This is a genomic window from Microbulbifer sp. ARAS458-1 (genome assembly GCF_045348205.1).
In the GTDB taxonomy this organism is placed as follows: domain Bacteria; phylum Pseudomonadota; class Gammaproteobacteria; order Pseudomonadales; family Cellvibrionaceae; genus Microbulbifer.
In genome coordinates this window covers 1260589-1318259 of sequence record NZ_CP155838.1, presented here as the reverse complement: position 1 = coordinate 1318259, position 57671 = coordinate 1260589, and the positions used below count along the sequence as shown (strand labels likewise).

Sequence of the window (57671 nt, the reverse complement as noted above, 5' to 3'; positions counted from 1 at the left end):
GCGACATCGAGCGCGCCAGATCCCCCGGCCACCGCCTCGAAGAACAGCAACTGTACGTCCGTGACCTCTGCGCCCGTCGCCCCTACATCACCGATATCCACGACCCGCTGGACAAGATCCTGCTAGCCATGTCGGAAACCGGGATTGGCTCGGTGTTGGTGATGAAGGAAGGGGAGCTGGCGGGGATTGTTACGGTGACGGATGCACTGCGGTTTTGTGGGGAGTATCTGGCGGATCTGGTGGAATCGCCGGATGATGATGTGGCGTAGTTAAGAGCCCCGAAGCCAATTGTGCAGGTGCCGATACCGGGAACGCCACAGAACCCGATTAAGAACCTACAAGGGCCAGACCCACAACAACATGGGTACCGATACGGCGACTACCAGGATCTCCATGGGTAAACCCATGGGCCAGTAGTCGCCGAATTTGAAACCGCCCGGGCCCAGAATCAACGTATTGTTCTGGTGGCCCACCGGGGTCAGAAACGCGCAGGAAGCACCAATCGCCACCGCCATCAGAAAACTGTCCGGATTCACATCCAACTGCGCCGCCGCGCTCAGCGCAATCGCACACATCACCGCCGCCGTCGCCGCATTGTTCATAAAGTCCGATAGTGTCATCGTCACCACCAGAATCATCACCAGCGCAAACACCGGATTCCCCTGAGCCAGATTGTCCAGCATCGACTTCGCCACCACATCCGCGGCGCCCGTCGAATCCATTACCTCCGCCACAGAAATCAACGCCCCCAACAACACAATGACCGATCCATCCACCGCCTCGTAGATACTGCGGATAGGCACCACCTTGAGCGCCATGAAGGCCAGCACACAGGTGGCAAACGAAATTGCCGCGGGCAACAGCCCAAACGCCGCCCCAGCCACCGCCAACGCCATCCCGATCAGTGCCACATAAGCCTTCTCTTTGTTCGGAATAGTGATATCCCGCTGCGCCAGCGGCACACAGCGCTGCTCCCTGGCAAAGGTGGACAGATTTTCTTCGGTGCCCATCATCAACAACGCATCGCCCCCCTTGAGCGCAGTCGAACGCAAACGCTTAACCGAGCGACGCCCCTGTCGGGACAGCGCCAGCAGGTTGATTTCGTAGCGTCCCGCCAGCCGCAGGTTCTCCGCAGTGCGACCGATCAGGTAGGAATCCGGCAGTACCACCAGTTCGCGCAGGGCAAGATCGGCCTTTTCCCGACCCCGCTTCTCATCGCCCTCTTTTTTGGCGCCCTTTCCCTTACCCTCCGTATCCGCCCCGTTACCGGCAGCGGAATCCTCGGCAAGCTCCGGCGGGATTTCTACATCGCCAATCTCGACTATTTCTCGGGCAGCAGGCGCCATATTCTGCTCCGCCAGCGGTGGACGATCCCCCCTGTCTTCCTCCGGCCCCTCCGCGTCCGGTACCAGCGCTGCACTATCCACCGCGGCGTCGTCCTCATTCTGCGGATCCGCCGCCAGCGTCAATCCAAGGCTCGAAAGGACCGACGACAACGCCTCCGGCTCCGCTTCGATCACCAGAATATCCCCGGCCCGCACGCGCAGCCCCGGCATGGCGGTGGATACCCGGGCATTGTTGTAAACCAGACCGATAATCTGGGCATCCTCATCGCCAATCATTTTCACCAGCTCCGCCAGAGACTTGCCGATGGAGGGGCTCTTCTCCCCCACCAGGGCTTCGGTGAGATAGGTCCCGGTATCGAAGGTCGCCGCACCCGCCTGATTGCGCGCGGGAACCAGGCGCCAGCCGATCAGCGACACAAACAAAACGCCCACTAGCGCCACCACCACGCCGACCGGAGTAAAGTCGAACATTCCATAACTGCCGGCGCCGCTACTGGCGCGAAAACTCGAGACAATCAAATTGGGCGGTGTGCCGATCAGGGTGGTCATACCGCCGAGAATGGTGCCAAAGGAAAGGGGCATCAGCACCTTGCCCGGAGGCACATCGTGGCGGTCGGCGAGATCGGTGGCCACGGGCATCAGCAGCGCCATGGCACCGACGTTATTCATAAAGCCAGACATGGCCGCGCCGAGGGCGGAAAGCGCGCCGATGGCGAGGGTGATGCCACCTTTTTTAGGAACAACCTTCTGCGCCAGCGCATCCATGGCCCCAGTACTCTGTAACCCGCGGCTCAGAATCAGTACACAGGCCACGGTAACCACGGCGGGGTGACCAAATCCGGTAAAGGCTTTCTCCGGCTCGATCAACCCGGTAAACACACAGGCCAGCAGGGACGCCAGAGCCACCATATCGTGGCGCCAGGGGCCCCAGATAAACAGGAGGATGGTGACCGCCAGGATGGCGAGGATGGTGATCTGGTCGAGAGCCATAAAGGGAAAAAGTTCCAGCGGTGATTCGGCCCGAGGAAAATCGTTGGGCTATCCACAAACATAGTGGATTTGAAGTGAGGTGGCGGCGTCAGCGACCTGGATTCTGTCCAGGCGCCTCAAACCCAATGCCACAGAGTGCAAACCCTATTTACTGATTGGAGAGCTGCAAACGCTTTAGCCCAAACCGCTTTGACAGCATCCGGTCCCGCAGCCAGCGGGGCAGCCAGCGGGCGATCCACGGCAGCAGCCGGCTTTTGTTACCGATTCTGAGCAGGCTGGCGGGACGCTTACGCAACAGCTCGGCGGCGAGGGACTTGGCCAGGTCGCGGGCGAGGGTGGCATTCTGCTGGGACTCCATGGCGCGGGCGCGCACATGATCTTCGCTGCGCTTGTACCAGGAGTCCGGAGCCAACAGCCCACGCAGGGAGGTTTCCGCATGGCGCCCGAACTCGGAGGCGATGGCCCCCGGCTGCACGGTAACGACACGGATGCCAAACGGCTTCAGCTCAAGGCGCAGCACATCGGACAGGGTGTGAAGTGCGGACTTGGAAGCGCAGTAAGCCCCGGAAAACGGGGTGGGCAGAACGCCGGAGACGGAGCCAATATTGCAGATGACGCCATGGCGACGGGATTTGAGCAGTGGCGCACAGGCCCGAGCCAGGGCCATGGGCGCGAACACGTTGGTGCGGAACTGGGCTTCGAGGGTGCGGGTATCCAGCTCCAGCAACGGCCCCATCTGACCGTAACCGGCGTTGTTCACCAGGATATCCAGGCGGCCGTAGGCGGTTTTGATGGCGTGCACCACGCGGTTGATATCCGCCTGGTTGTTCACGTCGAGGGATTCGGTGGCAATGCCGAGGTCGGCCAGTTCCTGCAGGCTTTCCGCACGGCGTGCGGTCGCGATGACGATGGTGCCGCGGGCATGCAGGGCAAGCGCCAGTTCGCGGCCAATACCGCTGGAGCAGCCGGTGATCAGCGCCACCCGGTCCGGTACCACGTAGCCGCGTCCGATCTGGGCCAGGCTTTCGGCGGCGAAGCCCTGGTCGGAGGGGCGGAATCGGTTGGCGGGGGGCTTGCTCACGTTTACTGCTCCAATACTGCGCTCGGTCTCAGTCGGACGGTTCCTGGGTCGATGTAGACGTCAGTGTAAAGTGCGGGTTCTGGATGAGTCCAAACACATTGCCGAACGGGTCGAGGAAACTGGCCATCAATATGCCTTCGCCGACGTCGACAATTTCACCATGCTGGCGCGCGCCAAGGCCATTCATCCGGTCTACCTGGGCGGCAATATCGGCAACCCCCCAGTAGGCAACGACGCCATCGGCACGGCTGATCACGTTGCGCGCGTTGGGGTCCAGCCCCAACTCAAAGCCGCCGACGTTGAAGCCGACATAGCATTCGGCTTCAAAGTAGGGTTCCACTTCCAGCAAGGTGGTATACCACGCTTTGGCTTCTTCCAGATTACTGACGCCGTAGATGACGCTCTGCACCCCTGAAAACTGACTCATCTCAGACCTCCTGTTGGAGATTTGTTTCCGGCGTTTGGATGCAGTTCACTACACTTGTCGCCGGCTTATTCTTGTTTGTTTTTTGAACGACTCTGTTTGTCGACTGCTGACAGTGATCAGTCGAGCTCCTGCTCGAGCTGTTCGAGCAGGTCGAGGGGTTCGATTTCTTCCCCTTCCATTTCGGCATTCCAGTTGATGCCTACGAGCAGAACATCTTCATGCATGCCTTCGAGCCAGTCGTCCATAAACTCTTCGAGGTCGACCGGTACCACTTGGTAGCCGGCCCAGTCGTCAACGATATGGGCTTCGGCAAATTCCCGCTGGGACCAGAAGGGCATCACCTCGGTATCCGCGCGCCGCTCTGATTCGCACAGGGCGAAGCCTTCTTCCCCTTCCAGCGCCCACACACACCCCTGCTCTACCGCTTCTGGCAGAAAGCGGGCGCAGTTTTCCTCAAAGTCGTCTCCGAGAGGTTCCAATTCCATACCGGCTTGCCTTAAAAATGATTTGGGGAGTTTACGCCAGATTGGGCGGGATAAGTAGAAACTTGCGCTGGGATGTAGCGAGTCCACGTTTTGGGGACCGCCAGATCAACTTTCGTGGTGTTTGGGCACCGGGTGAACGTTTTCGAAACCGCTGTGAATACATCCCTGTACGCTGCGTCGGCGACGTCCCTGTCGCCGACGCTTTCGAAAACGTTCACCCGGCCCCCAAACTTCTCATCAGAATTTGTACTTCGAAATAAGCAGCGAAGTACAAGTGGCAATACCCAGTGCTCCAGCGCCACATAACTAAAATCGGAGCGCCCAGACCACGAACCTTACAGCATCAACCGATGCCCATTTTCCTTAAGCCATCGACGCAATTGCTTGTAATCAGGGCAAAGGCTCGCAACCAGCGCCCAAAATTCGCGACTGTGATTGTGGTGCTGAAGATGGCAGACCTCGTGAATTACCAGGTAATCCACTACAGGCTCGGGGGCCAGGCATACCAACCAGTTGTATTGCAGCTCTCCACGGATGGTGCAGTGCCCCCACTTACTGCGGGTGCGGCGGACTTTTACCGAAGAAAATTTAAGCCCCAGCAGACTGGCGAAATAGTGGGATTTTTCCGTGAGGAGTTGCAGGGCTTCGCGCTGGTAGAGTTTCTGTAGCGCAACCTGAATCTGTGCCTCATCCGGTTCGCGCACACGGCTGTAAAGCTGGATATAACCGTCGCGAATGCCCGCATCGACCGCGCAGGCGGCGCGGTCCAGCTCGAGGGTTTTGCCGAGCCACGGGAAACGTGCACCAAACGCAAAATGATGCTCCGGGACCTGCGCCTTGCGCTGCTCCACACCGCGCAACTGCTCGCGCACCCAGTGGATATTTTCACGCAGAAACTGATGGCCGTGTCGCTCGGCGCAGCGCTGGGGAATCCGCACTTCTGCGCCCTTTTCCGTGACCACCAGGCCCAGCCGCTTGCGGCGCGGCGAGCGGGCAAGGCGGTAGGAAATTTCCTCAAAGGTAAACAGGTCCCCGGTCACGGCAAATACAGAGTCACATCAGATTTAAGTTGAAGGTACCGGCACCACCGCCATGGTGATGCGGGAAATACAATTGAGCTTGCCGCGGGGATCTTGGATACGGATTTCCCAGACCTGGCTGCTGCGGCCAATATGTACGGCGGTTGCCCTGGCAGTCACAGTGCCGTCAGGTACCGGACGCAGGTGGTTGGCATTGATCTCCTGACCCACACAGTAAAACTTGCTGGTGTCCACCACCATATTTGCGGCCATGGAACCCAGTGTTTCCGCCAACGCTACACTGGCGCCGCCGTGCAGGATACCGAAGGGCTGGCGGGTACGATCATCCACAGGCATGGTGCCGACGATAAAATCGTCTCCGATTTCAGTGATTTGCATACCCAGGTAGGTGGGCATACAGTCCCCCAATCCCTGATTGACTTCGTCTACGGTGGGATTGCTGTGCCAGATTGCCATAGGGCTTACCTCAAGTTATTCACAGGTTCAGTCTGCGAATATCAATAAAACAGCAGCGGGTTGAAAGCACCAAAACCACCAAAGCGCATCATCTCAGCTTCCAGGTGGCGCATTTCCCGCAGCAAGCTGCGCCGCTGGCTGCGCAATGCACGCAGCTCTTCCTTGCTTTCCGCATCGTCCATAGCGCGCTCTATCCGATACACCTCGCGCTCCGCATCTTCATAGCGATTGGCCAGGGCCGCGTACTGCTGTTCAGCCTGGTAAACCGCGAGGCCGCGCTCGTAATTGGCGATGAAAAGATCCGCGGTGGGTCCGGTGCAGACACCTTCATAGTCGCGTCCACGGCGTCCGACTACAAAGCCGTTCTCGGGCGTACAGTACTGTTCAACCCCCTCTTCATGACCGCGCATCCAGGCAGTGGTATCGGTGCGCACGCCGTATTCGTGGCACTTCTGCGCTATCTCGTACACGGTCGCCTGGCTGCGGCCGCGGGCACCATCTTCGATCCCCCGCTCATACCAGAGGCCCGCCTGGCATTCGTTTTCGGAAATCACCGCGCAGCCGCTGGTTAGGGCCAGGGCTGTGGGGATTGATAGAAGTGCGAGTATTTTCCAGGGTTGCATAACCGGCCTGTGATTCAGAGTGACGAACTTGCTGTGAAGGCGAAGCGCCGGGTACGGGTTTTCAGGAGCGTCGCAAACAGGATGTTTGCGCCGCAGCGCCCAGGGACGGGTTCACAGCGGTCCTGAAAACCCGTACCCGGTGCTTTGCCGCCGTAGAAGTTCAGAGCTCCCATTGAAGCGACCCAAGGGTGAACCGACACTGAATCAACCGAAACGCTTGTCGGCTACAAACGGGTTGGTCTGGCGTTCCTGACCAAAAGTGGACATGGGGCCGTGGCCCGGGATGAATTTTACTTCGTCGCCGAGGGGCCAGAGTTTTTTGGTGATGGAGTCGATAAGGTCCTGGTGGTTGCTCATGGGGAAGTCGGTGCGGCCGATGGAGCCGGCGAACAGGACGTCGCCCACCAGGGCCAAATTGCTTTCCCGGTGGAAGAAGATGACGTGGCCTGGAGTGTGGCCGGGGCAGTGGACGACTTCGAGTACTTCGTCGGCAACGGTGACGGTGTCGCCGTCTTTGAGCCAGCGGTCAGGGGTGAAGGTTTCCACCGGTGGGAAGCCGTACATCTGGGCCTGGACTTCGATTTTTTCGATCCAGAACTGGTCGGCCTGCTGGGGGCCTTCGACGGGAAGGCTCAGGTTGGTGGCGAGGGGTTTGGTGCCGCCGACGTGGTCGAGGTGGCCGTGGGTGAGGAGGATTTTCTCCAGTTTGAGGCCACGCTCTTCCACGGCGGCGAGGATGCGATCAACGTCGCCACCCGGGTCGACTACGGCTGCGCGTTTGCTCTGGTCACACCACAGGAGGGTGCAGTTTTGCTGAAAGGGCGTGACGGGGACCGAGTGAAATTGCAGAGCCATGGGAGTACCTGTGTTGTCTTCGGTGCCGAGTATAACGCTCGTGGACTTATCCGGCTAAGGTGGTCCGGGGTACTTCGTAGCTCGTTAAGTGGCGGTGCCGCTAGCGGGTAAGGGTCTGTGAGACACGCGGTGAACCCATCCCTGGGGCTCTGCACCGCCATCCATGGCGGTGACAAAACGCAGTTTTGGACGCCGAAGGCGCCCGCAGGGTGAGCGAAGAGAATCAACGTCTCACAGACCCTTACCCGCTATCGCCACCTTCTATTCGGGCCTCAGAGTGCTAAATTGCCGCCGCCGTAGCCCGTTGCATGGGACTCGGCCTGCGCGCAGAGGATTTTTTCAGCACCTCTTTCACATCCTCGATCAGATTCTTCTGCACCAGCTCACTCTGCCAGTAGCCATCGTGGGAAACCAGCTGCGGGCCCCAGCTGGCGGCGGTCCAGTCTGCCAGCGGGCGGGTCTCGTAGTCGCGGTAAACGGCCTGGTTGTAGGAGGGGCTGAGGGGCTTGAGAGGCCAGCCGAAGAGGTCGTCGGGGTGATAGAAGTTCTTCCAGCGGAAGTTGTAGCCACGGGTGTCAGAGGTGACGGCCTGAATCTGGTCGCGGGCCATGGCGGCAGTCCAGAGGGGGTTGCTGGCGCCGAGGGTATACCAGTGAGTGAGGGTTTTGCCGCGCAAGAAGAGGTCTTTGGCGGAGGCTTTGTGGACGCCTTTGGGTCCGCCGTCGCGCCAGATGCCGTGGCTGATGGTGGCGCGCTGGGCATCCCACAGATAGTTCGAGAGGATGCTGCAGCCGATGGAGTGGCTGAGAAGTATGACCGGCGCGTTGTCGCTGGTCGCTTTGGCGGCGCGCTCGAAGGTCTGGTAGATGGCCTGCTGGGTTTTGTCGTAGTTGCCGCCGCGCTGGTGGATGTCGCTGAGCTGGGCGGCGGCTTCGGCGAGGCCATAGAGCATGAATTTGCGCGCCCGCAGGTAGTCCATGTCGCGCTTTTGCATGGCGTCAAAAACGCGCTCGAGGTTGGGCTGCAGGTGCCCCTGGCAGAGGATGCTTTCGGTGTGAACCCGTGACCAGTCATCCCCCAGGGCGGATTTGAGGGCCCGAAACAGGGGGTCCGCAAAGTCTTCGTTCACGGCACCCATCCCCGGTGCCGCGAGGATTACCAGATCGGCCATTGTTCGCTCCCCGACGTATTGAACTCGATATTCTACTGAGTGTTGTTTTTAGACTTATCTTGGATGCGAATACCTCGCCGGGGTTTGCCCGCGCATCGGCTTTCTGTGGATTCTGTGGCGTTCGTCCTGTAACGAACCGTGACACAGGTACCACAATCTGGGAAAAGTAACACTGGTTGATTGTGATGGGAAGAAATGCGCCAGAAAAGAAGGAATTCGCGCCATTCTTCCGGTGAAGTCGGGAAAAGACACAGAAACTTTCAGTTTTTTTCGCGCCGCGAGGAACTCGAGCGCCACAGCCCCATCAAAGTAACCAGATCCCCTAGATCACTATTGATTGAACGCGTGGTGATCGAACTCTCTCATCGTATCTCTGCTTGAAGCCGGCCTTGCGCCGGCTTTTTCTTTTGCGGCGCCCGTGGCTACCTAAACCGTCTCGGGTGCGGCGGCGCGACAATACTGGTTGATGAACTGCTGGTGGCCGGGCAGTCGATCCACCGCGGCGCGGATATTCCCCCGCAGGCTCTGCAGTGCCTGACGCAGTTGCGCCTCGGTCATCAGGCGGCCCATGGGGTGGTAGGCCTGCGGTCGCAGGTGCTGACCAAGCATCACCTGCACCCAACTGTCGGAGCGGAACAGCTCATCCGCGGTGCGATGCACCTGCGCGCTCTCACGGAACAACGCCATACGCTCCGCCAGCGAGTCGGGTACCGGCATGTGCCTGCAGTAGCGCCAGAATTCGCTGTCTTCCCGCTCTGTGGCCTTATAGTGCAACACGACAAAGTCCCGCACCTTCTCCAGCTCGTCGCGAGACAGCGCGTTGAAGCGATTGCGCAGGCCGGGGGTGACCCCATCGAGGGGAAACAGCTGCATCAGGCGGGTAATACCGATCATGATCAGGTGGATACTGGTACTCTCCAGTGGTTCCACAAAACCACTGGACAGGCCGAGGGCGATGCAGTTCTTTTCCCAGGCGTTGCGACGGCGCCCGGCGCGATAGCGAATCAGACGCGGGTCAAACAGAGGGGCGCCCTCAATTTCCGATAGAAACTGCGCGCGCGCCGCATCGTCCGACTGATAATCACTGCAAAATACCATACCGTTGCCCATGCGCGACTGCAGTGGGATCTGCCAGCGCCAGCCGGCACTGCGCGCGATCGCACGGGTATTCGGGCGAGCCTCACCAACCAGTTCCGACTGCACGGCAAAGGCGCTGTCGGTGGGCAGCCAGTGGTTCCAGTCTTCAAACCCACACCCCAGCGTTTCCCCCATCAACAGAGCACGGAAGCCGGTGCAGTCGATAAACAGATCCCCCTGCACCACAGCACCACTCTCCAGCACAAGAGACTCTATATAACCGCTTTCACTGTTGGTGGTCACTCGCCGAATCTTGCCTTCCGTGCGCTTCACCCCTCGCTCTCCCTCGCGCGCCTCACAGCGTCGGCGCAAATACCGAGCGTAGCGGGTAGCGTCGAGATGGTAGGCGTAATTGAGAACCGGCTTGTCTGAGGTGCCGAATTTCCGCGCATTGAGCGCCTGGGTTTCCAGACAGTATTCGCCAATATCACCACCAAACCCAAGGCTTTGCGCGTGCAACCAGAATTGGTGGAATTCGCCCATCCAGTTGGCTTTACCCAGCTGTCCGAATCCGTGCACATAACGATCGCCCTCGCGCCCCCAGTTTTCAAACTCGATGCCCAGTTTGAATGTGGCCTGGGTTTCACGCATGAACTCTGCTTCATCGATTCCCAGCAGCGCGTGGAAAGAGCAGATGGTCGGAATCGTCGACTCCCCTACGCCGACGGTGCCGATCGCATCGGACTCCACCAGTTCAATATCCACCAGTGCGCCCAGCTGTCTGGAGAGCGCGGCGGCAGCCAGCCAGCCAGCGGTGCCGCCACCGGCGATGACGACCTTTTTAATTCGATGATTGTTCATGTTTCTCCACCATTGCGTCGTTCACCGATTGAGTTTCTGCAGCAGTTTTGCGCGCAGACGCCGCGCGGTCATATTGTCCAATGCCGCCAGCGGCCCTTGCGCTGCTTGCGGCAGGTGGGCGCGCGGGACTTCGGCATCACCAAACAGGTAGTAATCGAACAGTGCTCTCCACGCCTGCTTTTCTGCTTCGGGTCTGTCCCGCAGGCTGAGCATGCCATGCAGCAGGGTGTTCATGGGCGTATCCATAAACGCAGGAGTCTGGTTCCACCAGTAGTTCACCATCACGTTGAAGTCGGCCCTCGCCTCCACCTGATGCCACCACAAAGCGGGATAAAACAGCACATCTCCCGGTGACAGATCCGCGACCAGCGCGCTCTCCATTGCTGCACGAAAATTCGGATGACGGGCAAAGTCGGGGCTCTGGAAATCCACCATACTCACCACCTGCCCACCCGGAGTCGGTTCCAGTGGCCCGGGGTAAAGATTGGCAACCTGCTCCGGCGGAAACAGAATAAACCGCCGCTCTCCCACCAGTGAGCAGGCGATATTCAACGAGGTATCGAAATGGGCCCGCGCCACGGTGCGATTACCGAGCCAGATACTCGCAAGCGGGGAGAAGTGTGTGAGCGCGTCACACTGCGGAAGCAAGTCGTTGGCTTGCCGGAAACCCGGCAGGCAGGCGTCGATAGTTGTGGAACCGATATACAGAGAGGGCGCTCCCTCCTGGGAAAGCGTCTTTTCGACCTGCTGCAGAAAATCGTTCAGCACAACCCGCTGTGCGGAAAAGTTGAGACCTGTCAACGAATCGTTGTAGCCGAATTGCCCTTCGATTTCCGGCGGGCCGATGTAAGCGACCAGTGGTGAACCATTGTAAAACTGCAGCAGATATTCCATGGCTGCCTGGGGCGACTCCAGCCCCGCTGCGACCAGCGGCCAGTGCCGGGAAAAACCGCGGATCACAACCGGCGCATCCCCCTCAACCAGTGCATCCAGCGGCAGTACATCGAGGGACGCCCCCTCAATATCTTTTACGCGTTTTTCAAACATCGCTATTTAGCTCCCCGGCCTATACCCGAATCAGATTGCGTTAGTATCGGCGCTATGCTGCGCGCGCCAATACCCGCTTTTTCTTCTCTATCAGGCGGGAGATATTATTGAGCGAAGCGACCACAAGAAATGCGTACTTCAGAAAACCGGCGCGGTGTAACGACGCCAGTTCGGAAGGGTTCAGTGCGGCGAGGCGCTCCTCATTGATTGTGCTGAAGTGCTCGATGGTGTACTGCTCGCTCTCACTGAGTTTGAGCTCGAGCTTCACCGGCGCGATCAAATCACAGGCGGCAAACGCCTCAAACATGTGCCGGTTTTCCGACGCACCTCGATGAATCAGCTGCAGAATCCCACTGATCCGTTCCAGGTAAGGCGTGTTCCCGCCATGGGGCAAAAACACCGGCTCTCCCTGCTGCCGGCTAATCCGTGGGCTACTCATATCCACGTGAATCATCGGTTCGCCGCCGCTTTGCAGACCGATCAGAAAGGGCCCCCGCGCGCGTACCGCCGGTACATAATCCGCCTGCCAGCCCGAGTTATCCAGGTACAGATTTTCATCGCGGTCCAGCCCCAACAGCGCCACCGACTGGTACTCGCCACTGGCGCTATCGCGAAAAAACAGGATTGGGTATTCACGCTGAAGGTGCTGGTACTCCGAAGGAAAAACCAGAACCTGATTGACGCCATCCCCGTAAGCTGCGGAATACTCCGTTATGACTTTCAGATCGTGATGCTGGACGTTATCCAGTAGTACAGATTGGGTCATCTCTCTCACCGTATTTTTTTTATTTTGTCTTTTTTTACAACGCAGAAAGGGACCACTGCAAATGCAGCGGTCCCTTTATCCTTTACTAAGCACTTACACTAAGCACTTGCACTTCGCGCTTGAGCTAAATATTTCTGCTGAAACCAGCGCCCAGTGGATCGGACACCGGGAGCATCAGAATTTGTACTGAGCGCCAATCAGGTACCGCGCATCCAACTCCTGCGCGAACCAGACGTTGCTCTTGTCACGGCCGAAGTGTGTCAGGCTTTCCTCGGTCAGGTTCAGGCCCTCAAACAGTACAGTCAGGTTATCGGTGACCTCGTAACTGATATTCATATCCAGCTGACCGAATTCATCCACATATACCGGGTTGTTTGAGGCACCGCGGTTGACCTGCGAAAGGAACTCATCGCGCCAGTTGTACGCCAGTCGCGCCGACACGCCGAAGTTCTCATAGATAAACGCCAGGTTGGCACTGTCACTGAGACCGAGTAGCGCGAACTGCGTCGCGGTCGGGTCGGCGCCATTATCGAAGCCCACGTCCCCACGTACAGTGGTCAGGTTGGCCTGCAGACCAAACCCGCTTTCCCCGAAAAAGTGCTGCGCCGCCAGCTCAAAGCCATGAATCTTCGCTTCGCGGTTGTTGACCTTGGAGGTCACATCGAACTCGAAGAACGGATCGTCAGCATTCGCGACTACATCGTAGTCGGTCAGGATTTGATCCACGTAGCCCTGCGGCAGGTTGCCATCCACGAGCTCCGCCTCAAACATGGACTTGGCATCGGCGATACTGAAATTATCAATCAGCGCAGTCATGGTGAACAAGTGCGCCTCACTGGCATCCACTCCCAGCTCCTCCAACGCCTCCAGGGCGTCGCCAGAGCGAGTGCCCGGCGCACCGGAACTGGGATCGCGCAGGCCGAAAAGAGGCTCGCGGAACTTGCCGTCACCAATGAAATTGGCCACGCGTTTCTCATAGAAGCCCGCCGATACATAACTGCTATCGCCGTAGTACCACTCCACCGAAAGGTCGAAGTTGTCCGACTCCAGGGGCAGCAGTTCCGGGTTACCACGGGAACCGACAGGCACCACACCTAAAGCGGTGGGCCCGGAGGGCTTCTCAGCAGACACAGACGAGAACAGTGCCGCGTAGTCGGGGCGAGCGATGGTCTTGCTGTAGGACACGCGGCCCTTCAGGTCTTCGCGCAGATCGATGGAGAAATCGAGGCTTGGCAACAGGTTGTTGTACTTGCCATCCAGGCTCACCGGCAATACCTCATCCGACAGCTTGCGTTCAAAGTCGTTGTCCGCTTTCCAGAGCATGCCAGACGGTACGTACACCAGTGAAGTGGAATTGGTATCCGTCTGCTCAAAGCGGGTACCGATGACCAGCTGTGTCGGGAAGCTGCCTAGCTCCCCATCCAACGTAAACTGGAAATAGGCAGACTGAATATCTTCTTCAACCGTGTTGAAAAGCTGCGTGTCAATATTGTCAGCAGTCCAGGGCTCGACCATTGCCGAGTAGAGTTCACCCGCATGGCCACGATAGACGGTAAGACCGTCGCTGCCCGGATTGAAATCTTCGAACATGCAGGTCATGCAGAAGGCTTCCACCAGATCGGCGGGCACATCCGGAGTGCGGTTACCCCAACCACCCAACGTTTGCGTAGTGCGCATATTTTGCTGGGTCATTTCCGAGGTAATACTGCTCAGGCCAAAATCGATGCGCCCATTTTCCAGCTCCCAGCTGCCGTCAATGGCGAACTGATCGATCTGATGCTCCTGACTGGCGGTGGTGGTACGCACTACGGAAGATGCGAGCTCATTGGCATCCAGCTGGCCATTGCCATTGTAGTGATCGTCATTGAATACGATGTCGGACACCGGGAAGCCGCTGCTCACATCCAGGGTATGGCCATCCACGACAAAAGCGCCAATGCCAAAGCGAATGGAGCTGGTACCCATGGGACCATTGGGGTTCGACTTGGACTGTGAGGTGTGGGCGTCAAAACTGAAACTCAGGGTATCCGTGGCATCCCAATCGGCGTTGAAGCCAAAAGACTCGAGAGTGTTTTCGGTAGAACGCAGTTGTTGCTCAAGTCCCAGGTCTTTTACGTCACCCGGCACGTCCTGATATTGATAGATGGGGGTCGCCACGGTGGAGTTGCCGTCAAAGGTCATCTCACTGCGAATGGCATTAAACCAGTTTCCCTGGTCCACGCGCTGCTCGGTCTGCTCGTTGTTTGCGTACATGGCGTCCGCAGTCAGGGTGAGATCTTCCCGCGGACGGAACTGCATGGTGAGCTGGGCGTTGGTGCGCTGACGTTCGTTGGTGGAGACGTGGTAACGGCTGTCCTTCGGAATAGCCACCAACTGATCATCGTCAGGGGCATTATTGATAACGGTATCGTTGCCGACAAATTCGCTGGAACCATCGTTGATGGTAGCACCGGTGCGGATGTCCCAATCGTTGACCGTGGAACTGCGGGTGCCACCGTTGCGCTCCTGATAAGAGCCAAACAGTGCCACACCGAAAGTTTCTTCTTCATTTGTCCAACTGAACAGCCCGGAGGTTTCCGGCGTAATATCCTCACCCTCGAAGTTCACCCCGGTGTCGTGCATCCCCTTCACCCCCAGAGATGCCTGAATACCAGGATTTTCCAGTGGGCGAACGGTATTGATGTTCACAGTGGCGCCGATGCCACCGGTGGGGGCTGACGCGCGACCGGTTTTGTACACTTCCAGCCCTGCAACACCTTCGGATGCCAGATTCGAAAAGTCGAAAGAACGCCCGGTACCGGCATTACTGTTTTCTTCTACTGATTGATCGCCACCCACCATGGACACATTGGAGGTGGGCATCTGGCGACCATTCAGAGTCACCAGGTTAAAACTGGGGCCAAAGCCGCGCACGGTAATCTCCGAACCCTCACCATTGACGCGGTTGATGGACACACCGGTAATCCGCTGCAGGGACTCTGCCAGGTTGGTATCGGGAAATTTGCCGATGTCTTCGGCGGAAATGGCATCAACAACGCCGGCGGAATCGCGCTTGATATCCATGGCACGCTCCATGGAGGCGCGAATGCCGGTAACGGTGACCTCTTCCAGGGTGGTGTTGTCCTGGGCAAACAGCTGAGGCGCACAGGCCATGGAGGCAATTGCCGCCACTACTGCACCGGACAATTTCTTGCGTTCGAACATTTGGGTTTCCCTCTTCGCAATGTGCCGCCGCTGCCTTTCCCGAGTAAACCTGCGGAAAGAATCTGGCAGCAATCTTTGGTTATTGTTTGAATATCGACAGTCGTCAGCGCTACGGATGTAGGGCAGGATAGGGGCGCGCTCATGCGTCTTATCCCCACGCATACGAGTAGAAAGCGCGGCCCTATCTACACCAAAGGACGGCCCAGCGGAGACGATAGTCCCCCCCTGTACGTTGAAAAGTAGGAATAACCACAGCAAAACAACCACAACCGGTGCGCAGCCAGCCGCGCTGCGCACCGGGACCAACCAAGGAACCGCAGTCATGTCCAAGATCCTGTCTGCCCGGGTGATTCTCTCGAGCCCCGGACGCAACTTCACAACCCTAAAAATCGAGACCGAAGACGGTATTTATGGGGTCGGCGACGCCACGGTGAACGGGCGCGAGCTGGCCGTGGTGGCTTATCTGGAAGAGCATGTCATCCCCTGCCTGATTGGACGCGACGCCCATCAGATTGAAGATATCTGGCAGTACCTTTACAAGGGCGCCTACTGGCGCCGCGGCCCCATCACCATGTGTGCGATTGCTGCAGTGGATATGGCGCTGTGGGATATCAAGGCGAAGATCGCCGGGCTGCCACTGTACCAATTGCTCGGTGGTGCCTGCCGGCGCGGCAATCTGGTCTACGCACACGCGAATGGGGAAGATATTGAGGAAACCCTGAGCGAAGCAGAAAAATATATCGCCATGGGCTATCGCGCCGTGCGCCTTCAGTGTGGCGTTCCCGGACTCAAGTCCACCTACGGGGTGACCAGCGACAAAGCACGCTACGAGCCGGCAGGTACCGGACTCCCGGCAGAAAATATCTGGTCAACGGAAAAATATCTGCGCGCGGTGCCGCAACTGTTCGCCGCGGCGCGCGAGACGCTGGGTTGGGATATTCACCTGCTGCACGATACCCACCATCGCCTGACACCGATCCAGGCTGCACGCCTTGCCAAAGACCTGGAACCCTATCGATTGTTCTGGCTGGAAGATGCGGTGCCCGCGGAAAATCAGGAAAACTTCCGCCTGATTCGCCAGCACAGTACCACCCCACTGGCGGTAGGTGAGGTATTCAACACTATCTGGGACTGCAAGCAGCTGATCGAAGAGCAGCTGATCGACTATATCCGCACCGCGGCGGTACACGCCGGCGGTATTACCCAATTGCGCAAAATTGCCAACTTTGCGGCCCTGTACAATGTGCGCACCGGCTGTCACGGCGCAACGGATCTGTCCCCGGTCACCATGGCCGCCGCACTGCACTTTGGCCTGTCAGTTTCCAACTTCGGTATTCAGGAGTTTATGCACCATACCGAAGAGACCAACCGGGTATTCCCCCACAGCTATGTGTTCGAGGATGGCTACCTGCATCCCGGCGAAAAGCCCGGGCTGGGTGTAGATATCGACGAGGATCTGGCTCGCAGTTTCCCCTATCAGCGCGCCTACCTGCCGATCAACCGCCTGGAAGATGGCACCATGCATGACTGGTAAGTTTCTTTCGCCATAAAAAAAAGCCAACGGTGACCCGTTGGCTTTTTCACGCTTTGTGCGTTTTCCCAGAAATCAGTTACAAACTGCTCCAGTAATTTCCGGCACCTCGGCATTGCCGGAGGACTTCTCACCCTGTACACCGAAGCTGACGGTCTGGCCCGCGCCGACAGTGGCATTCCAGTCCATGTTGCTGGCGGTGTAGGGACCCATTCCGTTCACCAGTGCATTCCAGGTATTGGTCAGCACGGTGTCATCGGCGTACTCCCACTGTACCTCCCAACCGGTGACCGGCGTATTTCCAGTGTTGGTCAGACGGACTTCCGCAGTGAAGCCGCTGCCCCAATCGTTGGATACCACATATTCACACTGGAGACCGGTACCCACACTGCCGCCGGAGCTGGAGCTTGAACTGCTGCCGCCGGAGGAGCTGGAAGACGACGAAGAGCTGCCGCCCGAGGAAGAGCTGCTCGAAGAAGAACCGCCAGAAGAAGAGCTACTTGAAGAAGTACCACCGGATGAAGAACTGCTGCTGGAGGATGAGGAGCCGCCGCCGGAACCACTGCCGTCAAATGCTACGTCGACACAGCCATGGAAACGTTCGTAGGTGAAATAATTCCGCCCCCACTCACCGTATATGATATGGCGCCCTTCCCGCTCGGGTACTTCACAGGTGGTGTGGAACAGGTTGCTGGCTTTTTCGGCCACCACTGCCGGGTTGCCGTCGGGGTCTGTATCGTCGTAATTCAGTACACAGAAGGGCTCGTCTTCAAATGCATCCCAGGTGAGCGTACTGCCGACCTGATAGACAAAGTCTTCACGGGTAATCCAGTATTTGAACTCTTCGGTGTCGTCCCAGTGCGGACCCCAGCTGATATTCCAGGAGAAGGTCTGGGGGCCGGCACTCATTGAACTGGTAGGCCAATCCAGCTGGTGATCCCACGGTGAGGGCCCACCGTTCCAGGTTTCGCTGTCATAGCCACACACATTGGTGGAGTCGCCACCGGAGCGACCAATGGTATGGGTCAGCACGCTCATAAACTGGTACATACCGTTGGAGTCCAGTTGTGCGGCCTCCACACAGGCCGGTGTGGTGGCCTGATCCGGTTTTTCGTTCAGACCACAGTGGGCGTTTCGCGACGGGGGCTCAACCATCAGTCCGTGGCTAAATGCCGCGCTGGCAAATAGTGAGGCACTCAATGCACCTGCCCACTTTATCCACCTCTGTGGTTTCGAACTGCGAATTTTCATTTTCCGTATCCTCTTGAGTCAGCGTTGTATTGATTTGCTACCAGAGAAGGGACGGGCGGGGACGACTAAGCGCTCCCGATACCCTGCGACAAAATGCCACAGTGTGGAAGGCGTCAAACTAAGAAAATGAATTAGGCGCAATCGACATGTGCCCGACGTAAAAAGGCCGGCGGGTTCCCCCACCGGCGCCACAATCGATGCTGGCCAGTACAAGGTGAACTATTTTCAACAGGCGCCGGGTAATGCCCCGGCGCCTGCCACTCACGGAACGGACCCGTATTAGAACTTCACGCTGGCGCCCACAAAGTAGCGTGCACCGAACTCATCCACACTGTGGATAACACCGTAGGTCGGCAGGCGTTGCACCAGAGGCTCGTTGAAGATATTTACCGCTTCTAGGGAAACGTCCAGATTCTCCGTTGCGTGCCAGATCACGGAAGCATCAACCTGATCGTAGTCGTCGTAACGGCTCTCGGTACCACTGTTGTTGTAGTTGCCGTGCCAGCCGTCGCGGGCGTTGTAGGCAACACGTGCGCTGATCATGTCGTTTTCATAGTAGCCGGACAGGTTGTAGGAGTTCTGAGACACCTCATCCACATCCACTTCCTGTCCTGCGGAGTTGGTCACGGAGCTGTCGGTGTAGGTGTAGTTTGCCTGCACACCAAAACCATTGCCGAAGTCGTGCTGGTATTGCAGCTCGATACCGGAAATATCCGCGGTACCCACATTGCGCGCACGGGTTACCTGACAGGTCTGTGAACAACCTTCCAGCGCCTCCATGGCGGTGGTGAGCTCAATGTAGTCGCTGATGTTTTTGTGGAACAGGGTTGCACCCACCACCGATGCGTCGGTGAAGTACCACTCGACACCCATGTCGTAGTTGTCAGACTTGTAAGGATCCAGATCCGGGCTGCCAATGGTTGCCGTTCCCATATTGATCGCGACGGTGGACGCCATCTGCATATCGTCATAGTCCGGGCGGGACACGGTCGAACCGGCGGCGAAGCGGAACAGCATGTCTTCGGAAATATCCGCGGCAAAGTTGATACTCGGCAGAATGTTGGTGTAGCTGCGCTCACCCCTGGCCGGCTCGCCGGCGATACGCCCTTTCGACAGAACATCGGTATCCACCACGCGCAGACCAATGTTACCCCGGAAGCCATCGCCCTCGAAGTTGGCCTTGGCGTAGGCTGCAGTAATTTCCTCTGCGATGGAGAAGTCACTGGTAACGGTGATGGTGTCGGCGCGATTGGCATAGCCGTAATCCCAGATGCCGCCGCTGATCACCGCAAAGCTGTCGAGAGTGCCGTTACGCCCTTCCTGTCCATGCAGACCGGAAGCCAAACCGCCGTTGAAATCCGCCAGGCTCAAACCTTCGGCCATGGCCGCGGCAAGATCAACATCGCGGTTGTCAACTCGGCCCAGGTAGATCTGATCCTGGTATTTCAGACCGGTATCAACACTGGTAAAAATTCCCTTGTTTACATCGATGGCGAAGTCGGCCTGGTAATACTCGATTTCATTCTGGCGAATATTGTCAAGGAAGGTAAATTCCTGGAACAACTGCATGCGGCTGTGATCCGTCACATAGTTTGGATCGGTCGGAATGATCTCGTGTGCATCGGCAAGATCGAAGGTAAAGCCGGTGCTCGCGCGATCTTCCAGGTCTCCCCACCAGGTACTGGTCTGCGGGGTGAAGCTGTCCGCGTTGGAGCGGCCCACCACTACGTGGGAACGCCAACCATCGCCCTCATAATCCATGGTCAGATTGAGCGCGTCGGTTTCCATCTCTGGCTTGCGCAGCACCGAGTTGTTAAAGAATGGCACGCCGCCATCTGTCAGGTTACCCGGCACGACGGTCGCACTGGTGACCGCGTCGAATTCATTGGTAACCACAGATTCCGCATCCAGATACGCGCCGTTGAAATCGGGAATGGCGAACAGTGCCGTATTTACGTGGTCGTTATCCAGGGTGAACAGGTTGTAATCGAGTGAGAAGGTCAGCGCGTCCGAGGGCGAGTACTGCATGGTGAACTGACTGCTGGAACGCTCGCGCTCCTCATCAAACAGAATGGATGCCATACCCCAGGTCATGGTATGCGAGCCGCCTTCGGAATCCGGAACGTGATCGTAGGGAGGCGCAAAGGAGCTCAGAGTTTCACGCACAACGTGCTGCTGCTCGGAGGAGTGCGCTACCAGCACACCAAATGTGGAATCCGCGTTCTTCCAGCTCACCAGCCCGGAATAGGACGGAGACCAGTCTTCGCCGGCTTCGCTGTAGCCGTTTTCCACAGATGCTGTCGCGGTGAATTCATCCATTTCCAGGGGTTTGCGGGTGCGCAGGTTGACGGTACCACCGAGAGCACCTTCATTCAGGCTCGCATCTACGGACTTGTATACATCCATACCGGAAATCTGCTCGGCGGACAGCAGCTCGAAGTTGAAGCTGCGGTTGGTGCCACCCAGGTCGAACCAGCCAACACTGGCCACGTTCTGACCGTTCAACAGTACGACGCTGTGCTGGGGTGCGGTACCGCGCACGGTGACCCCATTGACCTCACCAAAACCGCGGACCACGGTGACGCCGGGAACACGCTGCAGAGCATCACCGATGTTTTTGTCCGGGAACTTACCGATATCTTCAGCGGAAACGGAGTCGATGACCGCGTCCGCATCGCGCTTGCTGTCGAGCGCGCTGCGCAGGCTACCGCGAATACCGGTTACCTGAATTTCTTCCAGTGTTGCATCCTGAGCAAAGCCCGGCGCGGCGATACCCGCCAGTGCAAGCGCACTGATGGAGCCGTAGCGCAGGGCCAGTTTGTTGGCGTGTTGAATGGCTGTTTTCAAACTGACTGACATGTTGAGTCCTCTTATTTTTATGAAGCAAAGCCAAGCTCCCCCGTATACCCCCTGGGTCGGCTGATGTTTCAGCTTTATCGAGCTGAAATTAGTCTATGCATTGGACTAATATTATGTCAAACAGTTTTACTTATTAATTTATCACAGGAAATCGGGTGTGGGTGACACTGAGCAGGCCGCGCGAGACGGCGGCCCAAAGAGAAGGCAGTCAAGCAGAGGTTCAGGGATTCCGGACCGCCCGCGCTGCGCTGACGGTGCGCGTCAGGCGTACACAAGCTCTTGCAGTTCGGTGACGCTACCCAACGCATCAATGTCGACTGCCCGGGCCCCTTCAGAGCTGATTGCCGAGTAAATCGGCAGGGTAGCCGCACCCAGCAACGCCATATTTTCCATTTTCGGGGCGCGGATAAACCGGGGAATCTCCCGTTCTCCATACTGGGATACCGACGGGATAAACGGACGCAGACGCCGGATAAACTGATCGATAAACCAGTCGGGAATATCACCGCCAAGAATCACCGTTTGCGGATTGACCAGGTTTTCCACCATGTTGAACGCGATGCGCATGGGTTCGCTCATCTGCTGGAACCAGGTATCCAATACCGCTTTGTGCTTTTCCGGGTCCGCGAGAATTTCCCACCAGTCCTGGCCAGGTTTGATTTTTCGCCCCAGTGCTTTGGACAGAGAACCCAGCGAGGCATACAGATCGAGACACCCGTGGTTCCCGCACCGGCATTGCCCACCATGCTGGTCAACAATGACGTGCCCCAGACGTCCGGAAATACCGTTGTACCCGCCAAACAGCTGGCGATTGAACACAATGCCCGCCTCGAGACTTTCCCCGAGGTGGATGTAGACAAAACTCCGCAAATCCCTGGCCGAACCGTAAAGCATTTCCGACGCGGATACCGCCGCCGCTACGTTCTCACTCACTACAGGCAAGCGGATCCGCTCAATCAGCTGCGCGCGTACCTGCTGCACATGCTGATCGGTGAGGTTTCCCAACTGACCGGCTTTGCGCGGGTCGCGACTAAATGACTGCGGCGGCGGCATTACCAGGCCAACACCGAGAACCCGCTCGCGCTCGGCCGGCGCTCCCTGTAAACACGTATCCACAATCTGTGCCAGGGTTTCCACCAGCACATCCGGATCCTGCTCGTTAAATGGAAACTGGCGCACGTCCACCGCTTCGCCGGCGATGTTGTACAACCCGGCTTCAATGCTGCGCGCCTTGACCCGAAGCCCGACGGTGTAAGCACCTTCGGGATTGAGATCGAGCATCTTCGAGGGTTTGCCCACGCCCTCACGGCGAATTCCCGTCTCGTGAATCAGTCCGGCGCCGGCCAGCTCATCGGTCAGATTGGAAATGGTCTGCTTGGTAAGCGCGGTGCGCCGCGCGATCTCGACACGGGAAATGGGCCGGGCTGTGGTAATCAGGTTAAGCACCAGTCGCAGGTTCGATGTTTTACTCTGCTTGGAATTATTGCCTCTCAAGCTGCTCTCCCTTCATCTAGTAATGCCGATACCCGCAACCGCGCTCAGTAACTGCACAGTAACGGCCGCTCGGTCGCATCTATCGCAAATTAACCGCAGCATAAAAGCTCAATTCCATTTAGTCAATTTGTTTGACTTGAAAAACAGGCTTCGCCAATATTGCCCTCATACCACACAGGGAAAGCCCCACTAGAGCGCTTCTGCGAAGCGCTCTAGTAACGACGCCGGAAAATAAAAATCATGTACCGAAAGCTCCTATTGCCACTGCTATTTACCAGCCAACTGGTGCACGCTGCGCCGGACACGGCGGTAGCGACCGACACTCCACTGCGCGGCCCCCTTGGCAACATCGCCGTCAATGCAGAACAGGAAACGCTGTTGCAGCCGGAAGATATCGCCCAAGTCCAGGAACAGGCCAAACAACGGGGTAAAAACTTCCGGGCAGCCCTGGTTTGGCACGGTTCCAGTAACTGGGTAAACGCCCTCAGCGAGGGAGCGAAGGATACGTTTTCACAACTCGGTATCGAGATCGTTGCAGAAACCGATGCACAGTATGACCCGGCAAAACAGGCCGCAGACATCGAAAATGTCATGGCACTCAAGCCCGATATCGTTCTGTCACTGGTAATCGACAGCACCAGTGCTGCGCCCAGCTACCGCGCAGCGGTTGATCAAGGCAGCAAACTGGTGCTGCTTTCCAACCCTATTCAGGGCTTTAAGCCCGGCCATGACTATGTGGGCATTGTGACTGACGACATGCGCGGCATGGGTGTCGCCGCCGCGGAAATGACCCGGGATGCCATCGGCGGCAAGGGCGCCGTCGGTATGATCTACCACGATGCGGATTACTTTATCACCAACAATCGGGACCAGGCATTTCGCGATGCCATTCAAGGGGGGCTTGCAGGCGCAGAGCAAATCCGTATCGCGGTAGAGCGCGGCTTCACCAAAGAAAGTGAGACCTCGAATATCGCGGCCGCCATGGTGTTGCAACACCCGGAACTGAAAGCCATTTACGTGGCCTGGGATGCTGCCGCAGAGGGCGTGATCGAGGGGCTCCGCTCCATGGGACGTGGCGATATCAAGGTCATTACCCACGACCTGGGGGTAAACAATCTGGTGGACATGGCAATGAACGGCAGCATGTACGGCACCATTGCCGACCGACCTTATGAAATCGGCCAAGCCATGGCTCGCCTCGGCGTCTACGGGCTGATCGGAAAGCCTGCGCCCGCTTTTTCCGTGGTCGGCTTCGATAAAGTGCAACGAGACAATATTCGCGGCATCTGGCGCAGCGCCTATCGCACCGAACTGCCCAGGCTACTGGACAGGGCTCTCAAATAATACAACGGCAACCTCGCCGTTCCATTCCAACGAACAATTAGAACAACACTTAACCGGGGTCGAAGCATGCTTTCTTCGCTGAAGTTCAATAGCTGGTTTTCTGCCAGTGCCCTTATTCGCAGGGAATACTTTGTCTACTACGTATTCTTTCTGGTGCTGCTGTTTTTTACGGTAACGCTGCACGATTCCTCGTTCTTCTCACTGGCGAATTTTATGAACATCATTCGCCAGACAACCCCGATCACGATTATGGCGATCGGATTGACCTTCGCACTTGCCGGGGGGCACATCGATCTGTCGATCGGCTCGGTGGTGGCACTTTCAGCACTGGTCGCCGCGGTTTTGATGCAAGTGGTGCCCATGCCAGTTGCCGTATGCGGCGCATTGATGGTCGGCGTCATCATCGGGCTGATCAACGGCCTGCTGATCGAGTGGCTGAAAGTATCCTCCCTGTTAATCACATTAGGCACCATGGGTGTGATCACAGGTCTGTCACGCCAGATTACCAATCTCGAGTCCGTGCCCATTATCGACAGCAGCTTTAACTTTATTTTCGGCTCCGGCAGCTTTGGTTCCATTTCCGTACTGCTGGTGTGGACCATCGTCGCTTCACTGATCGGCTATGTTGTGCTGCGTAAGTTGCGTTACGGCCGTCACCTGCTTGCAGTAGGCGGCAATGAAAGTGGCGCACGGGCGATGGGTATCAATACGGTGAAGATCCGTATCGCGTCCCTTGTCATTGCTTCCACATCCGCCGCCATCGCCGGCTTGCTCTACGCGGGTCGCCTGCACGGTGCGCGTTACACCCTGGGCGAAGCCGACCTGCTCACCGTCATTGCCGCAGTTGCCATCGGCGGCACCAGTCTGTTCGGTGGCCGCGCATCCATTCTCGGTGCGGTGATCGGGTCCTGGTTGATGGGACTGATCAACAACGGTCTGATTCTCTCCGGATTTTCCACCAATGAACAAATGATAGCCCGGGGCCTGATCCTTATCGTCGCGGTAGCCATCGGCGTGAAGGAGCAGCAAAAATGAGCAACGAACTGCTGAAACAGCCCGCACTTACCGTCAAAAATATTTCCAAGAGTTTCGGCGGCATTCAGGCGCTGAAAGATGTCAGCTTCAACATCAACAAAGGTGAAGTGGTGGCCCTGCTGGGCGATAACGGTGCGGGCAAATCCACACTGGTACGCTGCGTCTCCGGCATTCACCCGCCGGACACCGGAGAGATCCAGGTCAATGGCCGCGCGGTAAAAATAGCCTCCCCCCAAGATGCGCGCGACCTGGGTATCGAAACCGTATTCCAGGACCTCGCGGTTATTCCGGAGTTCGATATCACCGCAAACCTTTTTCTGAACCGGGAAACACTGTCAAAAAATCCATTGCTACGCTTTTTTGGCTGGCTGGATGACAGCGCCATGGAGGCTACCGCCAGCCGCTCTCTGCAGCGGTTGAACTCCCGTATCCCGGATCTGAGCGAGGCCATCAAAAAGCTGTCTGGCGGGCAGCGCCAGGCAGTGGCTATTGCCCGCGCGGTCAATAGCGGTGCCGATGTCGTCATTATGGACGAGCCCACCGCGGCTCTCGGTGTCGAGCAGAGCGCACAGGTGAATGAACTCATCCGCCTGATTAGTTCACAGGGCGTGGCAGTGCTGCTGATCAGTCACAACATGCAGCATGTTATGGAAACCTGTGACCGCGCCGTGGTGCTCCTGCGTGGCGAAAGCATTGCCGATGTGGCCATCAATGATGTCTCCCCTCGTGATCTTGTGGGATTCATTACCGGCGCCCAGCGCCTGAGCGCGTAACGAAAGCTCGACAATCAAAAATTGCGTGGATTTAAAAGGACTAAGCGATGCCACAGGATACGCTGAAACATGTCAGCACGCTGATCAAACATATGTCACTGGCGGAAAAAGTCGGTCAGCTGTTTGTTCTCGGATACGCCGGAAAAGACACGGAATACGCGAAGTCATTGGTGAGGGACCTGCATGTCGGAGGCTTCTACCTCACCCATGACAATGCGGAAACGCCGGAGGAGGCTTACGCACTTACGTCACAGCTGGACTACGAGGCGCATTTACGCGCCTGCGATGCACCCCTGCTTCTCGCGGTAGACCAAGAGGGCGCCTGGGGCGTACTGGTCGAGCACACCACCACAGGCCCCGGCAATCTGGCCCTTGGCTCCGCAGACGACCTGGCACTGACGAAAAAAATGCACCAGGTACTCGGCCGTGAAATTCGCGCTCTGGGCTTCAACTGTATCCTCGGCCCGTGCTCAGATATCAACAGTAACCCCAAAAACCCGATCATCGGTGTGCGCTCCTTCGGTGAAAAGACCGAAAACGTTGCAGCACATGCCGCTGCGGCGGTGAAGGGCCTACACCAGGGTGGCGTGGTGTCTTCGGCCAAACATTTCCCCGGTCACGGCGATACCGGTGAAGACAGCCACCGGCTGCTTCCCACAGTGGATAAAACCTGGGATCAACTGCAGCGCAGCGACCTTGCCCCCTTTCAGTCCACCATCGATGCAGGGGTGGATCTGATCATGACCGGTCACATCCTTTATCCACACATCGATCCGCAAAACCCCGCCACCCTGTCAAAGAAAATCCTGCAGCAGATTTTGCGGAAAAAGATGGGGTTCACTGGTCTGATCATTACCGACAGCATGAACATGTGGGCGATGCGGAAAAACTATGCTCCAGCAGAAGCGGCGGTGCGCGCACTCGCTGCGGGCGCCGACCTGATTATGCTCAGCGAAGAGCACTATGAAAACCAGCTGGGGAATTACCAGGAAAAACAGCGCGAAACCATTGTGGGTGTGATTCACGCTGTAGAGCGTGGCGAGCTGGCCGAATCCATCATCGATACGGCCCTGACCCGCGTGTTGTCTGTAAAGTACAAAGGCGAGGCGTTTACCCATCCGTCACGATTTGTACGCGGTGCACTTCAAAGCGGCGAGCATCAGAATATTGCCGCAGAGTGTGCCCACAAGGCACTGCGGGTTTTGCGGAATCACTGCGGCGCATGGCCGCTAAAGCGCGATGGTTTTACCCTCGCTGGCGCTTCGAACCCCGCTATGCACCAGCTGGTAACCGGTACCCGGGGCATTGGACCGAACGAGCCTCATGCCGCCTACGAGGTATTCCGACAAGAGCTCCAGGCGCGCGGTTGCCACTTTAAGGAAGTGAGGTACGAATTACTGGACACACTGCTTGCCGAAGACAGCCGTGTTCGTATTGAACTGCCCCTGGTGATTGTTACCGAAGACTACCCGTTACCGGGACTGGATTACGACGGCGACCAGCAGGCTGAGATCGTTCGGCGGGCTGTGGCAAAGTTTGGCGATTCCGTGATCGTCATTGCGCTGCGCTCCGACTATGAACTGGCAGCCTTGCCGGCGCTCTCCACTTATGTGTGCAGTTACTCCAGCCGCGCCTGCAGTGCTCGCGCCGCCGCTCAGTTACTCAGCCAGGACCTGGAAATCTCAGCGGCAAACGCAGAACCCGCATGAGGGTTCCCAAGTGATCAACGGTAAGAAATACAATAAAAACGGTACTCAACATGCGCACGTTCAATCTGGTTGGCGCCGCTCTGCTGGCGTCACTGCTCTCCGGCTGTGATCAACCGGGCACCAATGTGGAAAATACAATGGAGCAGTCCTTATCCACAACTTCTGAGCGGGTTGCCGGCAGCCTGTCGGTTACTCTCGAAATACTGAAAAATTTCCAGGGCGTGAGCAGCGAGCTAAGACAGCTGTGCAAACGGTCTGGCGCCATAGGCGCCAAATGCTCCACTTACCGTATGTCGCTGAATAACATCGGAACGAATCTGTCTTCCGGAGAGAGCAACTGGAGCCTCTACTTCCACAATATCCGTCGCAATCTCGTGCTGCTGAACAGCGACGCCTTTGCCCTTGAGCATGTCAAAGGCGACCTGCACCGGCTGGTGCCCACGGCCCGCTTCCCCGGTCTGGCCGCGGGGCAGACCCTGCACCTGGACATTCTGATCGAAGAGCGGATCCAGTTTGAATCCGATTTTATGCCACGCTTTTTTGTGGCCGACGACGCCGGCAATACTCAGGTGATCGCCAACACCGATAGTGAAACCCTCGCGAATTTTGTCCGCCCCATAACCAGCAATGACCCGCTGAATTGGAAACACACCGCGGACGACGGCAATACCCTGGCAAGCGCGGCCAGCCGTTATCAGAGCCACACCGCCGCCGGTACAGATGCGGACGATGGGAGCACGCGTATTATCCCCAGTCCCCTGTCCAGTACCCCTTACCCTCAGCCACCAGTAACGCTCGCCGCCGGTATTCACCTGGTAAATTCCGCAATACGTGAGGACAGCCTTGCGGCTATCCAGAGCCGCCTGCAACAACTCAAACTGACAGAGACTGGTGAAGCGGCATATCCCGTCGAAATTGATATCCAGCCACACACCTTCGAGGACGCCATCGCAGGCAGCTACCGCCTCGACGCTCGGGATAGCGGCGCAACGATCATTGGTTTTGACCAGGCTGGTGCATTTTACGGGGCACAATCCCTACTCTCCCTGGTGGATGCCAGGCAGCGCACGCTGACGCTCGCCCGCGTCGAAGACGCACCGCGCTTCCAGTATCGTGGAATGTTCCTGGATGTTGCGCGCAACTTTCACAGTAAAGAGGTGGTACTGAAACTACTGCAGCAGATGAGCGCGTATAAGCTCAACCGCTTTCACTTTCATCTGTCGGATGACGAGGGCTGGCGTCTCGAAATTCCCGGCCTGCCGGAACTGACCGAAGTCGGCGGCAAGCGCTGTTTTGATCTGAGTGAAACCCGCTGCCTGCTGCCCCAACTGGGGTCGGGGCCAGACAGTGACAATTTCGGTAGCGGCTTTTACACCATCGCCGACTATATCGATATTGTGCGCTATGCCGCCGCCCGGCATATCGAAGTGATTCCCGAGTTTGACACCCCGGCTCACGCGCGCGCGGCCATTGTGGCGATGGAAGCCCGATATCAGAAATACCGGGAATCGGCTCCCGCTCAAGCGGAAGAGTTCCGACTGATCGACCCGGCCGACAATACCGACTTCCTGTCAGTGCAGTTTTACAACGACAGCTATGTCAATCCCTGTATCGACTCCAGCTATCACTTTGTCGCCAAGCTGGTTCGCGAAGTGCAACAGATGCACAAAGCCGCCGGCGCCCCGCTGACTACCTGGCATTTTGGTGGCGATGAAGCCATCAACCTCCGCGCATTCGACCGTTTCGAAAATGCACCGGGTAGCGACCCGGAAAAAGGCGATGTGGCCGCAGCTTCCCGCCAGCAACCCTGGTCCGGTTCGCCCCGGTGCCAGCGGCTGGTTGACGATGGCACCGTGGCGTCAATCGAAAATCTGGGCAATTATTTTGCCGCTCGCGTCAGCAAAATAGTGAATGACGCCGGCATTCCCACCATGGGTGCCTGGTATGACGGCCTCAAGAATATTGACGATCCTCAGACCGAGTTGAGTACGCGCAGTAACTACATCAATTCCTGGGCCCCGGCATTTGGCGACGGCGGCGACAAAAGCCACCGCCTGGCGGGCCGGGGCTTCGGTGTAGTGCAGTCTCATTCAGATCACCTGTATTTCGACATGCCCTACGAAATGGACCCACAGGAAAACGGCTATTACTGGGCATCGCGCAATTCCGATACTCGCAAGGTATTTGGCTACTCGCCACTCAACACCCCGCAGCTAGCGGAAGTCTTTCCAGATGCCGACGGCAAACCCTGGTCAGGGAAATCACCAAACGCTGATTTTGCGCAGTCCGTCATGGGCATACAGGGGCAGCTCTGGAGTGAGACTACCCGCACCGATGAGATGGTCGAGTACAAAATATTTCCCCGTTTGCTCGCACTCGCCGAGCGCGCCTGGCACAAGGCGTCATGGGAAATCGACCCGGACGGTCAGGTGTTTGACGAGCGCAGTAACCGCGTAGACACCAAGCAACTGGCCGATGACTGGCTGGCGTTTTCAGCGGCACTTGGTAACAGAGAGCTCTACAAACTGGATCTCGGAAATGTGCAATACCGTATTCCGGTTCCCGGTGCCGCCATCGAAGGTGACCGGCTGAAAGTTGCCACCCCCTATCCGGGGCTGACCGTTGAATACTTTGACGGCGCCCGGTGGAACCCGGTTACCGAAAACACCGCACCAGAGTCGGTAATATCACTGCGAGCTCGCAGCGCCGATGGCAAGCGCCACGGGCGTAACCTAGAGCTCTAGAGGGATCTTATAGAGGCGGTGATCGAAACAGGTAACCGCCTTTTGCGTGATCGCGCGGTCTTGCCGACTGTTATGATTTTCACGCCCCATTTCCGTGCTTTTTTCCGCTACCCGCCCCGCGAAAGAGCAGCAAGAGCGCGCGCTCTCGTCACTTCTCGCAGAATAATAAAATAAATAGTCAAATTAATTGACTATTTATTTTTGGCCGCCTAACTTTGCGTAAGGCCGTCATGATGTACCCGCCCACACTGCTGGTTGACGGTTACTCAAACGACATCACCTTCAATAAATAATAAGGCTAATTATGAAAACCAAACACGCGCTTATTGCGGCTGGTTTATGCTTGTCCGCGCACACGGTCAGTGCGTCCGCGAACGGCGGCATGCAGGATTTTCTCGACACGCTGCGCGACTTCGAATCCGGTATCAACCCCGCTCTTGCGGATTTCTACCTGGCAAATCTGGACAACCCGGTATACACCTACGCCCAAGTTACCGAGCCGGGAAAAATCGTGCGCGACTGCGCTACGGGCAGCATGATTTCGGAAGCGACCACCATCAACCAGTTTTTTACCAAACTTGGTATTGATCACCTGTACGACTCCTCCACCCCCTACGACGCCGAAATGTACAAGGCGATGCAGTACAACTCCACCAATGCCTGGGGCTTTGTAGGCTATCAACTTGGTGAAGCGCTGCTGATCGACTCGGGCTATTACAGCCCGATCAGTGTTGATGTGGACGGTACCGAATACGACAGTTTTTATATTTTTCTCGACGACAGCACCTGGATCGGGTGCGAAACAGAAGCGCTGGCTGAAATTCCCGGATCCGGCGGCAATTATGTGCTGTCCACCCACATCAATCGCTGGGAAGGTACTTTTGTTGGCAAGAATGGCATTCACTCTTTTGAGGACCTGAAGGTCCCCGCCAATCAGGAGCTCGTTATTCGCGATGCAATGCGTTTCAACTACAACGTGATGAGCCAGTTGCTGGAAGATGCAAATATGACCTGGGGACAGGCGCTGGCAAAAAGCTGGCCTGGAACCGATGAGAATGGCGATCCGATTCAGATTCAGGCCACCATGTCCGGCCTGCTCGCCGCCGCCCACTTGCGCGGTGCCTGGGGTGCCGGTGCGCTGCTGACCAACGACTCAATCACCTGCGATGAGATCGGTACCTGTATCACCACGTACGTGCACAAGTTCGGTGGTTTCAACACCCTGTTTGACACGCCGGCGAGTGAGACCATCGAGGGTTCACCATACGACGAAACCCTGACTGCAGGTTGGGGCAATGATTTGGTCATTACCGGTGGTGGCAGCGATATAGTGCTGCTCAATGAACAGTCTGGCTCTACCACCACGCTTACAGACTTCACCATTGGTGATGACCGTATCATCCTGCGCGACTGGACCGCGCAAGACCCGCTTGCGGCACTGGTGGTAAGTGATGTCAGTGGCGGAGCAAAACTGCAGTTTGCCGGTCAGTCTGTTGTTATCCAGGGCGCGAGCGCCGCTCAGGTCAACGCCGACGTTGCCGCGGTGATTGTCAATTCCAATGTGTACACCATTGCCTGGTCCGGCACTCAGGTAGCCTCTGGCTTCGATCCAGCGGTCGATAAAGTCCGCGGCAGTGCCGGTATCGGTTTTAAACACCTCAAAGCCTACGAGAGCAATGGCTCAGTGTTTGTCGGGGTACAGGCGGCCGACGGCGGCATCTACAGCTACATAGAATTGCCCGGCCTGACACTCAACGATCTGCATGGGGATATGTTCGATAACGTCACCGGCAGCTTCGACCGCCTCGGCTACATCGTATCACTCGGCTGGCAGACCTGGGGCTGGAACATGATCGTCAGCGTGGACAGCTTCGACGCCGCCAAGACTGAGATCAGCATGGGTGCCTTCCAATACAGTTTCAGCGATCTGCAGCTCGCTCAGGACGGCGACAATGCGGTCTTGTCACTCACCCCTGCGGCCGCCGGCGGCGACAATAAGCAGCTGATCCTCGTAGACACGAATGTAAATGACATCAACGCGAGCAACTTTACTGGCGTCAGCGGAAGCTACAGCGATATCACCATTGATACTCCGGTGTACTACGACATTTCCACCAGCGTCTCCGGCAGCGGCGGCAGCCTGTCTCCGGCACCGGATACCAGCGGCACCATCTCCGCCCGCGGCAATCGCGACTTTACCGTCACCTTTATTCCCGACAGTGGCTACAAGGTAGCGAGCATCGTGGTCGATGGCGTGACACAGGCGGTCGCCGACAGCTATACCTTCAGCAACCTCTCCGCCAACCACACTCTTGTGGTGACCTTTGCAGAGGGCACCAGCTGCCCTGCGGCATGGGATTCCAACGCGGTGTATGTGGGCGACGACCAGGCCTCGTATCAGGGCACCATTTACCGCGCAAAATGGTGGACCCAAAATAATGTTCCCACCGACGGCGGCCCCTGGGAAGCCATTGGCACCTGCGAGTAACCGCGTTGATCAGGCCGTTTCAGCGCCAGTAACCCGGTTGTAGACTGCCGGGCGGCACGCGGCCCTCTGCGAAAGCCCACATCATGCGATGTGGGCTTTTTTATATGAGCCTCCACCCCCAGCGAGGGGGAGGCGGGCCCCGCAGGGTAGTGGCAGACTCAGAGTGTACAATTGCGCCTTAACACTTGCGCCAGAACATTTGGGAAGGGTCCACGCTATGCTCCTAGCCTCCAAGTACAGCCTCCCCGACTGCCCGGAACATACCCTGCAAAGGCCCCGGTTACAGTCCCTTCTGGAACAGAGCCAGAGTGACCAGCTGTTACTGGTTACCGCCCCCGCCGGATACGGTAAAACCACCCTGGTCACTTCCTGGGCCGCGGAGCAGGACAACCCGGTGGCCTGGTATTCACTGGATGGCGGGGACAACGAACCCGGCCAGTTTTGCCGCTACCTGGTGGAAAGCGTGCACCGCGCCACCGGTAACGGCGTGCCCGAGACCAGCAAGATTCTCGCCGCGCAACACAATCTCGACCCCTCCCTGGTAATCAGCCAAATGCTGTCGGAACTGCGCCAGCTCCCCAGTGAGCTGCGTATCGTCCTCGACGACTACCACCAGATAGACAACACCGCGGTACACGATGCCACCCGCTTTCTGCTGCGCCACGCTCCAGCCGGTATCGGCGTGGTGATCACCAGCCGCAGCCAGCCACCACTGGGGCTCGGCGCCCTGCGCTTGCAGGGGCGACTGCTGGAGCTGGGGCCGGAAGACCTGGCACTGACCACCGACGAGACCACCCAGCTCCTTGCCCGCCGCCTGCCATTTGCGCTCGGCAGCGACCGTGTCGCCCAGCTGCACCAGCTGTCGGAAGGCTGGCCACCGGCGATTCAGATGTTTGCCCTGTCGGTGCGCAACCAGGAAGAAGTGGATCGCTACCTGGGCGAACTGGAGCAGGGCCACGGACATATTCTCGATTACCTCGCCGAGGAAGTGCTGGAGCGACTGGAGCCGGAGCTACGCCAGCTACTGGCGCGCACCTCCATTCTCACCCGGGTCAACGGCCTGCTGGCGGAGCGCCTGAGTGGCCAGAGCGGTGGCCAGCAGCAACTGGAAACCGCTGCCAGTCGCGGGCTATTCCTGCAGGCACAGGATTCCAGTCGCCAGTGGTTCCGCTTCCACCCGGTGTTCGCGCGTTTCCTGCAGCGCCAGCTGTCCGATGGCGACGAACTCACCCAACTACACCAGACCGCCAGCGACACCTGGCAGGAGCTCCAACAGCCCCTGGAAGCCCTGCGCCACGCCCTCAAGGCAGAGGACCGCGAGCGGGTGCACCGGCTGATCGACGAACAGGGCGAACAGTTCCTGCGTGAGGGGCAGTTCCGGGTGCTGAATGACTCCCTCAACTGGCTGGGAGAAGACCAGATCAAACGCCACGCAGGCTTCGCCCTATTGGCTGCGCGGCTCGCCCGCGACAGCTTTGACTACGAGCGCTGCAACAAACTGCTGGCAGCGGCGGAGAGCTGGCTGCAGCGGGAGGACCCGAAGCAGTGGCAGGCATTCGAAGGTGCCTTCGCCGCTATGCGTGCACAGGTTTCCGTGTCCCGCGGGCAGATCCTCAAGGCCAAGGAATACGCCCTGGAAGCCCTCGAGCTTCTCCCCGCAGATCAGCTGAACGAGCGCATATCCGCGCAGCTGGTGATCGGCGAAACCAGCTTCTGCCTAGGCGAGCTGGATCAGGCCATGCACCATATGGAAGCGGTGGAGAAAGCCACCCTCGCGCGGCAGGATATTCCCAATGCGGCCTGGGCCCTGTGCCAGCAGACCGAAATCGCCTTTGCCAACGGCCTGCTGAAAAAAGCCGCCGCCCTGCAGGCGCGCGCCCAGCGCCTGGTCGAAGAACACCACCTGGTGGGCCTGCCGATTTCCGAGTTTATCTACCGCCTCAAAGGCCAGTTGCAGTGGGAGGCCGGCGACCTCGACGGCGCCGCAGATTCCGCCCGCCGCGGTATGCAGATCAACCGCAAAGTCGGCGAACGCTGGCTGCTGCCGGAATACACGCTGCTGCTGAAGGTCGCCCTGGCCCGCGGCGACAAGGACGAGTGCCTGGAGTGGATGGAGCGGGTGGAACACCTGCTGAGCGGCGAACAGTACCACCGGGATTGGGTGGCCAATGCGGACGCCGCGCGCATGCGCGTATGGCAGGCGCTGGAAAATACCGAGGCCATCGCCACCTGGCAGGAACAGGCGGAGCCGGTGGCGGATCGCCCCAGCAACCACTTTGAGCAGTGTTACGGGCGCAACCATGTGCGCGCGCTGATTTCCCTGCACCGCTGGTCCGATGCCAACCGGCTGCTGGGACGCCTGCAACAGGTGGCAGAGGAGTGCGGCCTGATCACCGACCAGTTGCGCAACTGCGTACTCGCCGCCCGTCTCGCCTGGCTGCGCGAACGCCGGGAAACCGCACTGGGCCATCTCAATGCCGCCCTCGCCATCATGACCGAAAGTGACCTGACCGCCAGCTTCCTGCAGGTCGGCAAGCCCATGATCGTACTACTCAAGGCCGCCCTGGAAGAGACCGGGCAGCACGCCCTCAACGAGGCCCAGGTGGAAAAGGCACAGCAGCTGATCAAACTCGCGCAACAGCAGCCGGAACTGGGCGGCGGCATCCGAATCGAACTGGACGAAACCATCGTGCGCGAGATCCTCGCCAGCGACGCCGTGCCGGACTTCCTGCGTCACTCTCCGCTGACCCCGCGGGAGTGGCAGGTACTGAACGCCATTCACTCCGGCCTCTCCAACGAGCGCATCGCGCGGCACTTCAAGGTGGCCCCCAGCACCATCAAGACCCATATCCGCAGTCTGTATCAGAAACTCGATGTGAAAGACCGCCAGCAGGCCATCGCCCTGGCGGAACAGCTGTTGCGATCGGTGCAGGATAAGCCCTGATACGAAGCCTCAGCCCGAAAACAAAAGGCCGGTTTTAACAACCGGCTTTCAGGGATTTTTGCATTTGCGGAGCTTCGGATGGCTCCGGCGGGTAGATATTGGTGGGCCACTTGAGGGGGGCGAATTCTTTGCAGAGCTGCATATCACCGACTTCGGCTTTGATCTGGTCGACACGGGCCTGGGTTTCTGGGCCCAGTTTCAGGGTAATACTGTTGAAAATTTTGTCCTGCAACTCCTGCATGGGAGTCGTGTCGAAAGTTACTCCCCCCTTCTGGTCACGACTTAAATACTCCTGCACAAAACAGACTTCTACAAAGTGCTGATTAGTCACCGGAAACACGAATAAGTGATCAGGCAAGGCGAGATCACTGGAGTCTTCTCCCTGATTGTAAATTTTGAAACTGGCACTGGGCACAGGAAAATGATTATGAAGCAGCCAGTCTACTGGACCGTGATACCGCGGCTTATGTGACTCCTCCCCCCCCCAGTTTTCATGACCATACCGGTCATTTAAATATTGAACCAATACCATCTCAAAGGCTCTGGGATTAAGAAATGAGAGACCCGGAAATTGATATGCATTCCGCCTTCCTATAACGCTAACACTTAGGCTTAAAGCGCCTTTACACCCACTCATCCAGGGTCCGTAAAACGCCCACATACGCCCAAATAAATCGATACTTCCCCAGCGGTCGTTGGACATAACACCCTCGGAGTATTTCCCAAGATAATTGTCCTGCAAAACATCTTGCCATTCGGGCGTATTTACCTTTCCGACCTTCGAGTACCTTGAACTGTGCGCTGGCGCCGTTAAAGCAATTCGATTTCCGCCTACAGTCAATGAAACCTTTTTGGCCATCCGAAAACTTGGACCTCTGGGCCTGCAGAATTCACTTTTTTTCCGCCACTCTAGCGATGGGTATTTTATGTAATTCCTCACAAGGCCACCTATAAATCCAATTTATGCCGCAAGTCTTTCGTCACACTCTGCCCAAGAGCAAATACCGCTCCAGCGCCACCTATTACAGTAGCAATACCGCCTAACATTACACCTGTTGGACCAGCAATTATTGCACCAGCGACACCCACTGGGGTCGATACAGCTACAACTCTCTTAAGCCATTTTTTTACGTGAAAATTTCTATCGTAGGGGTCATGACTATTATTGATTCGCTCACCCGCAACAGAAAATTGGCTTAATGCGCCTCTTAGATTCAAGCCTGTATCAGCAAACTCTTTATTGATATTGAGTTGCAATTCATGCGCCAATCGTAAAGCTTTAGCCGGCGATGTTCTGGGGCGATGAAAGTACACAGTATGCCCTTCAAGGGTTACACCCTTATCAACCAGTATTTGCATTGCCTGTGTTAATACCGCCGATCCGCCAAAGTCAGCCACCCAAGATACATACTTAATATCTCGTGCGTTCTCCATGCTGCGCGCCAAATGTACAGCCGATGCCCGGCTTTCATTGACTTTCAAAGGATTGTAACAATACAACCCTCCCAATCGGCTAGCTCCTGGAGTGAAGTGGAGATCACACCCACCAGCACGAATTGCAGAAGTATTATTTCCAAGAAACTCGAACGCACCCGGCACACTAAACTTTGCCGCATCATTGGCAGTCCCATATTTGGCATCTGCTACGGTAACTAGTCTCCCGCTTTGGGGCTTAACGTTCCCACCATTGACATACGTCGAGCGCCAAGCGTCTGACCGACCTCTTTCTACGCGATACAACCCCATCCGCGTGCCGTCCAGATCCTTTACTCGGTAATAGTTGTCATCCATCACCAGCTCAGTAATACAAAACTGGTCATTCATCCAACGCACCACCGTCGCCTTCAACCCAGGCAGAAATACATAGTATTTCTCACTGCCAGTACCGCGCTGGCGCTCGCCGGGCCGAACATACACATTGTTTTTACCCAACATACCGGTTGTGAGCGCATTCAACTCTTTTACGGCGATCAGCGCCCAATAATGATTGCGCTCGGCAGCACGTTGCAGACGATCGAATTTTTCCTGATATTCGGTGGCGCAGCGGATGAGTTTGCCGGCATTTTTCCCGGCGATCAGGGGGGTGTTCTGGGGTGAAAGCTGGAGAGAGGTACGTGGGAGGCTCATGCGATTCCTTGCCGTATTTCAATTCCCTGTGAAAGTGCACGGAATCTTAAAGAGCGCTAAAATCCCCTTCAAGGATTATTGCCTGCACGTCAGTACCATCTGTGTAATTGCGCTGAGCCCGCCAGCCCCACGTCTCACCCTTGGTGCGGGCAGGCAAAACTATGAACTACGGGTCACCCCCAGCCTTTAAGCCGCTTTTTATCCCCCCTCCCCCCCATTTGGGGAGGAGGAAAGCCAACTCTCACGCCGCCATACTGACCCTAACCTAATAAAGTATCCCTAAATGGACTCAAGGCATGAGCGGTAATCCCAACAGTCATCACAACGGGGAATGGTGGCGCAACAGCGTTATCTACCAGATCTACCCCCGCAGCTTCTGCGACGCAAACGGCGACGGTATCGGCGACCTTCAGGGTATCTGCCAGAAGCTGGACTATGTGAAATCACTCGGCGTGGACGCCATCTGGATCTCTCCCTTTTTCAAGTCGCCGATGGCGGACTTCGGCTACGACGTAGCCGACTATCGCGATGTGGACCCGATCTTCGGCAATCTTGACGATTTTGACCGGGTCATCGAAAAGTCCCATGCACTGGGCCTCAAGGTCATCATCGACCAGATCCTGAGCCACACCTCCGACCAGCACCCCTGGTTCGAGGAAAGTCGCGCGAGCCGCGACAATGCCAAGGCAGACTGGTACGTGTGGGCGGATGCCAAAGAGGATGGCAGCGCGCCGAACAACTGGATGTCCAACTTCGGCGGCAGCGCCTGGCGCTGGTGCACCCGCCGCCGCCAGTACTACCTGACCAACTTCCTAAAAGAGCAGCCGGACCTGAACCTGCACAACCCGGAAGTTCAGGAACAGCTGCTGGCCGACCTGAAATTCTGGCTCGACCGTGGAGTCGATGGTTTCCGCCTGGACGCCATCAACCACGCGTTCCACAACCGCTCGCTGGAAAACAATCCGCCGCGCCCGGTCAAGCTGGACAAGAACGGCCTGCCGCCGGTGAACAGTTACGAGTACCAGTGGCACATTCACGACAAATCCCAGCCGGAGAACCTGGTGTTCCTGCAGCGGGTCCGTGAACTGATGGACCAGTACCCGGGCACCACCACCGTGGGCGAAGTGGGCGACGACAACACCCACAAGATCATGGCCGAGTACACCACGGAAAACCGCCTGCACATGGCCTACTCCTTCGACCTGCTGTCGGAAGACTGCAGCGCGCAATTCCTGCGTGACACCCTGGAGAAAAACCGCCAGGTGATCGAGGAAGGCTGGCCCTGCTGGTCCATCTCCAACCACGATGTTCCGCGCTCGTTCACCCGCTGGAACAAGGGCTTCGACCCTGAAGCCGCCCGCGCCCGCGCGCCGCTGTTTTTCCTGATGCAACTGATGCTGCGCGGCAGTGTGTGCATGTACCAGGGTGAAGAGCTGGGCCTGCCGGAAGCGGAAGTGGCTTTCGAAGACCTGCAAGACCCTTACGGCATCAACCTGTGGCCGGAGTTCAAGGGCCGCGACGGCTGCCGTACCCCCATGCCCTGGTTCAACGGCGGTGAAATCAATGCGGGCTTCTCCAAGGTGAAGCCGTGGCTGCCGGTTGCGGAAGAACACTACCACCTGGCCGCCTCGGTACAGGAAGACGACCAGTACGCGATGCTGAACCGCTTCCGCGACCTGCTGAAGTGGCATGCGGAGCTGCCACCGGCACTGGCCACCGCCAGCCAGAAAATTCTGGATACCGGCAATGACCTTTTGGTCTTTGAACGCGGTGCCGGTGAAGGCGAAGGCTACTTCGTGGTGCTGAACCTGGGCCACGAGGCCGCGGAATTCACCCTGCCCGCAGAGTTTGTTGGCAGCGATGACATTACCCCGAAGTGGTTTGGTGGGGCGGTGGACGGCGATACGGTCAAGCTACCGGTGGCTGGCGCGCGGGTCTTTTTCCGCAAGTAAGCGCGTAGCGCAAGTACAGATAAACAGGAAAACCCTCAGGAAATTCGGATTTTATTGAGAAACTGGCGCCCCCTTGCGCGAGTGTGTCGAACCGCTTCGGCCCCCCGTACTCAAAGGGTTACCTCTCAATAAGATCGTCAATTAGTTGCTCTCTCGTCAAAGCACGCTTTCCAGACTTTCTGGATTGGTTTGAAGCCGGCTCATCAGCCGGCTTTTTTTTATCTGCCCGACGGAAAAACGCATCTATCAGCGACCCCCGTCATTCCATTTAAATGTAAAAGGCGCCAAACCCAGACCCTACCATGCCTCTCACTTGCCCAGAGGACTGCGCTCCAGTAGTGCTGAAAGGCAGGCTCATCCCGCGGCCAATCCGGGACACACCGGCTCGCCGCTTTGGGGAAATTCACAGGTCAAGTTAGTGCACGCGGGTGCAGGGCTTCGTTCGCCTCGGAAAAAGGTGTGGATGCAAACCCCTGCCATCACCGGTAAGCACAAAGACGCCGACCTGCAAATTGCTCGCGAGAGCAGATGAGGTACGCATGCAAGGCTCTTCCAATTCTTTGACAGTTTCCGTTAAAAACTCGGCCAAAAATCTCTTCAAGAAAATCGCTATTGGCACCAGCCTGGTACTGGCGGCGTCGGCCGTTTTTGCACCCGTGGCGCAGGCCGGTGACTACCCCTACCCCTACCAGCAACACAGATCCATGACCGATGGCAGTGCCTGGTGGCGCCGGGATGTGGTTGGTGGAGCGCCGCACATCATCATCGATATCAGCGAGCAGCGCGCCTATTTCTATAAAGGCAGCCAGCTCGCCGGCATCTCACCGGTGGCTACGGGCATTGCCGGCTATCGCACACCCACCGGCAGCTTCCGCGTATCGGAAAAAGATATCGATCACCGCTCGAACCTGTTTGGCCACTATGTAGACCGCGCGGGTTATGTGCGCAAAGCGAGTGTGGACGTGCGTCGCGACAAGCGACCTGCGGGTACCGTATTCCGCGGCGCGTCCATGGACTTCTTTATGCGGGTGAATGGCGCGGTAGGTATGCACGCAGGCAAGGTCACCGGCCGTCCGGAATCCCACGGCTGTATCCGCCTGCCCTGGCATATGGCGAAAATTTTCTATGAAAACGCCCCGATGGGAACCAAGGTGACCATTCGTCAGTGATACGGTAGGCACCAATCGGAAGTAACAGCAAAACAAAAAGGGCAGCTTACGCTGCCCTTTTTGCTGAAAACTAGCGGAAACTTCTGCCGATCAATCAAACGGATCAACCCAGGCTGCCGAGTACACTGCGCATGGTCCAGAAATCCCACCCCTCCGGCAACAGATTGCGGTCTTCCTCGCTGGCAACGATACCCCGGCGATGCTCCGGCCACGCCAGCACCGCGACACCTTCGTAGCCGGTAAACCCGCGAAACAACACCGGTGCCGAGAGTTTTCGCTCCAACTGCTCGCACAGCGGGTGCCACGACAGGGGCAGCAGGCGGCGTACCCGTGTCCAGTCGCGCGCACTTTCTTCATTATCTCCCGAGTCAACCACAGGCTCCCCAGCGACCTGCGCCTGGTAGCGGGCGTGGCTCGCCTCCAGTGCTCGCTCATCCGGTAGGGTCAACACCCCCATGGCTTGCTGCTGTGCACAGAGAATACAGGTATCGATAGCAAGACCCAGCGCTTCGCCACGCTCGACGGGAATAAACCACTCTTCGCCCACCGGCACCTGCCATTCACACACACCGCAGGTGCCCTGCTGCGGCTCGTCCGAGTCAGTGGTCAGTAGCGGCTGTGGCAATTTTCCCGGCGCCCAGAAGTGCGCCGTCTCGCCGGGAAAAAATTCCTGCGCATACTGGCTGACATGCCAGTGGAAACTGAAGCCGGCGGCGACCCGATTGCGATCCCTCGGCCCGAGGCTGCGATAGCCGCGGTGATTGACCTTGGCAAGACAGTATTCGCAGGCATGAGGGGCGCCCTCCAGGCCCGGCGCTGCCAGCGCTTCCCGCGCGGTACCGATCCACACCACCTGGGCCGGATCTTCCAGCGCGCCACAGCAACTCGCCAGGTGTACCCGATGGAAAAACTCCCGACGCACCTGCTGGTCTTCCACCGCTGCCACGTCTACCGCAAATACCATTACCGGCTGGCCGCGATACATCCAGCCGTGGGCAGTCTGATCGAGATCCCCCAGGGTCACTTCCATACCCTGGATCAGGGCCTGTTCGATGGAACTGTTCTGCACCGCACCCGATGCGTCGGCCAATGCAGTTTCCGCATCCCCCTGGCCTGTCGATGGCAACGCAGCGACCCCGCTTGCATCTTCCACCTCGGGCAATTCCTGCAGGGCGGTGGCGTCCTCGGAACGGGGGGGCGCCCCCATGCCGGAGATCGCCTGGGTAAGCGCTTCCAGATGGCGGCTCCAGCGGCCCATCAGAAAGACTCCTCGAGGATGCTGTGGATCTTGGTTTCGGAATTGGTGATCACGCGGAAGGCCACTCGCTTGGATTGTTCGATATTCTCACTGCCGTCGGCATTGTAAATCGGTCGCGAGGAAGAATATCCGACCGCCGCCACATTCTGCATCATCCAGGCGTGGTGAGTGGTTACTTCGTCCAGGGTATATACATAGCGCAGTACCGAACGTGCGCGATCCTGGGACAGGCGCAGGTTGTTGAAGTAGCTGGCGTTGCGGTCGCTGGTCTGGCCCCAGCCGGTACTGGTGTGACCCTCGATACGTACCGCCTCCACCGAAGCCTTGTATGGAGCCAGCACATTCATATAGCGGGGAAAGAACTCCTCGAATACCACCTGATAGCTGTCGCTGAGCGCAGCCTCTCCGGTATCGAACATGGCATCGGAGTTGTTGAACGCGACCGTGAGGGTATCGCGGTCAATGGTGGCCCCCCAGCGCGCCAGATCCGGGGCGAATTCGCTCTGCAGAGACTCATAGATGGCCAGCTGGTTTTCTTTGTAAGACATGGCGATGGTGCGGATCTTTTCCCGCTCGATCATCACCGAGCGCATCATTGCCACGGCAATACACAGGAATACCATCATCAGGCCCGCCATCAGGTCAGAGACACTGATCCAGGAGGCGTCGCTGTCGGTGCGCGCGGAGCCAGACCTGCCCACACCCAATCTGCCGGAACGGGAAAACCCGGACCTCGAGTTCATCAGGCGATTTCCTCACGGGCGCGCTCAGAAGATTGGGCGGCAGTGGTGAGACGCTGCATCTGCGCAACCAGTTGGCGATAATCCCGGGTGAACTGGCCGCTGATAGTCGCCAGCGCCTGGCCCATGGCTGCGATAACCCCTTCCACTTCCTCTTCCATTTTCCGCTCCACCAGCTGGTACTGCTTGCCGATGGAGTTTTCCGCATCGCCCATACTCTTGCGGATCACGTGGCTGAGGGCATCCACCATTTCCTTGTGGGTGCGCGCCTGCTGTAGCGCCAGCTCCTGCATACCATTGCGGTGGGTTGTGACAGTTTCCTGTACCAGTCCCTGGATGAAATCCGCATCCAGGCTGGACATTTTTTCGAAGGCACCGGATACCGACTCGATCTGCGCACCCAGCAGCTCGCTCTGCTTGGCAATACTGACCAACGACTGCTTCATGTCACTGGTCATCACCTGCTGCACCACATCGATACCCTGCACAAACTGATCGATGCGCTCACCCAGGTGCGGCAGCACTTCCTGCATTTGTACACTCACACCGCGGTAGCGCTCCAGCTGTTCGTTCAGTGCCTGCATCTGCGTGCGGGCCTGATCGTTGACCCCCTGCATACCTTCAAAGAATTGCGGCACTTCCGCCAGTTGCTGATGGATCTGCTGTAGATCCCGCGCCACCTGCACCAGCCCCATCACCGCGGTATCGCAATGCTCGGACCAGTATTCCACCCGCTCCTCGTGGGCTTTGTATTCGCGGGTGAGGGTTTCCACCATGCCGTCAAACTGGGCAAAGTTTTCCCCAAAGCGGGTCATGTTCTCACCAAACTGACTTTCCACGCGCTCGTTGAAACGGGTCACCACCTGCTCCATTTGCGCGACCAGCGCACTGGACATCTGCTCGGAAAAATTCGCCAACTGGGTTTCGCTCTGCTTGAGCTGACGCTCCTGCCCTTCCACCAGGGCGCCCTGCAGCTGTTGCAAAGCCTGGTGAATATCCGACAGTTCAGTTTCCGGCGCATTGTCGCCGGGCATGGGAATAAAACGGGTCAGCGCGCGCAGCACGATGGACAGGCCAATACCGCACACACTGGTGATAAAGGCGGTTTTCAGACCATCCAGCAGAGTGGCGATACTCTGGTCAATATCCGCCAGGCTGAATTCAAACAGGCCGATGATGACGCCGGTAAAGGTACCGAGGATACCGAGAGAGGTAAGCAGGCCCGGTGCCTGCTCGACAAACTCACCGGCGCGGCGCGCAAACCGGAACACCAGCGCCAGCGCAAACAGCACCAGCATCAGGGAAAGGAAGCCTTCGGTAACCGCATCCGGGCTCAGGGCAACAAAGACAGAGCGCAAAAATTCAGACATGGAAGCAATCTCGTGTGGAATCTTCTCGGTTTAATTTTTTGATTTTCTTTCTTTTCTTGACGGGGGCTGCGGCCGCTAGGCTTTAAGCTGTAACACAAACTCCTGCACCGAGTCCCCCGATGGCAACCGCCCCAGATGATGGCTGAACAGGCGATAGCCGGGTAATAAGCGCATCAGATCCGCGGTGCTGCCGAGGCTGCGCTCGCTGCGACTTTCGGAAATTCCGGTAACCGCAACCTTTTCATCCTCGAGCACCTCGTACATCGCCGGCCGCTGCGGCTGCTGGCTGGACTTGTACACCAGAAAGTGCAACTGGCCACCAGGAGTCATGCGCCCCGCCAGTAATGCACCCAGCGCCGCAATCTGATCTGCGCTGCAAAAATTCAGCAGATCCCACAGGAATACCCCATCCAGACGGGTGCCCGGGTCAAAACTGAACATGGATTCACTGAAACCGCTGGTTTCACCGTGCATTTTCTTGCGCCAGGCCAGGGAAGCGTGCAGGTCTTCCACGTACAGCGCGCCCACTTTCTTTTTCAGTGCATCAATATTGCGGCCATTTTTGCGTCCACAGTCCAGCACCGTGGCCGCGTTTGGCAAGGCGCTTAAAGCCTTACGCACACCGGCAAACTCCAGTCGCTCGTCGTCGCGCACCTGGCGGAAATAGGCGCTCACATCGGAAGCGCCACCGCTGCGAACCTGGTTGCGCGAGGTGGTACTGTCGTATTCGAGAAAATGCTCGGTAACATTCTGGTCCATGCCCTCCCGTTTCATCAGGGAGTTGAACAGACTGAAACGATCCATGCACTTCAGTAGGGTCACGGTAGAGTGCCCCTTGGAGGGGACCTCCGGGTAACTGGGGTCGTCCACATACTCGAAGCAGAAATTTTCCAGCAGGCGGAAGCGCCGAGGTTTATGTGGCTGGTTGCGCCCGGTATAGCGCATGGTATGCAGGATCGTCCCCGGTTTCAGGTGCGGCTCCAGCAGGTGAATCAGGTGGCGGATTACATCCAGCTCAAGAAAATTCAGCAAATCCCAGCACAGGATCACGTCAAACTTGAGCTTTTCCGGCTTGGGGATCAGATGGTCCTCCAGCGCCTGCAGAGGATCCTCAGCGTGTTGATTATCGGCGAGGTACTCCACCAGGTCTTCGATATGACACTGGCAGTTGAGGCCGAGAAAGGCCTGAGTGGTGCCGGACGAGAGAGGCCCGAGATCGAGTATTCGGTCCCCGCTTTTGACCATCTCGGTCGTTAACGCAGCGAGGCCAAAAGAGCGGTGTTGCATTGTCTATCGCAAGAATTCGGGGCGTGAGCCTGGAGAAAGAAGGCAACGCCGCACGGGGGGATGCGGCGTTGCAGCGGAGGATCAGCTGTCAGCCAGCTCCGCATCCTTGGCCGAATCCTTGGCAGCGTCTTTAGCCGGTGCGAAAGGCTTTTTCGCGACGGGCTTGCTCGGCGCTTCGTCTTTCGGCGGCAGATTCGGGTGAACCAGTTTGTCTTTGAACTCGGAATGACGGGCTTTCATCTCGTCATCGGTGTCGACCATATCCATGGAACCGCGGAACTTACCGCCGTCGTCCAGCTGGATGCGCGGCGCGATCAGATTGCCTTTTACTACCGCGGTATTACGGATCTCGATCAGCTCGTCCGCCAGAGCGTCTCCGGTCAGGGTTCCATTGATCACAATGTTCTGCGCGTGAATATTCGCGTTGATTTCACCTTCACGACCGATGGAAAGGTCGTGACCTTCCATAATCACGGTGCCTTCGATGGTGCCTTCAATATGCAGATCTTCGGTGCCGATCAGTTCACCGCGGAACTTGATGTTTTTACCGATTACCGAGCGATCCTTCGCCATCGTGGATTCGAGCTTATCCGCGAACGGGCGTTCGCTCGCACCACTTTCGTTCATACCGGAAAGAAAAGAGTTGGAGTCCAGATTCGCATCTGGCTTTGGATCGAGCGGATTCGCCATATTGCCACCTAAGTTGTAACCGTAGAGAAGTGTTTATGTTTTTAGGTAAGCCACGTTTGTAGCGTTTTTTTCCACTGGTTCCCATAGCCGTTGAGACAAAAATCAAACCACGCTCCAAGTTTGTGAAGGCCCTCACACAAAATTAGGCGCCAAATGCAGACACCAGCGGAACCATTTCCGACCAGCGTATAAAAAGCACTCGCCGCTGGCCAAAAAGAGCACAACCGGCAAATTGCCGAACTGTTTAAATAGCGGTTAATTCAGCGAAAAATCGCACAGCTTTGTGCAGGGCAGCCTTTGCGCTGAATACAAATTATTCCCGGCTACGACTAAGGAAAATGGCGCGGCACACCAATAAGGGGCGTTTTTACCGGCGTCGCTGCACCGGGAACAATGACGAAACTATTACTACCCGGGTTGGTGTCATAGACGAAAGGGCCGATTTTTTTCCAGTTGTTGAGCAGCCAGAGGTTACCGGATGGGTCGATACCGCCCCCGGTAATGCGCTCAAGGGCATCACTGGTGTAGCCGGTATCCGGGGAGATCGGATCCCCTACGGCCATTCCGGGTGGGCAGTCGCCACTTCCGCAAAATCGCGACACACCGGTATCCGGCCAGACAGTGTCCGCCTGTACATCCTCAAATGGGGTGTGACCAAAATTGAATACCCACAGGCTATCACTGCCATCCACCGCGTTACCCCAGGGAATACTCAGCCCCCCCTTGCCAAACACCTGTACCGGTGCCCCACCATCCGCGGGCATAAATACAATGGATGGGTTACCACCCCCCTGGGGATCGAGCGGATCAACACAGGGCACATTCACTGCATCGGAATTGGATATCCACATATTCCCCTTGCTGTCACTGGAAATGCCCATGGGCCAGGACAGCTCGGCACCACCGGTACTCACCTCTTCCACATTGCCGCGCTGATCGATACGGTACAGACGCTCGGATTTATTGCCGGTGATCCAGGCCCGTCCTCGCGTGTCGATGGCAATCGCGAAGGGCTTGAGGGAAGGAGATTCCGTGGGTTGCAGATTGGGATTGGCGCCGGGCAACAGAAAGTTTTTTGCCAGTAGCGGGTTACCACTGCGAATCATGGTCACCGTGTCATTGCCGCAATTGGCCACCCAGATATTCCCCTCGCGGTCCGAAACCGTAGCCTGCGGCCACCAGATATTGCCCCGGGTAAAGCCATTGCTGCGGGAAATAGGCCGACCGCTCTTATGAAACAGCGAGACACTGTTGTGGGTGGCCGGAATTTTATTTGCCGGGTCCGGTGGTACCGTACCGTCGGCACAGGCCGGGGATTCAAAACCAAAATTCCCCACCCAAATATTGCCGCGCGGATCCAGGGTTATGCCAAACCCGGCACCGCTCAGGCCACCGCCGTAATAGGGAGACCCCTCGTAAGTTTCGCCCCAGGGGTAAAAACGCAGTAGACGCTGGCTTGCGCAGGCATTTTGATTGGTGGCTTTGGGAATGTAGTTATTCAGAATCCAGGCACTGCCTTCTGCATCAAAGGCGATATTTCCCGGCCCGTTCATCAGGTTGAAACGATCCTGTGCGGAGTACTTGCCACCGGTAAATTTGATAAACAGCAGCCAGTTTGTGGGACGCTGCTCCAGCGCCGGCTGGTATAAAGGCGCCGCCAGAGACAGCAGAAAAATCGGGTCCGCACTGTCCTGAGGGTATAACGGGTAAGACGGGTGCCGGGTCAGGTTGGCCAGCGCCTGCAGAATATTATCGGCGGGAGGCGCGCCCGCCACCGAAGTGGCCGCAAACAATTGTTCACAGTGTTCACTGGCGGCCACGCAGGCGGCCACCACATTACTCAGTGCGTTAAAGGTGGCAAAGGTACTGGTCTCGCTGCCATTGGGCGTCTCTCGCAAGACATCGGATGTCCGTCCGGAGGCTGGGTCCGCCATATTCGTCACCATTTTCACGGCGTTCTGCATACCCACATGATTGCCGCGCAAATTTCGGCCGTGAATAAACTGCGCGAAGGCAGTCGCCGTAGCAACGGTAGTGCGCTCGTTGATCACCAGCTGCGGCGGTACTTCGCTACCGGACACGACCGTGGCGAGGGTCACCAGCCCCCTTTCCGCAACCAGTAACAACACCGGCGGCATGGTCGCGATAAGGCCCGGAGGCAGACGGTAATGCAGGCGGAAGCTACCATCGGGCTTGCTCACCGCAGTCGCCAGCTTGCGCTGGAAGCCGCCGGCAATGGTGAAGTTGGCGTAGAGAGAAACCCGATACCCCGCCAGAGGAAAGCGCTGATTCTTGACCGCGCCCTCAATGACTTCAGTAGCGGGGGAGATGGGGAGCCAACTGGCGTGGTACCTGTTCCGGTCCTCGACAGCCTGTGCCCCCTTCGAGGTGATCGCGAAGAACAGTGCCAGTGCAGCAACAAACAGGCAGGCGTGGCGCCCGCGCATACGGCGTACTTCCATGGTCGAGCATCCCTACTACCCGGTGCAATGGCACCTCTACTTCCCGGATGTATCCTTCCCGGACCCGCGCCCCATATGAACAGGCCTGGGAATCACAGATCAGCGGGTGATGCCTCAGGCTGCCAGGGGCGCTTAAAAAAAGTATGGCACAGGGGTGCCCGTGCACCCGGGCAATCAGACGCCCGGAGTCTTCACAAAATAATCGTGCGCCGCCCGGTTCACCCGACCGGACAACAGCAGCGTGGAGACCATGGTGGGTATCGCCATCACCGCGTACATACCGATAATCAGACTGTTGACGATATTCAACGACAGCACCGCACCCAACACAATCAGCAGCAGATAAAGAGCCGTGTACAGGACCTGGAAGCGGGCGCCAAACAGAAACACAAAACATTTCATGCCGTAATACCAGAAGGTAACGATGGTGCTGAAGGCCAGCGGCACCACCATGATCAACAGCAATAGCGGGCCCCAGCCGCCAAACACACTGCTGAACGCATTTGCCGTCAGTGATACCCCCTCGATGCCCTCGCCCTGCTGCCACACTCCGGTGAGCATAATCACCAGCGCGGTACAGGTGCAGATAATCAGGGTGTCCACGATCGGCCCAACCATGGCCACCACGCCCTCGCGCACCGGCTCGGTGGTTTTCGCAGCGCCGTGTGCGAGAGACTCGGTGCCGATGCCCGCTTCATTGGAGAATGCCCCGCGACTGATGCCCGTGGCTATCACCGTGCCCAGTACCCCACCGGCCACAGCTTCACCGGAAAAAGCGTCGGTTAAAATCAGCGCGAATGCGGCGGGAACTTCCTGCCAGAAATATCCAATGACTCCGAGGGTCAGCAACAGATAGAAAATCACCATCGCCGGCACGATACGCACCGCAAAGCGGCCAATACGCTGGATACGCCCCACAATCACCACCAGCGCCGCGACGGCGAGCAGCACACCGAGCCCCAGATCAAACAGAAATGCATTGTCCGCACTTACCCAGCCCAGGGGTTCTGCGAATGAAACCCGCAATAACTGCACCGTCTGATTAGACTGAAAGGAAGGCAGCAGGCCACCGAGGCCGGCAATGGCAAACAGGTAGGCCAGCGGTTGCCAACGCTTCCCCAGCCCTTCGCGGATCACATACATGGGGCCGCCCTGAATTTCCCCATTGCTGTCACGGCCGCGATACATCACCGACAGGGTAGCGGTGTAGAACTTGGTGGCCACGCCAACCAGCGCAGTCACCCACATCCAGAAGATGGCGCCGGGACCACCAGTGCTGATGGCGATGGCAACGCCGGCAATATTGCCGAGCCCGAGGGTGCCAGACAGCGCCGTAGACAGCGCCTGGCGATGAGGGACCTGGCCGGGATCATCGGGGTTGTCGTACTTACCCCGCAGCAGATCGATACTGTGTCCTAGGTGGCGATAGGGGCGCGCACGAGAGCTGACCAGCAGGAACAGGCCTCCGCCCACCAGCAGTACCAGTAACGGTGTCCCCCAAGCGTAGGCGACGAAGGTATTGAGGGCAGATTCTAGGGATTCGAGAAAGTTCATGGGAAAGAGAGTCAGCCAAAAGTACGCAATGCTCGCGCACTACGGGCCGGATCTCAAATATTGCCGCCCCCAACCCCAGAAAATTACCGCGCCTCAGACGAAGGCACTACCTTACCTAAGAGCCCGGATAGCGCTTACCGGAGCGACCTGGGGCGGACACCCGCGGCCTAGCCGATTATTGCTCCCTGCAGCGCCTCGATGGAATTAATTTCCGGAAAAGGCCTCCAAACCCCAACCATTAACCCGTAGTCCCTATCTCAACCATATTGGAGAACGCCCTATGGACCTCAACCAATCCAGCGAGCACAACCGCCGCCTCGTTCTCGCGTCCCGCCCCGAGGGTGCCCCCGGTAGCGACAACTTCCGCCTGGAACAGAGCGAGATCCCGCAGCCCGGCGAGGGCCAGGTGTTGCTGCGCACCGTTTTCCTGTCGCTGGACCCGTATATGCGCGGCCGCATGAGCGACGCGCCGTCTTACGCGGAGCCAGTGGCCATTGATGATGTGATGGTGGGCGGCACCGTCAACCGCGTGATGGAATCCCGGCTGGACGGTTTTGCCGAAGGTGACTGGGTGCTTTCCTACACCTGCGGCTGGCAGGACTACGCCCTGTCAGACGGCACCATGCTGATCAATCTGGGCAAGGATCCCAAGCAGCCCTCACTCGCCCTCGGCCTACTCGGTATGCCCGGGTTCACCGCCTATATGGGCCTGCTGGACATCGGCGCACCCAAAGAAAACGAGACCGTCGCCGTCGCTGCCGCCACCGGGCCAGTGGGCGCCACCGTCGGTCAGATCGCCAAACTGAAAGGCTGCCGGGCTGTCGGTGTGGCCGGCGGCCCGGAGAAGTGTCGCTTCGCAGTGGAAGAGCTGGGGTTCGATGCCTGTATTGATCACTACGCGTCAGACTTTGACCAGCAACTGGCATCCGCCTGTCCGGATGGGATCGATGTCTACTACGAAAACGTCGGCGGCAAGGTACTGGACGGCGTGTTGCCGCTACTGAATACCGGCGCACGAGTACCGGTATGCGGACTGGTATCCCAGTACAACGCCACCAATCTGCCCGAGGGGCCCGACCGCCTCGGACTGCTGATGGGCATGATTCTGACCAAGCGCCTGAAAATGCAGGGCTTCATCATCTTTGATGACTACGGCCACCGCTATGACGAGTTTTACCAGCAGATGTCAGACTGGTACGCCAAGGGCAAAATCAAATACCGCGAACAGATTGTCGAAGGCCTGGAACAGGCACCGGAAGCCTTTGCCGGAATGCTGGAAGGTAAGAACTTTGGCAAGCTGGTGGTACGGGTGGGGGAAGACGGTTAGGTACCGCAAGGGCAGGCGAAAACTGTATTCAATACGTGCCCCCAACATTTGGACAAAGGAAGTGATCCGGTGAGCAGTAACAGTGGCAAAAACTGCGACTCCTCACCTGATCAGAATCCCAAATCAAGGCTGCAGATGCTCATCGATAAAGGCGACGATGGCCTCTGCCGTCTGCACGCGCGCGGTTCCTGTGGAGAGGTAGTGAGTCTCGTCCTTTAACTCCAGAAACTCTACAGCTTTTTTCTTGCGCTTGAGCTGCTTGTGCATGTATTCAGACTGCCGTATCGGCACGGTTACATCGTCCTCCCCGTGAATCAGCAGCACCGGTGCCTGGAAGTTCTCCGCAAATCGCGCCGGGGACACCGTGCGCAAGCGATCCTTGTCCGCTTCACCGCGGGCCATGCTTTCTTCCCAGTAGCTGACGACCCAGTGATTTTTCCCGTGATCGCGCCTTTCTCCCCGCAACATCTGCTCCAGGTCACTCACTCCATTGACGGAGACCACACAGCGGTATTTTTCAGGGGTAAATGCCCCGCCCGCCAGCGCTGCATATCCGCCGTAACTCATGCCGGCAATACACACCCGCTGCGGATCTATGATGCCCTTACGTACCAGAGTATCCACCGAGTCGGTGACGTCATGTTGCATTTTCACACCCCATTCACCGCTCCCCGCCAGATGATGGTCGAGGCCAAAACCGGTGGACCCCCGGAACTGCGGCTGTACAACCAGATATCCACGATTGGCCAGCGCCTGGGCCAGCCAGTCAAAGCTGACGCGATCATAGGCCGCGGGACCGCCGTGGGGGAGAATCACCGCGGGCAGGTTTTTCAGGTTGTCCATCCTGGTACGCGGCAAGGTAAGCAATGTGGGAATCACCAAACCATCGCGGGCTTTGAAATTCATGGTCGCGATGGGATGAATCTGCTCACTGCTGATCTGAGGCCTGGCGGAAGCCAGCAGTACCGGGCTGCCCTCTTTCGGGAACAGGTAGTAATCCCCGGCCACCTGCGAGCCCTCCACGTACACCACCAGATGCTCCCAATCTGCGCTCCAGTCACGCAGCCACACCGAGTGTCCGGCAAACTGTGCCTGAATATCCTGCATCCGCTGATCCAGCGCCGGATCAAAGAACCGGTAACTCGGGGTAAAACCGGAGTAGCGCACCCCCCACACTCGGCGGTCCAGACTGGTGTAGGTGTATTCCACATCCGCATCTTCCCGACCGAAACCCAGGTTTGCGAATTCGCCGGTGATCAGTGACAAGGTGTAAAAGTCGTTGCGATTGGTTTCACCATTATTTGCGATGGCGATCAGTGACTCGCGATCCGGAGTCAGTCCCATAAAACTGATCGACGGGACCGAAGTTTCCTTGCGGTAAATCTCTTTCCATTCATCACCGTGGCGCGCGAGCATACGGTGCAGATTGCGTTTGTCGTCGAACAACTCGTGTGCGATCACCTCGCCCTTGTTATCCACGAAGAAATCCCAGGAGGACGAGCGCCCCTTGAAATGTACCCGGGGGTAGCGCGGGCTATCCAGATCGACCCGCAGCAGCGACTTGCGCGGGCTCTGGTCATTCTTGCTGTCGGGCACATACGCCGGCATATAGGCGTACTTGTTATCGGGCGAGAGCCCCACAATACTGCCGAGCCCGGTCTGCCCCGCATAGATCACGTCTCCCGGGGTCAACAGCTGACGCACCTCGCCGTCTGCCACGTTAAAAGCGTAAGCAGTACTCAAATCCAACTTGCCGCGAAATCCCCACAACTTGCGCACATTTGACGCCACCAGAATGAGCTCGTTCTCATTGGCGAAGTAGATGGATTCCGGGGTTATTTCAGAGAGGTTCACGGCGTTCAACCGCTTGCCTTCCGCAAGCGACATCACGATGGCGACATCAGAGTCGTTTTCCCCGGTCATGCGGAAGGCAATGCGTTCGCCGCTGGGGGAGACCGTCAGCATGCTGACTTTTGGCAGGGCACCATAGTCTTTGGCGGTCAGTTCATTCGTTTTCGCGACCCCAGGGGACACAAGGAATAGAGAGAGCATCAGGCCCACCACAGGCCTGAGAATGTGGCATCGCGCCAACCAGGAAATCATCACCAGACTCACCTTTTTAAAATTATTATCGGAAAAATGCACTTTTCTCGCAGCAAAGCCTGTAAATCCTACCGTATTTCCAGCAAATATTCTGCTGCGCGGTCATGCCACTAACCGGCACAAAAAAGCCCCGACCAGCGGGGCAAACGGAAGATGACATCGATCAGCGACATCAAAGAAGACGTTGAGGACTCAGCAGTTACTCAGCCTTCGGCCTGGGCCAGGTCACCGTCGGTTTCGGCCGCTTTCGGCTCGCTGACCCGCAGAGCACACACCGCCGCCAGCAGCCAGCTGGCACCGCCCAGAACCAGCGCGTAAATGGCTTCGCTGTCGAAGAAGGTGCGCAGTACAAAGCCCAGTACGCTGGCGGCGAGTAGCTGTGGAATCACGATAAAGCCGTTGAAGATGCCCATCATCACGCCCATCTTGCGTGTGGATACATGGGTGGAGAGCATGGCGTAGGGCAGTGACAGGATCGATGCCCAGGCAAAGCCCACACCCAGCATTGGCAGCAGCAGCCACTGCGGGTCGCGGATAAACAGGAAAGACAGCAGGCCAAGCCCGCCCAGTGCCAGGTTCAGGCTGTGGGACAGACGCATGCCGAGACTGCGGGCCATCACCGGAATCAGCAGTGCAGCGAGGGCGGCAAAACCGTTATAGGTGGCGAACAGAATACCCACCCAGTCGGCGCCGTCATTGTAGGCCTGAGAGGTCACTTCGCTGGTGCCGAAGTGAAAACTGGTGACCGCAGCAGTGGTGTAGATCCACATGGCAAACAGCGCAAACCAGGAGAAAAACTGTACCCAGGCCAGGCGTTTCATGGCATCGGGCATGGCGTAGAGGTTGGAGACGATCTCTTCCAGCATGCCCTTGTCGCCGCCGGATTTGGCGCGCAAGACCAGCGCCAGCAGCTGCATCACACCAAGACCGGCAATCAGTCCGGCGAGAATGTACAGCTGCTGGTCCAGCCCCTGTTGCCAGACGAATGCAGCAAAGGCGGTCCCCACCAGCAGCATGGCACCGCCGATTTTGCGGTAGCCGGCGCTGTGATCCTGCTCGGCTTCCTGAGCCTGTTCCTGCAGCTCGGGCGATTCCGCCGCCTCAAACGCAGCCTGCTGCTCCGGGCTGTATTCACGGGTGCGGAATACGCTCCACAGCACCGCCAGCAGGAAACCGATACCACCGACATAGAAGGAAATCCGCACCGAATCCGGCACCACGCCCTCCGGCGCAGTATTGGAAACATCAAACCAGTTGGCCAGCATCCACGGCATGGCCGAGGCCACCACCGAGCTCACCCCAATAAAGAAGCTCTGCAAGGCGTAACCAAAGGAGCGCTGCTTCTGTGGCAGCATATCGCCCACCAGTGCGCGGAACGGCTCCATGGAGACATTGATCGAGGCATCCATCACCCACAGCATGCCGGCAGCGATCCACAAAGTGGGCGAATGCGGCATAAACAGGATGGCGATGGAAGAGAGAATGGCACCGGCCAGCAGGAACGGGCGGCGGCGGCCAAAGCCCGTCCAGGTGCGGTCACTGAAGTAGCCGATCAGCGGCTGTACCAGCAAACCGGTCAGCGGTGCGGCCACCCATAACACCGGGATATCGTCGATTTCGGCCCCGAGGGTCTGAAAGATTCGGCTGACGTTGGCGTTCTGCAGGGCAAAACCGAACTGGATACCGAGAAACCCGAAACACATGTTCCAGATCTGCCAGAAGCTCAACTGAGGCTTGGCGCCGGCAACCGCCGCCGTGGATGGATTTTGAGACATTGGGATCACCGCTGACTGACTTATGGTTATGCGGGGATTGTCTCAGCAGGGGCAATTGGGGCCATCCTCCCCGACGGGGGCGGAGAATACCGGCCCGCGGGCCCTCAGCTTATTGATCACAGCGCCCATAAAGACCCACTTTTTGGACTTTAATGCTAAAAATTCCGGTAAAATCCTCATTTCTGCACATTAAATATATGTTAACAAAGTCCTAAAATAGGCACATAATGTGAAATAAACCCATTAAGGTTCCATAAACCGCACCTTAACTGTAGTGGCTACGATTTCGAGCCTGAGGGCTACCCCATGGACTACACCAGCAGATCGCCCGCCGCCATCGCCGGGGCGCTGGGCCAGCGACTCAAGCAGGCGCGCCTGAACCTGGACCTGACCCAGCAGGAAGTCGGCGAGCGCGCCGGCGTCAGTCGCAAAGCGGTGCTCAACGCGGAAAAAGGCAAGGCCCAGCTAGAGGTTCTGGTCGCCATTCTCCAGGCCCTGGAACTCACCCAGCAACTGGACAACTTCCTGCCACCGCAGCCGCCCTCTCCCATCCAGCTGGCCAAGCTCCAGGGCAAACAGCGCCAACGGGCGTCCGGCCAACGCGGTAAAGATGAAGGGGGTGAAGAAGACACCCGGGAGGAAGCGGAATGGTAATGGAAGTCATCAACGTCGAATATCAGGGTGAGACCGCCGGCGCCGTCAGCTTCGATACCGACAGCGGCCTCGGCGCCTTCGAATACGACCCCGCGTTTATCGACACCGGCATAGAACTCTCACCACTTAAAATGCCGCTGGCGCGGCGCATCTACCGCTTCCCGGAATTGCGCTTTGAAACCTTCCGCGGCCTCCCCGGCCTGATAGCCGATTCCCTCCCGGACGATTTCGGCAATGCCGTACTCAACGCCTGGATGGCCGCCCAGGGCAAACAACCCCAGGACATTACCCCACTGCAGCGGCTGCAATACACCGGCAAGCGCGGTATGGGCGCCCTGGAATACAGCCCGGCCACACGCATCAAAAAACTCAACGCCTCCCAGGATATCGCCATCGACGAACTGGTCGCCATCGCCCAGGAAGTACTCGACAGCCGCGCCGGCTTTCAGGTTGAACTGGAGAAGAACGGTGAGAACCGGGAAGCCATGGTCGCCCTGCTCTCCGTTGGCATGAGCGCCGGCGGCGCCCGCCCCAAAGCCGTACTCGCCTTCAACCAGGACTTCACCCAGGTGCGCTCCGGCCAGACAGACGTGCCCGCCGGGTTCACCCACTATCTGATGAAGTTTGATGGCGTCAGCGAACACAACAAGAATCAGGAAACCTTCGGTGACCCCATGGGGTTCGGCGCCATGGAATACGTCTATCACCAGATGGCCACCCGCTGCGGGATCGACATGATGCCCTGCCATTTACTGCGCGAGGGCAACCGCAGACACTTTGTAACGGAGCGCTTTGATCGCCACGGCAACGACAAAATCCATATTCAGACCCTGAACGGCATCGCCCATGTGGATTACAAGGTACCGGGCTCCTACTCCTACGCGGAACTCTTCGGCATCGCCCGCCAGCTCAAACTCACCGCCAGAGACGCAGAACAGCTGCTGCACCGCCTGGTCTTCAATATCGTCGCACGCAACCACGACGACCACGCAAAGAACTTTGCCTTCCAGCTCAAGGGAAAAACCTGGCAACTGGCCCCCGCCTACGACCTCGCATACAGCTACAAACCGGGCAGCCGCTGGGTAAACAGCCACTGGATGAGCCTGAACGGCAAACGGGACGGATTTACCCGAAAAGATATCTACAGTCTGGAAAGTATCAGCCCACTGTTTAGCAAGCGGAAAATCGACAGCGTTGTGGATAAAGTAACCGAGCAGGTCTCCCACTGGCGCCGCCTGGCCACCGAGCAGGAAGTGCCGACAACACTGATAGAGGAAATCGAGAGCAATCTGCGTTTACAGCTGTAGACCCGCGCAAGGAATGAGACGCCGCTGTGCCACCCCCGCCAATGTCATCCGGCGCCATATCCGTCGTGCGAGACAGGCGGTAAATCCTAGTAAGAAACCAAATATGCCTAGATATAGACATATACCGAAATGGGCAGATATAGGCATAATGGCTAGATATGGCAATATATGTCCAGATATAGACATTATGTCTATATCTGGGGCTTTTGAATAAAACTGTTATGCGAGCCACAAATGAAGAGAAATAAGAAGAATGGTATCCGGCCAAATCGAAAAATTTGGTCGTTTGGTAACG

Annotated in this window: 41 protein-coding genes (1 of these 41 running past the window's edge); 14 read left to right on the top strand and 27 right to left on the bottom strand. The window is 57.7% G+C overall.

Features of this window, described 5'->3' with window-relative positions:
- On the top strand, window positions 1-269 hold the 3' portion of the coding sequence (locus tag AAFH99_RS05300) for a CBS domain-containing protein (RefSeq protein WP_231492095.1). 178 nt of this gene lie to the left of the window's left edge; only the last 269 of its 447 coding nucleotides appear in the window; its start codon lies off the left edge, out of view; the stop codon is at window positions 267-269.
- 66 nt (window positions 270-335) lie between these two features.
- Here AAFH99_RS05300 and AAFH99_RS05295 read toward each other — a convergent pair whose 3' ends face one another.
- The 13 genes from AAFH99_RS05295 to AAFH99_RS05235 form a co-directional block, all read right to left on the bottom strand.
- Window positions 336-2336, bottom strand: a complete 2001-nt coding sequence (locus AAFH99_RS05295; protein WP_043320735.1) for an SLC13 family permease — start codon at window positions 2334-2336, stop codon at window positions 336-338.
- 148 nt (window positions 2337-2484) lie between these two features.
- A complete protein-coding gene (locus AAFH99_RS05290; protein ID WP_406828876.1) occupies window positions 2485-3417 on the bottom strand; it encodes an SDR family oxidoreductase in 933 nt (310 codons plus the stop codon).
- Between the two features lie 28 nt (window positions 3418-3445).
- Window positions 3446-3844, bottom strand: a complete 399-nt coding sequence (locus tag AAFH99_RS05285; RefSeq protein ID WP_043320734.1) for a VOC family protein — start codon at window positions 3842-3844, stop codon at window positions 3446-3448.
- A 116-nt stretch (window positions 3845-3960) separates the two neighbouring features.
- Complete coding sequence (locus AAFH99_RS05280) at window positions 3961-4329, bottom strand: DUF2750 domain-containing protein (protein WP_406828875.1); 369 nt, start codon at window positions 4327-4329, stop codon at window positions 3961-3963.
- A gap of 335 nt (window positions 4330-4664) precedes the next feature.
- The gene (locus tag AAFH99_RS05275; RefSeq protein WP_043320732.1) at window positions 4665-5369 is read right to left on the bottom strand and encodes a M48 family metallopeptidase; all 705 of its coding nucleotides are present in this window, start codon (window positions 5367-5369) and stop codon (window positions 4665-4667) included.
- A 24-nt stretch (window positions 5370-5393) separates the two neighbouring features.
- A complete protein-coding gene (locus AAFH99_RS05270; protein ID WP_043320731.1) occupies window positions 5394-5825 on the bottom strand; it encodes a hotdog fold thioesterase in 432 nt (143 codons plus the stop codon).
- A gap of 41 nt (window positions 5826-5866) precedes the next feature.
- On the bottom strand, window positions 5867-6448 hold the full coding sequence (locus AAFH99_RS05265; protein ID WP_406828874.1) for a DUF2799 domain-containing protein: 582 nt from the start codon (window positions 6446-6448) through the stop codon (window positions 5867-5869).
- A 204-nt stretch (window positions 6449-6652) separates the two neighbouring features.
- Window positions 6653-7303, bottom strand: a complete 651-nt coding sequence (locus AAFH99_RS05260; protein WP_043320729.1) for an MBL fold metallo-hydrolase — start codon at window positions 7301-7303, stop codon at window positions 6653-6655.
- Window positions 7304-7583: 280 nt separating this feature from the next.
- Window positions 7584-8474 carry a hypothetical protein gene (locus AAFH99_RS05255; protein ID WP_043320728.1) on the bottom strand — a complete coding sequence of 297 codons (891 nt, stop codon included), beginning with the start codon at window positions 8472-8474 and terminating at the stop codon, window positions 7584-7586.
- 426 nt (window positions 8475-8900) lie between these two features.
- Entirely contained in the window at window positions 8901-10412 is a 1512-nt protein-coding gene (locus tag AAFH99_RS05250) for a tryptophan halogenase family protein (RefSeq protein WP_406828873.1), read from the bottom strand.
- Window positions 10413-10433: 21 nt separating this feature from the next.
- Window positions 10434-11459 carry a cupin-like domain-containing protein gene (locus AAFH99_RS05245; protein WP_043320726.1) on the bottom strand — a complete coding sequence of 342 codons (1026 nt, stop codon included), beginning with the start codon at window positions 11457-11459 and terminating at the stop codon, window positions 10434-10436.
- 52 nt (window positions 11460-11511) lie between these two features.
- Window positions 11512-12225 (bottom strand): SapC family protein, encoded by a 714-nt coding sequence (locus AAFH99_RS05240; protein ID WP_043320725.1) that lies wholly within the window; start codon window positions 12223-12225, stop codon window positions 11512-11514.
- Between the two features lie 174 nt (window positions 12226-12399).
- Entirely contained in the window at window positions 12400-15429 is a 3030-nt protein-coding gene (locus AAFH99_RS05235; protein WP_406828872.1) for a TonB-dependent receptor, read from the bottom strand.
- A gap of 322 nt (window positions 15430-15751) precedes the next feature.
- On the opposite strand from AAFH99_RS05235, the gene manD reads away from it, so the two are divergent.
- A complete protein-coding gene (gene manD, locus AAFH99_RS05230) occupies window positions 15752-16963 on the top strand; it encodes a D-mannonate dehydratase ManD (RefSeq protein WP_043320723.1) in 1212 nt (403 codons plus the stop codon).
- 72 nt (window positions 16964-17035) lie between these two features.
- On the opposite strand, the gene AAFH99_RS05225 is transcribed toward manD, so the two are convergent.
- From AAFH99_RS05225 to AAFH99_RS05215, 3 genes are all read right to left on the bottom strand, one after another.
- On the bottom strand, window positions 17036-18160 hold the full coding sequence (locus tag AAFH99_RS05225) for a lytic polysaccharide monooxygenase (RefSeq protein ID WP_406828871.1): 1125 nt from the start codon (window positions 18158-18160) through the stop codon (window positions 17036-17038).
- A gap of 330 nt (window positions 18161-18490) precedes the next feature.
- Window positions 18491-21070, bottom strand: a complete 2580-nt coding sequence (locus AAFH99_RS05220) for a TonB-dependent receptor (RefSeq protein WP_406828870.1) — start codon at window positions 21068-21070, stop codon at window positions 18491-18493.
- Between the two features lie 261 nt (window positions 21071-21331).
- Window positions 21332-22564 (bottom strand): ROK family protein, encoded by a 1233-nt coding sequence (locus AAFH99_RS05215; RefSeq protein ID WP_406828869.1) that lies wholly within the window; start codon window positions 22562-22564, stop codon window positions 21332-21334.
- Between the two features lie 240 nt (window positions 22565-22804).
- Here AAFH99_RS05215 and AAFH99_RS05210 point away from each other — a divergent pair, with 240 nt between their 5' ends.
- From AAFH99_RS05210 to malT, 7 genes are all read left to right on the top strand, one after another.
- On the top strand, window positions 22805-23908 hold the full coding sequence (locus AAFH99_RS05210; RefSeq protein ID WP_043320720.1) for a substrate-binding domain-containing protein: 1104 nt from the start codon (window positions 22805-22807) through the stop codon (window positions 23906-23908).
- Window positions 23909-23974: 66 nt separating this feature from the next.
- The gene (locus AAFH99_RS05205) at window positions 23975-24943 is read left to right on the top strand and encodes an ABC transporter permease (protein WP_043320719.1); all 969 of its coding nucleotides are present in this window, start codon (window positions 23975-23977) and stop codon (window positions 24941-24943) included.
- A complete protein-coding gene (locus AAFH99_RS05200) occupies window positions 24940-25716 on the top strand; it encodes an ATP-binding cassette domain-containing protein (RefSeq protein WP_406828868.1) in 777 nt (258 codons plus the stop codon). Before AAFH99_RS05205 ends, AAFH99_RS05200 begins: the two co-directional genes overlap by 4 nt.
- 47 nt (window positions 25717-25763) lie before the next feature.
- Complete coding sequence (locus tag AAFH99_RS05195; protein WP_406828867.1) at window positions 25764-27425, top strand: glycoside hydrolase family 3 protein; 1662 nt, start codon at window positions 25764-25766, stop codon at window positions 27423-27425.
- Between the two features lie 50 nt (window positions 27426-27475).
- Window positions 27476-30169, top strand: a complete 2694-nt coding sequence (locus tag AAFH99_RS05190; protein ID WP_406828866.1) for a family 20 glycosylhydrolase — start codon at window positions 27476-27478, stop codon at window positions 30167-30169.
- 343 nt (window positions 30170-30512) lie between these two features.
- Complete coding sequence (locus AAFH99_RS05185) at window positions 30513-32657, top strand: carbohydrate-binding protein (protein ID WP_406828865.1); 2145 nt, start codon at window positions 30513-30515, stop codon at window positions 32655-32657.
- A gap of 217 nt (window positions 32658-32874) precedes the next feature.
- On the top strand, window positions 32875-35601 hold the full coding sequence (gene malT / locus AAFH99_RS05180; RefSeq protein ID WP_406828864.1) for an HTH-type transcriptional regulator MalT: 2727 nt from the start codon (window positions 32875-32877) through the stop codon (window positions 35599-35601).
- Between the two features lie 34 nt (window positions 35602-35635).
- Here the strand turns inward: malT and AAFH99_RS05175 are convergent, their stop codons facing one another.
- Window positions 35636-36460 (bottom strand): hypothetical protein, encoded by an 825-nt coding sequence (locus tag AAFH99_RS05175; RefSeq protein WP_406828863.1) that lies wholly within the window; start codon window positions 36458-36460, stop codon window positions 35636-35638.
- A gap of 89 nt (window positions 36461-36549) precedes the next feature.
- The gene (locus tag AAFH99_RS05170; RefSeq protein WP_406828862.1) at window positions 36550-37728 is read right to left on the bottom strand and encodes a hypothetical protein; all 1179 of its coding nucleotides are present in this window, start codon (window positions 37726-37728) and stop codon (window positions 36550-36552) included.
- Between the two features lie 296 nt (window positions 37729-38024).
- Here AAFH99_RS05170 and AAFH99_RS05165 point away from each other — a divergent pair, with 296 nt between their 5' ends.
- Together AAFH99_RS05165 and AAFH99_RS05160 are read left to right on the top strand one after the other, a co-directional pair.
- A complete protein-coding gene (locus AAFH99_RS05165; RefSeq protein WP_406828861.1) occupies window positions 38025-39680 on the top strand; it encodes an alpha-amylase family glycosyl hydrolase in 1656 nt (551 codons plus the stop codon).
- Window positions 39681-40219: 539 nt separating this feature from the next.
- Window positions 40220-40849: a L,D-transpeptidase family protein gene (locus AAFH99_RS05160; protein ID WP_231492087.1), complete on the top strand. Its 630-nt coding sequence runs from the start codon at window positions 40220-40222 to the stop codon at window positions 40847-40849.
- A 103-nt stretch (window positions 40850-40952) separates the two neighbouring features.
- On the opposite strand, the gene AAFH99_RS05155 is transcribed toward AAFH99_RS05160, so the two are convergent.
- The 7 genes from AAFH99_RS05155 to AAFH99_RS05125 form a co-directional block, all read right to left on the bottom strand.
- On the bottom strand, window positions 40953-42107 hold the full coding sequence (locus AAFH99_RS05155) for a hypothetical protein (RefSeq protein WP_406828860.1): 1155 nt from the start codon (window positions 42105-42107) through the stop codon (window positions 40953-40955).
- Window positions 42107-42850 (bottom strand): OmpA family protein, encoded by a 744-nt coding sequence (locus tag AAFH99_RS05150; RefSeq protein WP_081848207.1) that lies wholly within the window; start codon window positions 42848-42850, stop codon window positions 42107-42109. The genes AAFH99_RS05155 and AAFH99_RS05150 overlap by 1 nt, the downstream gene beginning before the upstream one ends.
- Complete coding sequence (locus tag AAFH99_RS05145; protein ID WP_406828859.1) at window positions 42850-44217, bottom strand: hypothetical protein; 1368 nt, start codon at window positions 44215-44217, stop codon at window positions 42850-42852. The genes AAFH99_RS05150 and AAFH99_RS05145 overlap by 1 nt, the downstream gene beginning before the upstream one ends.
- A gap of 75 nt (window positions 44218-44292) precedes the next feature.
- Window positions 44293-45504 (bottom strand): class I SAM-dependent methyltransferase, encoded by a 1212-nt coding sequence (locus AAFH99_RS05140; RefSeq protein ID WP_406828858.1) that lies wholly within the window; start codon window positions 45502-45504, stop codon window positions 44293-44295.
- Between the two features lie 81 nt (window positions 45505-45585).
- On the bottom strand, window positions 45586-46194 hold the full coding sequence (locus tag AAFH99_RS05135; protein WP_406828857.1) for a polymer-forming cytoskeletal protein: 609 nt from the start codon (window positions 46192-46194) through the stop codon (window positions 45586-45588).
- A 329-nt stretch (window positions 46195-46523) separates the two neighbouring features.
- Window positions 46524-48656 carry a hypothetical protein gene (locus AAFH99_RS05130; protein WP_406828856.1) on the bottom strand — a complete coding sequence of 711 codons (2133 nt, stop codon included), beginning with the start codon at window positions 48654-48656 and terminating at the stop codon, window positions 46524-46526.
- A gap of 174 nt (window positions 48657-48830) precedes the next feature.
- Complete coding sequence (locus tag AAFH99_RS05125) at window positions 48831-50210, bottom strand: alanine/glycine:cation symporter family protein (protein ID WP_406828855.1); 1380 nt, start codon at window positions 50208-50210, stop codon at window positions 48831-48833.
- A gap of 280 nt (window positions 50211-50490) precedes the next feature.
- Between AAFH99_RS05125 and AAFH99_RS05120 the strand changes: the two genes are divergently transcribed.
- A complete protein-coding gene (locus AAFH99_RS05120) occupies window positions 50491-51537 on the top strand; it encodes an NADP-dependent oxidoreductase (RefSeq protein ID WP_406828854.1) in 1047 nt (348 codons plus the stop codon).
- A gap of 123 nt (window positions 51538-51660) precedes the next feature.
- Here AAFH99_RS05120 and AAFH99_RS05115 read toward each other — a convergent pair whose 3' ends face one another.
- Together AAFH99_RS05115 and AAFH99_RS05110 are read right to left on the bottom strand one after the other, a co-directional pair.
- Complete coding sequence (locus AAFH99_RS05115; RefSeq protein ID WP_406828853.1) at window positions 51661-53589, bottom strand: alpha/beta hydrolase family protein; 1929 nt, start codon at window positions 53587-53589, stop codon at window positions 51661-51663.
- A 254-nt stretch (window positions 53590-53843) separates the two neighbouring features.
- Complete coding sequence (locus AAFH99_RS05110; protein WP_406828852.1) at window positions 53844-55415, bottom strand: MFS transporter; 1572 nt, start codon at window positions 55413-55415, stop codon at window positions 53844-53846.
- A gap of 306 nt (window positions 55416-55721) precedes the next feature.
- On the opposite strand from AAFH99_RS05110, the gene AAFH99_RS05105 reads away from it, so the two are divergent.
- Entirely contained in the window at window positions 55722-56069 is a 348-nt protein-coding gene (locus AAFH99_RS05105) for a helix-turn-helix transcriptional regulator (RefSeq protein WP_406828851.1), read from the top strand.
- Window positions 56063-57376, top strand: coding sequence for a type II toxin-antitoxin system HipA family toxin (locus tag AAFH99_RS05100; RefSeq protein WP_406828850.1), 1314 nt, complete (start codon window positions 56063-56065; stop codon window positions 57374-57376). The genes AAFH99_RS05105 and AAFH99_RS05100 overlap by 7 nt, the downstream gene beginning before the upstream one ends.
- Window positions 57377-57671: the final 295 nt, after the last annotated feature.

Coding starts and splice junctions, on each gene's coding strand:
- AAFH99_RS05205 (WP_043320719.1), top strand. CDS start 23,975: ATGCTTTCTTCGCTGAAGTTCAATAGCTGGTTTTCTGCCAGTGCCCTT.
- AAFH99_RS05220 (WP_406828870.1), bottom strand. CDS start 21,070: ATGTCAGTCAGTTTGAAAACAGCCATTCAACACGCCAACAAACTGGCC.
- AAFH99_RS05265 (WP_406828874.1), bottom strand. CDS start 6,448: ATGCAACCCTGGAAAATACTCGCACTTCTATCAATCCCCACAGCCCTG.
- AAFH99_RS05175 (WP_406828863.1), bottom strand. CDS start 36,460: ATGGCCAAAAAGGTTTCATTGACTGTAGGCGGAAATCGAATTGCTTTA.
- AAFH99_RS05285 (WP_043320734.1), bottom strand. CDS start 3,844: ATGAGTCAGTTTTCAGGGGTGCAGAGCGTCATCTACGGCGTCAGTAAT.
- malT (WP_406828864.1), top strand. CDS start 32,875: ATGCTCCTAGCCTCCAAGTACAGCCTCCCCGACTGCCCGGAACATACC.
- AAFH99_RS05155 (WP_406828860.1), bottom strand. CDS start 42,107: ATGGGCCGCTGGAGCCGCCATCTGGAAGCGCTTACCCAGGCGATCTCC.
- AAFH99_RS05250 (WP_406828873.1), bottom strand. CDS start 10,412: ATGAACAATCATCGAATTAAAAAGGTCGTCATCGCCGGTGGCGGCACC.
- AAFH99_RS05235 (WP_406828872.1), bottom strand. CDS start 15,429: ATGTTCGAACGCAAGAAATTGTCCGGTGCAGTAGTGGCGGCAATTGCC.
- AAFH99_RS05255 (WP_043320728.1), bottom strand. CDS start 8,474: ATGGCCGATCTGGTAATCCTCGCGGCACCGGGGATGGGTGCCGTGAAC.
- AAFH99_RS05150 (WP_081848207.1), bottom strand. CDS start 42,850: ATGAACTCGAGGTCCGGGTTTTCCCGTTCCGGCAGATTGGGTGTGGGC.
- AAFH99_RS05240 (WP_043320725.1), bottom strand. CDS start 12,225: ATGACCCAATCTGTACTACTGGATAACGTCCAGCATCACGATCTGAAA.
- AAFH99_RS05130 (WP_406828856.1), bottom strand. CDS start 48,656: ATGGAAGTACGCCGTATGCGCGGGCGCCACGCCTGCCTGTTTGTTGCT.
- AAFH99_RS05295 (WP_043320735.1), bottom strand. CDS start 2,336: ATGGCTCTCGACCAGATCACCATCCTCGCCATCCTGGCGGTCACCATC.
- AAFH99_RS05120 (WP_406828854.1), top strand. CDS start 50,491: ATGGACCTCAACCAATCCAGCGAGCACAACCGCCGCCTCGTTCTCGCG.
- AAFH99_RS05200 (WP_406828868.1), top strand. CDS start 24,940: ATGAGCAACGAACTGCTGAAACAGCCCGCACTTACCGTCAAAAATATT.
- AAFH99_RS05280 (WP_406828875.1), bottom strand. CDS start 4,329: ATGGAATTGGAACCTCTCGGAGACGACTTTGAGGAAAACTGCGCCCGC.
- AAFH99_RS05245 (WP_043320726.1), bottom strand. CDS start 11,459: ATGTTTGAAAAACGCGTAAAAGATATTGAGGGGGCGTCCCTCGATGTA.
- AAFH99_RS05210 (WP_043320720.1), top strand. CDS start 22,805: ATGTACCGAAAGCTCCTATTGCCACTGCTATTTACCAGCCAACTGGTG.
- AAFH99_RS05125 (WP_406828855.1), bottom strand. CDS start 50,210: ATGAACTTTCTCGAATCCCTAGAATCTGCCCTCAATACCTTCGTCGCC.
- AAFH99_RS05165 (WP_406828861.1), top strand. CDS start 38,025: ATGAGCGGTAATCCCAACAGTCATCACAACGGGGAATGGTGGCGCAAC.
- AAFH99_RS05115 (WP_406828853.1), bottom strand. CDS start 53,589: ATGCTCTCTCTATTCCTTGTGTCCCCTGGGGTCGCGAAAACGAATGAA.
- AAFH99_RS05195 (WP_406828867.1), top strand. CDS start 25,764: ATGCCACAGGATACGCTGAAACATGTCAGCACGCTGATCAAACATATG.
- AAFH99_RS05160 (WP_231492087.1), top strand. CDS start 40,220: ATGCAAGGCTCTTCCAATTCTTTGACAGTTTCCGTTAAAAACTCGGCC.
- manD (WP_043320723.1), top strand. CDS start 15,752: ATGTCCAAGATCCTGTCTGCCCGGGTGATTCTCTCGAGCCCCGGACGC.
- AAFH99_RS05110 (WP_406828852.1), bottom strand. CDS start 55,415: ATGTCTCAAAATCCATCCACGGCGGCGGTTGCCGGCGCCAAGCCTCAG.
- AAFH99_RS05140 (WP_406828858.1), bottom strand. CDS start 45,504: ATGCAACACCGCTCTTTTGGCCTCGCTGCGTTAACGACCGAGATGGTC.
- AAFH99_RS05105 (WP_406828851.1), top strand. CDS start 55,722: ATGGACTACACCAGCAGATCGCCCGCCGCCATCGCCGGGGCGCTGGGC.
- AAFH99_RS05135 (WP_406828857.1), bottom strand. CDS start 46,194: ATGGCGAATCCGCTCGATCCAAAGCCAGATGCGAATCTGGACTCCAAC.
- AAFH99_RS05100 (WP_406828850.1), top strand. CDS start 56,063: ATGGTAATGGAAGTCATCAACGTCGAATATCAGGGTGAGACCGCCGGC.
- AAFH99_RS05190 (WP_406828866.1), top strand. CDS start 27,476: ATGCGCACGTTCAATCTGGTTGGCGCCGCTCTGCTGGCGTCACTGCTC.
- AAFH99_RS05170 (WP_406828862.1), bottom strand. CDS start 37,728: ATGAGCCTCCCACGTACCTCTCTCCAGCTTTCACCCCAGAACACCCCC.
- AAFH99_RS05270 (WP_043320731.1), bottom strand. CDS start 5,825: ATGGCAATCTGGCACAGCAATCCCACCGTAGACGAAGTCAATCAGGGA.
- AAFH99_RS05260 (WP_043320729.1), bottom strand. CDS start 7,303: ATGGCTCTGCAATTTCACTCGGTCCCCGTCACGCCCTTTCAGCAAAAC.
- AAFH99_RS05145 (WP_406828859.1), bottom strand. CDS start 44,217: ATGTCTGAATTTTTGCGCTCTGTCTTTGTTGCCCTGAGCCCGGATGCG.